General features: G+C 39.5%; 40 protein-coding genes, 1 rRNA gene and 1 riboswitch (2 of these 42 cut by a window edge). Of the genes, 7 read left to right on the top strand and 34 right to left on the bottom strand.

Translation table 11 applies throughout. The annotated features are described in order from the left end of the window. The 13 genes from IGL37_RS01010 to pth form a co-directional block, all read right to left on the bottom strand. Positions 1–1,530, bottom strand: a 16S ribosomal RNA gene (locus IGL37_RS01010) (it extends 31 nt beyond the left edge of the window). A 654-nt stretch (positions 1,531–2,184) separates the two neighbouring features. After that, a complete protein-coding gene (lysS, locus tag IGL37_RS01005; RefSeq protein WP_002359372.1) occupies positions 2,185–3,681 on the bottom strand; it encodes a lysine--tRNA ligase in 1,497 nt (498 codons plus the stop codon). 93 nt (positions 3,682–3,774) lie between these two features. Then, positions 3,775–4,773, bottom strand: coding sequence for a tRNA dihydrouridine synthase DusB (gene dusB / locus IGL37_RS01000; protein WP_002396119.1), 999 nt, complete (start codon positions 4,771–4,773; stop codon positions 3,775–3,777). An 11-nt stretch (positions 4,774–4,784) separates the two neighbouring features. After that, positions 4,785–5,681, bottom strand: a complete 897-nt coding sequence (hslO, locus tag IGL37_RS00995; protein ID WP_002359370.1) for an Hsp33 family molecular chaperone HslO — start codon at positions 5,679–5,681, stop codon at positions 4,785–4,787. Between the two features lie 161 nt (positions 5,682–5,842). Further along, positions 5,843–7,999, bottom strand: coding sequence for an ATP-dependent zinc metalloprotease FtsH (gene ftsH / locus IGL37_RS00990; RefSeq protein ID WP_002364513.1), 2,157 nt, complete (start codon positions 7,997–7,999; stop codon positions 5,843–5,845). A 93-nt stretch (positions 8,000–8,092) separates the two neighbouring features. Continuing rightward, the gene (hpt, locus tag IGL37_RS00985; RefSeq protein ID WP_002356260.1) at positions 8,093–8,638 is read right to left on the bottom strand and encodes a hypoxanthine phosphoribosyltransferase; all 546 of its coding nucleotides are present in this window, start codon (positions 8,636–8,638) and stop codon (positions 8,093–8,095) included. A gap of 18 nt (positions 8,639–8,656) precedes the next feature. After that, entirely contained in the window at positions 8,657–10,045 is a 1,389-nt protein-coding gene (tilS, locus tag IGL37_RS00980) for a tRNA lysidine(34) synthetase TilS (protein WP_002378722.1), read from the bottom strand. 85 nt (positions 10,046–10,130) lie between these two features. Then, a complete protein-coding gene (locus IGL37_RS00975; protein ID WP_002356258.1) occupies positions 10,131–10,610 on the bottom strand; it encodes a S1 domain-containing RNA-binding protein in 480 nt (159 codons plus the stop codon). 44 nt (positions 10,611–10,654) lie between these two features. Further along, positions 10,655–11,134 (bottom strand): FtsB family cell division protein, encoded by a 480-nt coding sequence (locus IGL37_RS00970; RefSeq protein WP_002356257.1) that lies wholly within the window; start codon positions 11,132–11,134, stop codon positions 10,655–10,657. A 254-nt stretch (positions 11,135–11,388) separates the two neighbouring features. Next, a complete protein-coding gene (locus IGL37_RS00965; RefSeq protein WP_002356255.1) occupies positions 11,389–11,652 on the bottom strand; it encodes an RNA-binding S4 domain-containing protein in 264 nt (87 codons plus the stop codon). 14 nt (positions 11,653–11,666) lie between these two features. Then, positions 11,667–13,256: a putative polysaccharide biosynthesis protein gene (locus tag IGL37_RS00960; protein WP_002361558.1), complete on the bottom strand. Its 1,590-nt coding sequence runs from the start codon at positions 13,254–13,256 to the stop codon at positions 11,667–11,669. 15 nt (positions 13,257–13,271) lie between these two features. Continuing rightward, on the bottom strand, positions 13,272–16,811 hold the full coding sequence (gene mfd, locus IGL37_RS00955) for a transcription-repair coupling factor (RefSeq protein WP_002379909.1): 3,540 nt from the start codon (positions 16,809–16,811) through the stop codon (positions 13,272–13,274). Between the two features lie 19 nt (positions 16,812–16,830). Then, positions 16,831–17,397, bottom strand: a complete 567-nt coding sequence (gene pth, locus IGL37_RS00950) for an aminoacyl-tRNA hydrolase (RefSeq protein WP_002361556.1) — start codon at positions 17,395–17,397, stop codon at positions 16,831–16,833. Between the two features lie 335 nt (positions 17,398–17,732). Here pth and IGL37_RS00945 point away from each other — a divergent pair, with 335 nt between their 5' ends. After that, a complete protein-coding gene (locus IGL37_RS00945) occupies positions 17,733–18,716 on the top strand; it encodes an L-lactate dehydrogenase (RefSeq protein WP_002356251.1) in 984 nt (327 codons plus the stop codon). 226 nt (positions 18,717–18,942) lie between these two features. On the opposite strand, the gene IGL37_RS00940 is transcribed toward IGL37_RS00945, so the two are convergent. The 5 genes from IGL37_RS00940 to IGL37_RS00920 form a co-directional block, all read right to left on the bottom strand. Beyond that, a complete protein-coding gene (locus IGL37_RS00940) occupies positions 18,943–20,433 on the bottom strand; it encodes an aldehyde dehydrogenase family protein (RefSeq protein WP_002361555.1) in 1,491 nt (496 codons plus the stop codon). Positions 20,434–20,708: 275 nt separating this feature from the next. Then, positions 20,709–22,220: a glucosaminidase domain-containing protein gene (locus IGL37_RS00935; RefSeq protein WP_025190311.1), complete on the bottom strand. Its 1,512-nt coding sequence runs from the start codon at positions 22,218–22,220 to the stop codon at positions 20,709–20,711. A gap of 228 nt (positions 22,221–22,448) precedes the next feature. Further along, positions 22,449–22,961, bottom strand: coding sequence for a transcription repressor NadR (locus IGL37_RS00930; RefSeq protein ID WP_002356248.1), 513 nt, complete (start codon positions 22,959–22,961; stop codon positions 22,449–22,451). A 10-nt stretch (positions 22,962–22,971) separates the two neighbouring features. Continuing rightward, positions 22,972–23,817: a chorismate mutase gene (locus tag IGL37_RS00925; protein ID WP_002363448.1), complete on the bottom strand. Its 846-nt coding sequence runs from the start codon at positions 23,815–23,817 to the stop codon at positions 22,972–22,974. 4 nt (positions 23,818–23,821) lie between these two features. Continuing rightward, a complete protein-coding gene (locus tag IGL37_RS00920; protein ID WP_002381369.1) occupies positions 23,822–24,535 on the bottom strand; it encodes an NAD-dependent protein deacylase in 714 nt (237 codons plus the stop codon). Positions 24,536–24,707: 172 nt separating this feature from the next. Here IGL37_RS00920 and IGL37_RS00915 point away from each other — a divergent pair, with 172 nt between their 5' ends. The 3 genes from IGL37_RS00915 to IGL37_RS00905 all read left to right on the top strand — a co-directional run bounded on the left by IGL37_RS00915 (position 24,708) and on the right by IGL37_RS00905 (position 27,898). Continuing rightward, on the top strand, positions 24,708–25,004 hold the full coding sequence (locus IGL37_RS00915) for a hypothetical protein (protein ID WP_002356244.1): 297 nt from the start codon (positions 24,708–24,710) through the stop codon (positions 25,002–25,004). A gap of 189 nt (positions 25,005–25,193) precedes the next feature. After that, positions 25,194–25,368, top strand: a riboswitch (Lysine riboswitch). A gap of 194 nt (positions 25,369–25,562) precedes the next feature. Next, positions 25,563–27,146: an ABC transporter permease subunit gene (locus IGL37_RS00910; protein WP_002388748.1), complete on the top strand. Its 1,584-nt coding sequence runs from the start codon at positions 25,563–25,565 to the stop codon at positions 27,144–27,146. Between the two features lie 11 nt (positions 27,147–27,157). Next, positions 27,158–27,898: an amino acid ABC transporter ATP-binding protein gene (locus IGL37_RS00905; RefSeq protein WP_002356242.1), complete on the top strand. Its 741-nt coding sequence runs from the start codon at positions 27,158–27,160 to the stop codon at positions 27,896–27,898. Positions 27,899–27,944: 46 nt separating this feature from the next. Here the strand turns inward: IGL37_RS00905 and IGL37_RS00900 are convergent, their stop codons facing one another. Then, on the bottom strand, positions 27,945–28,529 hold the full coding sequence (locus IGL37_RS00900) for a TIGR00730 family Rossman fold protein (RefSeq protein WP_033918135.1): 585 nt from the start codon (positions 28,527–28,529) through the stop codon (positions 27,945–27,947). 173 nt (positions 28,530–28,702) lie between these two features. Between IGL37_RS00900 and IGL37_RS00895 the strand changes: the two genes are divergently transcribed. From IGL37_RS00895 to IGL37_RS00885, 3 genes are all read left to right on the top strand, one after another. Then, positions 28,703–29,194, top strand: coding sequence for a GNAT family N-acetyltransferase (locus IGL37_RS00895; RefSeq protein ID WP_010711908.1), 492 nt, complete (start codon positions 28,703–28,705; stop codon positions 29,192–29,194). 90 nt (positions 29,195–29,284) lie between these two features. Further along, entirely contained in the window at positions 29,285–30,640 is a 1,356-nt protein-coding gene (brnQ, locus tag IGL37_RS00890; protein WP_002361550.1) for a branched-chain amino acid transport system II carrier protein, read from the top strand. Positions 30,641–30,772: 132 nt separating this feature from the next. Further along, positions 30,773–31,084 carry a heavy metal-binding domain-containing protein gene (locus IGL37_RS00885; RefSeq protein WP_002381365.1) on the top strand — a complete coding sequence of 104 codons (312 nt, stop codon included), beginning with the start codon at positions 30,773–30,775 and terminating at the stop codon, positions 31,082–31,084. A 50-nt stretch (positions 31,085–31,134) separates the two neighbouring features. Here IGL37_RS00885 and truA read toward each other — a convergent pair whose 3' ends face one another. From truA to secY, 15 genes are all read right to left on the bottom strand, one after another. After that, a complete protein-coding gene (gene truA / locus IGL37_RS00880) occupies positions 31,135–31,884 on the bottom strand; it encodes a tRNA pseudouridine(38-40) synthase TruA (RefSeq protein ID WP_002356237.1) in 750 nt (249 codons plus the stop codon). 18 nt (positions 31,885–31,902) lie between these two features. After that, the gene (locus IGL37_RS00875) at positions 31,903–32,700 is read right to left on the bottom strand and encodes an energy-coupling factor transporter transmembrane component T family protein (protein ID WP_002373841.1); all 798 of its coding nucleotides are present in this window, start codon (positions 32,698–32,700) and stop codon (positions 31,903–31,905) included. After that, positions 32,697–33,566: an energy-coupling factor ABC transporter ATP-binding protein gene (locus IGL37_RS00870; RefSeq protein WP_002381364.1), complete on the bottom strand. Its 870-nt coding sequence runs from the start codon at positions 33,564–33,566 to the stop codon at positions 32,697–32,699. Before IGL37_RS00870 ends, IGL37_RS00875 begins: the two co-directional genes overlap by 4 nt. Beyond that, positions 33,542–34,381, bottom strand: a complete 840-nt coding sequence (locus IGL37_RS00865; protein WP_002359354.1) for an energy-coupling factor ABC transporter ATP-binding protein — start codon at positions 34,379–34,381, stop codon at positions 33,542–33,544. Before IGL37_RS00865 ends, IGL37_RS00870 begins: the two co-directional genes overlap by 25 nt. Positions 34,382–34,582: 201 nt before the next feature. Continuing rightward, positions 34,583–35,758, bottom strand: coding sequence for a M20 family metallopeptidase (locus tag IGL37_RS00860; RefSeq protein ID WP_002359353.1), 1,176 nt, complete (start codon positions 35,756–35,758; stop codon positions 34,583–34,585). Positions 35,759–35,773: 15 nt separating this feature from the next. After that, positions 35,774–36,973, bottom strand: coding sequence for a DUF819 family protein (locus IGL37_RS00855; protein ID WP_002356229.1), 1,200 nt, complete (start codon positions 36,971–36,973; stop codon positions 35,774–35,776). 16 nt (positions 36,974–36,989) lie between these two features. Beyond that, the gene (locus IGL37_RS00850; RefSeq protein WP_002411018.1) at positions 36,990–37,202 is read right to left on the bottom strand and encodes a hypothetical protein; all 213 of its coding nucleotides are present in this window, start codon (positions 37,200–37,202) and stop codon (positions 36,990–36,992) included. Positions 37,203–37,247: 45 nt separating this feature from the next. After that, entirely contained in the window at positions 37,248–37,631 is a 384-nt protein-coding gene (rplQ, locus tag IGL37_RS00845; protein ID WP_002356228.1) for a 50S ribosomal protein L17, read from the bottom strand. Between the two features lie 73 nt (positions 37,632–37,704). Next, positions 37,705–38,643 (bottom strand): DNA-directed RNA polymerase subunit alpha, encoded by a 939-nt coding sequence (locus IGL37_RS00840; RefSeq protein WP_002356227.1) that lies wholly within the window; start codon positions 38,641–38,643, stop codon positions 37,705–37,707. Positions 38,644–38,723: 80 nt separating this feature from the next. Beyond that, positions 38,724–39,113, bottom strand: a complete 390-nt coding sequence (gene rpsK, locus IGL37_RS00835; protein ID WP_002356226.1) for a 30S ribosomal protein S11 — start codon at positions 39,111–39,113, stop codon at positions 38,724–38,726. A 27-nt stretch (positions 39,114–39,140) separates the two neighbouring features. Further along, complete coding sequence (rpsM, locus tag IGL37_RS00830; RefSeq protein WP_002356225.1) at positions 39,141–39,506, bottom strand: 30S ribosomal protein S13; 366 nt, start codon at positions 39,504–39,506, stop codon at positions 39,141–39,143. A gap of 19 nt (positions 39,507–39,525) precedes the next feature. Then, on the bottom strand, positions 39,526–39,642 hold the full coding sequence (gene rpmJ, locus IGL37_RS00825; protein ID WP_002288710.1) for a 50S ribosomal protein L36: 117 nt from the start codon (positions 39,640–39,642) through the stop codon (positions 39,526–39,528). 32 nt (positions 39,643–39,674) lie between these two features. After that, positions 39,675–39,893 carry a translation initiation factor IF-1 gene (gene infA / locus IGL37_RS00820; RefSeq protein ID WP_002356224.1) on the bottom strand — a complete coding sequence of 73 codons (219 nt, stop codon included), beginning with the start codon at positions 39,891–39,893 and terminating at the stop codon, positions 39,675–39,677. A 210-nt stretch (positions 39,894–40,103) separates the two neighbouring features. Further along, on the bottom strand, positions 40,104–40,754 hold the full coding sequence (locus tag IGL37_RS00815; RefSeq protein ID WP_002356223.1) for an adenylate kinase: 651 nt from the start codon (positions 40,752–40,754) through the stop codon (positions 40,104–40,106). A gap of 86 nt (positions 40,755–40,840) precedes the next feature. Then, positions 40,841–41,986 carry the 3' portion of a preprotein translocase subunit SecY gene (gene secY, locus IGL37_RS00810; RefSeq protein WP_002359350.1) on the bottom strand. Its footprint extends 153 nt past the window's final position, so 1,146 of the gene's 1,299 nt are visible here — the last part of the coding sequence; the start codon falls outside the window, past its right edge — the gene reads right to left on this strand; its stop codon occupies positions 40,841–40,843.

Below are 41,986 nucleotides of genomic sequence, written 5' to 3'. Positions count from 1 at the left end.
CGGCTACCTTGTTACGACTTCACCCCAATCATCTATCCCACCTTAGGCGGCTGGCTCCAAAAAGGTTACCTCACCGACTTCGGGTGTTACAAACTCTCGTGGTGTGACGGGCGGTGTGTACAAGGCCCGGGAACGTATTCACCGCGGCGTGCTGATCCGCGATTACTAGCGATTCCGGCTTCATGCAGGCGAGTTGCAGCCTGCAATCCGAACTGAGAGAAGCTTTAAGAGATTTGCATGACCTCGCGGTCTAGCGACTCGTTGTACTTCCCATTGTAGCACGTGTGTAGCCCAGGTCATAAGGGGCATGATGATTTGACGTCATCCCCACCTTCCTCCGGTTTGTCACCGGCAGTCTCGCTAGAGTGCCCAACTAAATGATGGCAACTAACAATAAGGGTTGCGCTCGTTGCGGGACTTAACCCAACATCTCACGACACGAGCTGACGACAACCATGCACCACCTGTCACTTTGTCCCCGAAGGGAAAGCTCTATCTCTAGAGTGGTCAAAGGATGTCAAGACCTGGTAAGGTTCTTCGCGTTGCTTCGAATTAAACCACATGCTCCACCGCTTGTGCGGGCCCCCGTCAATTCCTTTGAGTTTCAACCTTGCGGTCGTACTCCCCAGGCGGAGTGCTTAATGCGTTTGCTGCAGCACTGAAGGGCGGAAACCCTCCAACACTTAGCACTCATCGTTTACGGCGTGGACTACCAGGGTATCTAATCCTGTTTGCTCCCCACGCTTTCGAGCCTCAGCGTCAGTTACAGACCAGAGAGCCGCCTTCGCCACTGGTGTTCCTCCATATATCTACGCATTTCACCGCTACACATGGAATTCCACTCTCCTCTTCTGCACTCAAGTCTCCCAGTTTCCAATGACCCTCCCCGGTTGAGCCGGGGGCTTTCACATCAGACTTAAGAAACCGCCTGCGCTCGCTTTACGCCCAATAAATCCGGACAACGCTTGCCACCTACGTATTACCGCGGCTGCTGGCACGTAGTTAGCCGTGGCTTTCTGGTTAGATACCGTCAGGGGACGTTCAGTTACTAACGTCCTTGTTCTTCTCTAACAACAGAGTTTTACGATCCGAAAACCTTCTTCACTCACGCGGCGTTGCTCGGTCAGACTTTCGTCCATTGCCGAAGATTCCCTACTGCTGCCTCCCGTAGGAGTCTGGGCCGTGTCTCAGTCCCAGTGTGGCCGATCACCCTCTCAGGTCGGCTATGCATCGTGGCCTTGGTGAGCCGTTACCTCACCAACTAGCTAATGCACCGCGGGTCCATCCATCAGCGACACCCGAAAGCGCCTTTCACTCTTATGCCATGCGGCATAAACTGTTATGCGGTATTAGCACCTGTTTCCAAGTGTTATCCCCCTCTGATGGGTAGGTTACCCACGTGTTACTCACCCGTCCGCCACTCCTCTTTCCAATTGAGTGCAAGCACTCGGGAGGAAAGAAGCGTTCGACTTGCATGTATTAGGCACGCCGCCAGCGTTCGTCCTGAGCCAGGATCAAACTCTCATAATAAAAGTTAGAACAATCTTGCGATTGTTAAGCTCAATTTGTTTGCTAGCATATTGCTTGCTTGTTAAAAATGTTTGTTGTCTTGAATTGAATCAAGACGCCCTACACATTTGGTTCGTCTATTCTTTGTTCAGTTTTCAAAGGTCTACGTTACCTCGCAGCAACTTTTATATCATAACAAACTTTCGTTTGAATGTCAAGAACTTTTTTTAAAAAAGTTTTTTTAAGTTGTTTTGCTCGGTTGTTGTCGTCTGTTGTGACAACTTCTATATCTTATCATCTCGTTTGTTATTTGTCAACAACTTTTTTGTTGTTTTTTCGAACTTTTTTCGAGAGATTTGAAATCAAGAATTGTTATTTAATTATTGATTTCTGAATCGCTCAGTTGTGTGACTCGCCTTGCGACATGTAATAATATACCAAGATTTCAAGCATTGGTCAATCATTATTTTCACTTTTTTTAAACTTTTTTTCAATACCGATTATTCTTTCTTATCCGATTAGATAAAGTTCGTTTTTTTATCAGATTACCCATTCTTTTTATTACCCATCTTCGATTTTTTTAGAAAAAAAGAATTGGTTTCAATTGTTTTTCTATTCTTTTTTTATTTAATTTTTTGCGAATACAAAAAAAAGATGCCCTTAAGGCATCTTTTTTCATCTCATTGTTGGGAATAGCAAGACATCACGAATTGATTGTGCATCAGTTAATAACATAACTAGTCGATCAATCCCAATACCTAATCCTCCGGTTGGTGGTAAGCCATATTCTAAGGCTTCGATGAAATCTTCATCTACTCCGTGTGCTTCATCATTTCCTTGTTCCCGTTCTTTTTCTTGTTCTTCAAAACGTTCACGTTGGTCAATTGGATCATTTAATTCTGTAAATGCATTAGCAAACTCTTTTCCGATAATAAATAGTTCAAAGCGGTCAGTGAAACGACCATCTTCTGGATTTTTCTTCGCTAATGGTGAAACAGCTACTGGGTGACCATAAATAAATGTTGGTTGTTGCAACGTATCTTCTACAAATGTTTCGAAAAATTCATTAATGATATGACCGACTGTCATGGCATCTGTAATTTCAACATTATGTTCTTTAGCCAACGCACGGGCTTCTTCTATCGTCATCTCTTGCCAAAAATCTACGCCCGTTTGTTCTTTGACCGCATCTACCATGTGTAGACGTTTGAAAGGACTTCCTAAGTCAACCGCTTGACCATCGTACGTGATATCAGTAGTTCCTAAGACTTTTTCCGCAGCATTACGAATAATTCCCTCTGTTAAATCCATCACATCTTGATAATCAGTATAAGCGGTATAAGCTTCTAGCATTGTAAATTCTGGGTTATGAGTGGTATCGATTCCTTCATTACGGAAGACACGACCAATTTCATATACTTTTTCCATGCCACCGACAATTAAACGTTTTAAATGTAACTCTAGGGCAATGCGTAAGTATAAGTCCATATCTAATGCATTATGGTGTGTGATAAATGGACGAGCAGCAGCTCCTCCTGCTTCGTTATGCAAGACAGGCGTTTCTACTTCGACATAGCCATTGCCATCTAGATAACGACGGATTTCGCTAATAATTTGACTGCGTTTCATGAAACGATCAAAGCTTTCTTTGTTACTGATTAAATCCAAATAGCGTTGACGATAGCGTTGTTCCACATTCGTTAATCCATGGTATTTATCTGGCAATGGACGCAAAGCTTTAGTTAATAACGTAATTGTTTGAGCTTTAACAGTAACTTCCCCCGTATTGGTTTTCATTACTTGACCTGTCACACCAAAGAAGTCGCCTAAGTCAGCATGTTTAAATAGTTCATAGGCTTCGTCTCCAACTTGGTCCTTCCGAACATAAATTTGAATTTGGCCTTCACGGTCTTGCAAATGGGCGAAACCAGCTTTTCCTTTACCACGTTTTGTCATCATACGTCCAGCAACGCTGACTTCTGTATTCATTTCACTAAGTTCTTCTTTTGTATGATTATCATATTGTTCATGAAGTTCTGCTGAATTATGAGTGCGATCGAAACGTTTACCGAAAGGATCAATCCCTTCTTCACGTAAAGCTTCCATTTTTTCGCGGCGCACGAGCATTTGATCATTTAAATCCTCTAAATGCGCTTGTTGTTCTTCTGCCACTGTTGTTCCTCCATTCTTGATTTTAACCTATCCTAATAATGCCACAGTAATTCGAAAAAAAGCAAGCCGAATTTTACTTTCGGCTTGAATTTTTTATTCTTCTATAGTAGTTACAGCAACTTTGGAAATCTTCTCTACAAAGGCATCAAGTAAATCGACAACTGCTTGTTGTGTTTCGACTTGGTTAATCGCAACTTTCACTTTGGCTGCTCGCGAGATTCCTTTTAGATAGTAAGAAGCATGTTGGCGAAACTCACGGACCGCAATTTTTTCACCTTTTAAATCCACTAATCGTTGTAAATGAACTTTTGCAATGTTAATTTTTTCAGCTGGTGAAGGCTCAGGCATCAATTCGCCCGTTTCCAAGTATTCTTTCGTCCGTTGAATCATCCAAGGATTGCCCAAAGCAGCTCGACCAATCATCACACCATCCGCTCCAACATATTCTAACATGCGTTTAGCATCTTCAGGCGTTTTGACATCGCCATTTCCCATAAAAGGAATGCTTAAATGCTTTTTCACTTCCTTTAAAACGTCCCAGTTGGCTGTCCCTTCGTACATTTGGACACGCGTCCGACCATGCATAGCAATTGCCGAAGCCCCTGCTTGTTCGGCAGCCAAAGCGTTGTCTACAGCATATAGATGATCTTCATCCCAGCCTGTTCGCATTTTTACAGTGACAGGCAAAGAAACTGCTGAAGAGACTGCGTGAACCATCTCATGCACTTTATTCGGATCCAGCAACCATTTCGCACCAGCTTCAGCTTTAATTATTTTATTGACAGGGCAGCCCATGTTAATATCAATAATCGCCGCTTGCGTATTTTCTTCAACAAACTTAGCAGCTTCCACTAATGTTTCCTTATCTCCACCAAAAATTTGTACACTTAAAGGATATTCCCGCTCATCAATATATAGCATTTCTAAGGTTTTTTTGTTTCTTAATTTAATTCCTTTATCACTAATCATTTCACAAACGACTAATCCTGCGCCAAATTCTTTTACAGTCACACGAAAAGCGGCGTTACTAATACCCGCCATCGGAGCTACGACAACACGGTTGGGGATTTCAACGTCTCCAATTTTCCACATAGTCTTTCCTCCTACTTTTGTTTCGTATTGCGAATCGCTTCATCGCGAAGTTCAATTAATTCTTCTTCACTATAGTGATATTTATTGTTACAGAATTGACAAACTGCTTCTGCTCCATGATCTTCATCAATCATCGCATTTAATTCATCGATCCCAACGGCAATTAAAGCGGTCGCAAATTTTTCTTTGGAACAGTCACATTTAAATTGTACAGGCATTTTTTCTAAAATTTCTACTTCGTCTTCTCCCAATAAGCGATACAAGACTTGTTCAGGTGTTTCTCCATTTTCTAGTAATTGTGAAATTGGTGGCACTTCCGCTAGACGCTGTTCAATAAAATCAATGGTACTTTCATCGGCACCTGGCATTACTTGAATCATAAAACCACCGGCTGCTTTCACCGATTCATCCGTGTCCACCAATACACCTAAACCGATAGCTGAAGGAACTTGTTCAGAGACCGCCATAAAATATGTAAAGTCTTCACCGATTTCACCAGAAACAATAGGTGTTTGTCCAGAAAAGGTTTCTTTTAATCCTAAATCTTTAATGACTGTGAAAATTCCTTCGTTACCGACAGCGCCACGTACATCAATTTTACCTGTTGCATTCAACTTTAAGCTGACATGTGGATTTTTAATGTAGCCTTTTGTTTCTCCACGGCCATTACTATCGACAATAATAGCGCCAGCTGGGCCATTTCCTTGTACTTTTACAGTTAATTTATCGTCACCTTTTAAAGTCGCTCCTAGTAAAAGGGCTCCAATCAATGTGCGCCCTAACGCTGCGGTAGAAGAACTCCATGTATCATGTCTTCTTTGCGCTTCACTAACAGTTTCAGTGGCACTGATGGCATATGCTCGAATTGAACCTTTATAACAAAGGGCTTTTACCAAATAATCTTCCATTCTTTTTCCTCTTCTCTTGGTGCTTTTTTGTCCATTAGTCAGATAATACTAGGAATCAGGTGTTTTTTCAACCAAATAATCTTCCTTCTATAGAATATCTTAATATTATAGAAGGTGCAGTATTCGTCAACTCGACAAATACTGCACCTTCTACTAATTGGTTATTTATAACGATCTTCGTAGTTATTGCGATCATATTCAGAATTGGAATCTGAATCTTTTTTCTCTTCAGATTGGACTTCTTTTTCTGTTTGTTCGCTTTCTACTTTGACTTCTTCTGCTTCATCATGTAATTCTTTTTTCGCTTCTTCAAAGTCTTGCTTTTCTTCAACTTGTTTTTGCGCTTCTTTTTCTTCTAAAGCACGTTTTGCTTCTTCGAATGTTTGCGCTTCTTTTTCACTAGGATAGTCGCTGTCAGTACCTTCAGGCATTTTACCTGTTTCAAATAATGATTTGATTGCTTTTGCATCTAATGTTTCATATTCTAATAGTTTTTCAGCGATTAGTTTATGTTGTTCACGGTGCGCTTCGATAATTTCATGCGCTTTCGTATGAGCATCCATTAAGATACGACGAACTTCCTGATCGATTTCAAACGCCACTTGTTCTGAGTAAGCTTTTGTTTGACCATAATCACGACCGACAAAGACTTGATGGTTTCCTTCATATTGAACAGGTCCTAATTTGTCGCTCATTCCATATTCAGTTACCATGCTACGGGCAATCCCTGTTGCTTGTTCAAAGTCATTTGAAGCCCCTGTTGATTGAACGCCAAAGATAATTTCTTCTGCTGTACGTCCACCAAGTAAGCCAACGATTTGTTCAAACATATCTTCTTTAGTCATTAAGAATTGATCTTCTTTTGGTAAAGCAATCATATAACCGCCTGCGCGACCACGAGGGATAATTGTTACTTTATGGACAACACGGGCACGGCTTAAGACTAAACCAACGATTGTGTGTCCCGCTTCATGGTAAGCCACCATTTCGCGTTCTTTTTTATTAATCACGCGATCTTTTTTAGCTGGACCAGCAATTACGCGGTCTTCAGCTTCATCCACATCAGAAGCATCAATTTTTTTCTTGTTACGACGAGCGGCAACTAAGGCTGCTTCGTTTAAGACATTTTCTAAATCAGCACCAGCAAAACCTGGTGTTTGTTGTGCAACAACTTTCAAATCAACGTCATCAGCTAACGGTTTGTTTTTCGCATGAACACGTAAAATCGCTTCACGACCTTTGACATCTGGACGTCCTACCAAGATTTGGCGGTCAAAACGACCTGGACGTAACAACGCTGGGTCTAACACGTCTGAACGGTTCGTTGCAGCAATTACGATAACTCCTTCATTGCCATCAAAACCATCCATCTCAACTAATAATTGGTTAAGGGTTTGTTCACGTTCGTCGTGTCCGCCACCCATACCAGCACCACGTTGACGACCAACTGCATCGATTTCATCGATAAAGATAATTGCAGGCGCGTTTTTCTTCGCTGTTTCAAATAAATCCCGGACACGGCTAGCACCGACCCCGACAAACATTTCAACGAAATCTGAACCTGAGATTGAGTAAAATGGCACACCTGCTTCACCTGCTACAGCTTTAGCAAGTAACGTTTTACCAGTCCCTGGAGGTCCCTCTAATAGTACGCCCGCAGGAATCCGTGCGCCTAATTCAGCGAAACGACGTGGATCTTTTAAGAATTCCACTACTTCAACTAATTCTTGTTTTTCTTCTTCCGCACCAGCTACATCTGAGAAGCGGACACGGTTAGCTTTTTTATCGGCTTCTTTGGCTTTTGATTTACCGAAGTTCATCACACGGCCACCGCCGCCACCGCCACCGCCTTGTTGGCTCATCATCATGTAGAAGAAGAAGAAAATAATCACTAATGGTAAGAAACTAAACAACAGTGACAACCAAGCACCACTTGTTGATTGTTCTTTGACAACTAGCTTCACCTTGTTATTTTGTGCCGCATCTTGAATGCCAGCTAAGGTTGTATCACTAGGTAAAACGGTTGTTGTGAAGCCTTTTGACGACGCTTGCGTTGAGCCCCACAATGACAGACCACCTGTGTCTTTCACTTCTTGTTTTTCTTTATACTGACCTTCAATCCGGTAAACCCCATTGGTTGGTTGAATGGTCATGTCTTTGACTTTTCCGTCTTCCAATTGTTGTTGGAAGGTTGAGTAATCGATGTCTGGCGATTGTTGGTTGTTATTTCCAAAAATGAAATAGACAACCATGACCATGGCAAGTACTACTAAGACGTAGTATAAACCATTTTTCATGCCATTATTCTTTTTGTTCATGCCTGTCCTCCTTATGCTCATCATTACAATTCATGTTATTCTTTTATCAATCCTGACCTTTACATTGTAACACAATTAATTCCTTGATAGATATTAATTTGATTCGTAAACTTCAGGTTTTAAAACGCCAATATAAGGCAAGTTGCGGTACGTTTCTGCATAGTCTAATCCGTAACCGACCACAAACTCATTGGGCACATCAAACCCTACGTAGTCAGCTTTAATGTCTACTACACGGCCTTCTGGTTTATCTAATAAGGTAACAATTTTCACAGATGCAGCTTTACGGTATCTAAACAAATCTACTAAATACGCTAATGTACGACCACTATCGATGATATCTTCTACGATTAAAATATGTCTACCTTCGACATTTGTGTCTAAGTCTTTGACAATTTTTACTTCGCCTGAAGAAACTGTCGCGTTGCCGTAGCTAGATACATCCATAAAGTCCAATTCTAAATAAGTATTGATTTCACGAGTCAAATCAGCCATAAATGGTACTGCACCTTTTAAAATACCGACCACTAAAGGATTTTTCCCTTGATATTCTTCTGTCAGTTGCTTGCCAAGCTCTGCAGACTTCGCAAGAATTTCTTCTTTGGAGATTAGGACTTTCTCAATATCTTTTTCTATCATAGTGCGCTCCTTTCAGCATTACTCCTTTGTCTTAAAAAGGAGTCTGTAGTGTATTTTATCAGTTTCTAAAGGAATACTCAAATAGGAATTTGCAAATTTTGGTACCCAAATGATTTCCTCTTGCTCATCCGTAATGACCCAAGCACTCTCTCTCGCTTCATTTGGCACTTTTTGATCAATAAAAACTCTGCTTAATTTTTTCGTAAACCCTGGTTTTAATGTAATCCGATCACCACTTTGGCGATGACGAACGGTCAAAGGTGTGGCTGTGGTCAACGGGATTGCCAACAACTGGCCCGCCCATTGATTAATCTCTTCAGGAAGAGGAAACGGTTTGTCTGTCGCAATTAATCCTAGCCACTCGGTTTCCGATAAATAAATCCCCGCACCAGGTACTAATAAATGTGTAACTTCTTCTCGCAGTGCAGCCTGTTTTTGTTCTAAGCATAGCCAATCATAACTTTTAGCTAGTTGCCATTGCTGTTCTAACATAACCGAGCCTTGCGGTTGCCGTTCATCATTCAAAACTTTTAAAATTTGTGTCATCTGGCGTTGGTTTAACGAAACCCCTAACGGCACTAATGTTTTTTGGAAAAACGCGGTTAAAAAGAAGTGCTGGTACGCAGGCGTTTCTTTTAATAATCTCTTCAAAGGAATGCGCCAGCCTTGTTTGGTCGGTTCTACGGCTTCAGATAATTGAGGCTCAATTTGTTCTTGAATAAATTCTTGGGCAAAACGTTGTTCATTACTAAAAGAAGCAATCTGATCTAAGAATTGCGGATTTTCCTGCTTTAATAGCGGCAAAACCTGATTACGGAGTCGATTTCTCAAATATTCATTGGTTTGGTTCGTTTCGTCCTCAAAATAAACGAATGCTTGGCGCTGTGCAAATTGATACAATTCTTCTTTTGGATAAATAAGTAACGGACGAATCAATTCCCCTGTTGCAAAAGGACGTCTCTCTTTAATGCCTGCGGAATGGGAAAAATTAGTTCCTCGAATCAGCTTCATTAAAATCGTTTCCGCTTGATCGTCTAGATGATGTGCCGTCATTAAGACCGCCGCACCTTCAATTTCCATGACTTCTTTAAAAAATTCATAACGAAATGTGCGCGCTTTTGCTTCTAAATTCCGTTGCTTTTCAGGGTCTTCCCAACGTGTTTCATAATACGTTAGCTCTCGCTGCTGACAATAGGTAGCGAGATATTGCGCTTCCTGTGCCGACGCTTCTCGCAATTGATGATTGACGTGTGCAACAACCAATTGTAATTGTTCTTTTTCTGCCACCTGTTCCATTAACGTCAAAAGGGCCATGGAGTCTACACCACCAGAAACGGCGACCACAATTGTTTGATGCGGTTGCCAAAATCCTTGTTCTTTTCCTCGTTTATAAAACTGCCAAAACATTGTTCGCCCTTCTTTCTTCCTTAGAATAAAAGAGGAACCGAGAAATAACCCATTCGTTATCCCCAGTCCCCCTATTTGTTTGTGCTTAGCCGCGACGTCCGCCACGTCCGCCACGTTTGCCTTCAGTATTACGTTTTAATGAAGATAAACGGTCATCACTATCTTTCAAGAAAGAGCTCATCAATGAGTCAAAATCTTGTTTATTGTTATTGTTATTTGCTTGTGGTTTATTGAAAGGCTTTTTGCCCCCTGCGCGTGGATTACGGTCACGATTCTCATAATTGTTTTCACGACGTTGAAATTCACGTTTTGGTTGTTGCCCTTCTGCTGGCTCTTGTGCTTTACGGATCGATAAGCCAATTTTGCCGTCGTCACCAACTGAGGTTACTTTCACTGTTACTTCGTCACCTACTGTTAATACATCATGAATATCTTTAACGAATCCATTAGACACTTCACTGATGTGTACTAACCCAGTTTTTCCTTCTCCTAAATCAATAAATGCACCAAAGTTAGTAATCCCTGACACTTTTCCTGGCAATTTAGCTCCTACTTCGATTGACATAAAAAAATTGTTCCTCCTATTTTTTCCCTAATTATAATTGCAGTTTATTCAGCTGAAGACTTAGTTGTTTCAGTTGAAGACTGTGATTGACTATTTTTTTCTGAACTGCTCTTGCTTTCTTCCGCTCCAGAAGTCTGTGTTTTTTTCATTTGTTCTGGTGTGGGATAAATCTGTTCGCCTTCTTTTGAGAGAAGGAAACGGCTACGTGCTAATTTTGCCACATAATCATCATCTTTTAACAAAGCAACGTCTTTTTTTAGATCCTTGACCTTCTTATCAACTGCTACGGATTCAGCAATTGCATCTGCTCGTTCTTGTTTGAAAGCACCTAAGCGATGATAATCTTTCATCAATTGGATGCCAGAAAAGGCAAAAATAATGAAGGCCACGAGAAAAATCGCTGCCAAGCGTCTGCGTCTAAAAATCAATTGTTTCTGTTGTTTTTGGAATTCGACATACTGTTCTTTCGTGTAGTCATTTTCCAATGCCGCAACTTTCTTCGAGTTTTTTTCATTCTTTCCCATCGTCTCGCTCCACTCGCTTTGGATTGTCCGTTTTATTATACCAACATCTAAGAACCTTGTCTAATGTTAATTTCAGAGAAGTTAAAGAAAATCAAGCTTTTTTCTAAAATATTCTTTGCTTTTGAAATAACAGCGGTTGATTTATTAATTTTTTTCAAAAGCGGCGCGTCTGTTTCATTAAAAAGCTGAAAGGATGAAGCGCTTGGAATATTCATCTTTTCAATGAACTTGCCAAGCGCTCCATCCTCACCTGCTTATTCTTCAGAGACACGTGTTTCTGATTTTATTTCATACATTTTTGTGGCATCTTCTTTTTTCGTAGAGTCATTCAGTTGCAGGACTTCTACTTCTAAAATTCTGTTCCCAAATTGAATTTTGACAAGGTCACCAATCTTCACAGTACTAGAAGATTTGGCTAAGACTCCGTTGATTTGAATCCGACCTTTATCAGCGACTTCTTTGGCAACTGTTCTTCTTTTAATAATGCGAGAAACTTTTAAAAATTTATCTAACCGCATCACATTCACCTCTTTTATTTTTTTTGTCTCATCCGTAAAATTTTTGCGCCATACGGTAAACTTAACCATTCACGTATCGTAAATAATTCTAACTTAATGATGGTGCTAATAAAAACTGTACCACCCACTGCAACACCTAAAACTGTAACGAAAAACGCTTGACTTCGGTGATGCACACCTTGGAACAAGATGGAGATAATTCCTTGATAGACCAGTAATGACAGCATCATGATTGCTAAACTAAGCAACAGTTTTTTCAAAAAGTTTCGTTCTCGAACAAAACAATTAATCGCTGCATCCGATTGTCGGACTAAAACGAATAACGTCGCTAGTAACCCAAGGATGGTAGACCAACTAGCACCTAATGTTCCCCAACGAATGGTGAAAAAGCCCGTTGTCAGTAATTTCACTAATAAGCCCACACCAGCTGCCACTAAAGGACCTTTAAAACGATTGCGACTTTGTTCAATACTTTGGTAGGCCTGAATAATGGCCATAAAAGCGATGGATAAAACATACACCCCTAAAACATCGTTGCCTTTATAATCTTTAAAAAGCGTAAAGTTCATGTACGGCAATAACATCATTAGACCAATCGAAGCCGCCGATGCCAAGGTTGTGGTAAGGCGTAAAAAGATTTTTGCAACTTGTAAAAATTGTTGACGGTCTTTTTTCATAAAATATTTTGTCAAACCTGGTAAAAAGGTCGAGCTTAAAGCTAAAGCAATTACCAATCCTAATTGAACTAGTGGTTGTCCTCTATCATAAACCCCTTTGTCCACTTTCGCAGCTAAATCAGAGAGCCCGAAAAGCATGAGGGCATTTTTTACTTTAAAGGAATCAATTAATTGAAATAGAATCAGAAAAGCACTATATAAAGAGACCAAACCACCCTCAATCATTAAACGTTTAAATAGTCCTGTGGTTTGAGGCATAATCTTCCATTGATGCAAGTATTCCGTACTTCCACTAAGAATTTTTCGATTGTAGTACCATAAGACAAGTACCGCTAAGATACCGCCAGCCAACGCACCACTCATGGCCACCGTCCCCGTTTGGTAAATGGAGCCACCAAAGTAATGATAGGACAACGCAGCTACTAGAATAACCCCGACACGCACAAACTGTTCCATCACCTGTGAAATACCACTAGGCACCATCAACAAATGACCTTGAAAATTCCCACGATAGAAAGAAAGAATTGGAACGAGTAAAAAGGTAAAGGAAACAACTTCCATTAATGGTTGGAGTGCAGCATCCCCCATACTAATAGCAATTTCTTGACTACCAAAGAAAAAGAAGGCCCAACAAGCAATCGCTAACCATAACACATAGGGATATAGTTGGCGCAACACTTGTTTTTGACTCCGAATATCTGGTTGTTCAGCAACAATTTTGGAAATAAATTGCGGTAAGCCTGACAATGCTAATGTCATCGCAATCCCATAGATTGGATAAACTTGCTGATACACGTAAAATCCTTCATCCCCTACAAAGTTCTGAAAAGGAACGCGATAAAACGCACTCAACACTTTTGCAATGAAGGAAGCAATGGTTAACACAACGGCACCTTGCATCATTCGTTGCATTTCTTTTTGTGCCATCTTCTAGGCCTCCTTTTAAAGGGAATCCGTTTCTTGCGAATGTTTGTATTTTTCTTGTCGCAATGCGGTTGTAAAAGCAGCAATTTCTTGAATCCAAACAGCTTCTTTACAATCTTTCGGCAACTTCAAGGAAATAGTCATTTGTTCTTTCTCAACTGCTAGATCCGCTTTTAAGCTGGTTGCCGATAACGCTTCAAACAACTGCTCCACAGAGTATGTTTTTGTGCCAATTTTACTTAACACAAACTTGACTTTTTGGTCGCGTTTACGAATACTTTCTAACAAGGCACGGTCGCCATCCATTTTGATACGGCCAGTGGTTAATAAATGCGCCACTTCGTCAGGATACTCTCCAAAGCGGTCTAACAAGTCCGCTTCTAATTCTTCGTACATATCCATATTTTCTAATTGACGAATCCGTTTATAAATTTCAATTTTTTGTCGTTCATCTGTAATGTACGTTCCTGGAATATAAGCATCGATGCCCAAATCAATTTCAACAGACGTTTTTTGGTCTTGGATATTTTTTCCTTGTTTACGAGCAACTGCCTCAGATAACATCTGTGAGTACATATCAAACCCAACCGAATCAATGAAGCCATGTTGTTGGGCACCAAGAAGGTTTCCGGCCCCTCGAATGGAAAGGTCACGCATCGCAATTTTGAACCCAGAACCTAATTCCGTAAAGTCTTTAATTGCTTCTAAACGTTTCTCACTAACTTCGTTTAGGATTTTTTGCTGTTCGTACATAAAATAAGCATAGGCCACTCGATTGCTACGCCCCACACGACCACGTAATTGATACAACGTAGATAAGCCCATGTAGTCCGCATTTTCTACAAACAAGGTATTAGCATTAGGAATATCTACTCCTGTTTCAATAATTGTTGTAGTGACTAATATATCATATTGTCCTTCAATAAAATCAAACAAAGTATTCTCCAGTTGTACTTCTGTCATTTGACCATGTGCATACGCAATTCGTGCATCTGGAACTAGTGCTTGTAACTCTTCAACTTTTCGTTCAATCGTATCTACTCGATTGTATAAATAAAAGACTTGACCATCTCGGGCCATTTCTCGCTCAATCGCTTCCCGAATCGCCCCAGGATTATTTTCCATGACATACGTTTGGATTGGATAACGATTCTCTGGTGGGGTTTCGATGACGGATAAATCACGGACACCTAACATCGACATATGAAGGGTCCTTGGGATTGGCGTTGCTGTTAACGTCAAGACATCCACTTGTGAACGCAATTGTTTTAGTCGTTCTTTATGTTTCACTCCAAACCGTTGTTCCTCATCAATAATCAACAAGCCTAAATCACTAAAATTAATATCTTGCGACAATAAACGATGGGTACCAATCACAATATCTACTTGGCCATGTTTAATTTTTTCAATTGTTTCATTTTGCTGTTTTTTCGTGCGGAAACGACTTAATAAACCAATTTCTACAGGAAAGCCCTCAAACCGCTCTTGAATCGTTTCGTAATGTTGTTGCGCTAAAATAGTTGTTGGCACTAAAAAGGCAACCTGTTTATTGTTGCTAACAGCTTTGAAAGCCGCTCGTAAAGCCACTTCTGTTTTACCAAACCCTACATCGCCAACTAACAAACGATCCATTGGTCGAGATTTTTCCATGTCGTGTTTAATTTCGGCAGCACTACGTAATTGATCATCTGTTTCAGAATACGGAAAAGCCTCTTCAAATTCTTTTTGATACGCATCATCTGGCGGAAAAGCATAGCCTTTTTCCGATTCTCTTGTCGCATAAAGTAAGATTAAATCATCCGCGATATCTTCAATTTTCGAAGCAACTTTTCGTTTGGTTTTTGTCCATTCACTGCCGCCTAGCTTGTTAATTTTCGGCGTTTTAGACTCGGAAGCAACGAACTTTTGAATCAAGTTCAATTGTGTTACTGGAATAAATAACTTGTCATCATTTTGGTACAAGATAGTCATGTAATCTTGATGGACCCCATCAACTTCTAAGGTTTCCATACCAATATATTTACCAATCCCGTGATTCGCATGAACGACATAATCGCCCGTTTTTAAGTCGCTATAACTTTTCAAACGTTCCGCATTAGAGATTGTTTGACGACGTGCCCGTTTTTTGGTCGTTGTATGAAAAATTTCTTTTTCCGTAATCGCCACGAGCTTGTTTTTAGGTAATTCAAACCCTGTTTGTAATGCCCCTTGGACAATTTGGACATGCCCATCTAACAACTGATCCCAATTGCTTACTACGCTAGGTATGTCAAAGTCCTGAAATAGCTCTTCGACTTTTTGAATCCGTTCTTTCGTAGGAACAAAAACAACGACCGTTTGGTTTTGCTTTTGCCAACGGTCCACTTCCGCTTTTAGCAACGGCATTTGACCGAAGAATTGTTGCATTGAACGATATTGGAAATTATGGACTTCTTGGAAACGAAGATTCCCCATTCCTTTTTGAAAAAGTGAAAAGAAGGTCGTATTTCGTGCAGTTTTTCGCAATTGATCATGAAAGTCTACGCCAAAAGTTTGTTCAGAAAACACGCGCATTTCTTCAATTTTCAGGGTTTGCCATTCCGCTTCCTCTCTAGCGATTTCTCGCTCCGTTTCCATCATACGAGAATAATCATCCACAAAAAGCAAACTATTTTCTGGTAAATAATCTAACAGCGTAGTTTTTTGTTGGTACAGAAAATCTGTATAATAGTGAGCATTTTCTGTAGGAATCCCTTGTTCCCAAGAAGACAGCAACTGACCAAAATATTCTTCTAAAAAATCGGTCTCCGTTTGATCTTTAGCTGTCGCTAAACGTTTTTCTAGAGCATCTTGTAACCTCATCATGCCATGATTCATATCTGCCTTTGAGAATACTAAATCAGTCATTGGTGAAATCGTTACTTCTTCAAGATTTTCTAATGAACGTTGGGTATCTGCTTCGAAATAACGGATGGAGTCAATTTCAACATCAAACAGTTCCACCCGAACAGGGTATTCGGCATTTAGCGGATAGACATCAATAATGCTTCCGCGAATACTAAATTCGCCAGGCTTCCCGACCATCGATTGGCGTTCATAGCCCATTAACACTAAGCGTTGCGCGAGGATTTCAGGTTCTACTTCCGTCCCGATTTCCCAATGAAGTTGCGCATTTTGCCACGTTTCTTTCGTTGGCAAATATTTTCGTAGTCCAGCTACTGGTACGACCACGATTCCTGCATTCGCTGTCATCAGGAAATTTAACGCACTCACTCGATCTGCGCGCGCTTCTGGTGAAGAAAAGGCCATTTCGGCGGATAACACTTCATCTACTGGAAATAGATGAACTTGTTCTGAAGGTAAAATATTTAAAAAATCATCTACTAATTGATTGGCATAGTATAGGTTTGGGACCGCAATAACAATTTTTTGATGCGTCTTTTGTAAAGCGCCTGCCATCAGTAATGTTTTAGCAGAGCCTGATAACCCAGTAATTAGTTGGCGCGTTCCTGTTGTCATTAGTTGACTGCGCCATGATTTAGCAATTTCTGTTTGGCTAATTCGTTCGATAATATTCAAACAAGGGCCCTCCTTTCTGCTATTTTCCATTAAATTGATTCATTGTTTCAACAAACGTATGTCCTTCGCATGCATATAAAGCGGCATCGGCTGCTTTCTTTACAGCAAGTAACATCTCTTCGTGTGTTTCTTTGGGAAAAGTACTTAGTACATGGTGGATAACTGTATCATTTTTTGAGGGCCGACCAATGCCAATTTTAATTCTAGGAAAGACATTAGTTCCTAAATGGGCAATCAGACTTTTTATCCCATTGTGGCCGCCAGCACTACCTTTTTGCCGTAAACGAATTTTACCGACCTCTAAGTCTAAGTCATCATAAATAACAATCAAGTCTTCCTCATCTACCCCAAAGTAGGTCAACAGCGGCCCAACAGAGCGACCTGATTCATTCATAAATGTTAATGGTTTCACTAACAATACTTTCTCAGTCCCTATAAAAAACTCTGCAATATCTGCTTCAAAATTACTATTATTAAACGAAACATTTTGCCGATACGCAATTTCATCTAGCGTAATAAAGCCAATGTTGTGTTTTGTTTCTTTGTATTTACTACCGGGATTTCCCAGTCCTACGATTACTTTCATCTTTCATTCTCCTTGGATTATAAGCTTGCCAACACAAAATGGCTGGGAAGCGTATGCGCTACCCAGTTTTATTCATTATACCATAGAAATAAAAAAACTCGCAGTCTTTGAAGATTAAGAAAGATGTAAAAAAATTTTTTAGAAATTTAAATATGCGTAAGATAGTGAAATTACGCACATGTAAGAGCTACCATTTTGAAACAGGTCTGAAAACTGTATCATTTTTACAATCAAAGTTCGTGACATTTTTTACAAACCATGTTACTATCACTTTAGCAACAGGAAATAAAAACTCGTTGCTCATGAAAAAGAATGTAGAGGAAGGAATGGTACACATGACTGCAGCCGCAGGGAATAAAGATCACCAAAAAGTAATTTTAGTCGGGGACGGTGCCGTAGGTTCTAGCTATGCCTTTGCTTTAGTAACTCAGAATATTGCTCAAGAAGTTGGGATTATTGATATTAATGTACCAAAAACTGAAGGAGACGCGTTGGACTTATCTCACGCATTAGCATTTACTTCTCCTAAAAAAATCTATGCTGCTACTTATGACGATTGCCATGATGCAGACTTAGTTGTCTTAACAGCTGGTGCGCCTCAAAAACCAGGCGAAACTCGTTTAGACTTAGTTCATAAAAACTTGAAAATTAATAAAGAAATCGTTACAACAATTGTTGATTCTGGTTTCAACGGTATCTTCTTAGTTGCCGCAAACCCAGTTGATATTTTGACTTATTCAACTTGGAAATTCTCTGGCTTCCCGAAAGAACGAGTAATCGGTTCAGGAACTTCACTAGATTCTGCTCGTTTCCGTCAAGCAATTGCCGAATTAGTTGATGTTGATGCACGAAATGTCCATGCCTACATCTTAGGGGAACACGGAGATACAGAATTCCCAGTTTGGTCACATGCGAATGTCGCTGGCTTACAAATTTACGAATGGGTGAAAAATAATCCTGACGTCGATGAAGAAGCAATGGTTAATTTATTCTTCAACGTACGCGACGCTGCTTACACAATCATCGAGAAAAAAGGAGCTACTTTCTATGGAATCGCGGTTGCACTAGCGCGTATCACTAAAGCTATCCTAAACGATGAAAACTCTGTGTTACCACTATCTGTTTATTTAGAAGGTGAATATGGTCAAAACGATATTTATATCGGTGCACCAGCGATCATCAACCGCCAAGGCGTTAAACAAGTCATTGAAATTCCATTAACAGATGCTGAACAAGAAAAAATGGAAGCTTCTGCTTCTGCATTAAAAGAAGTTATTGAAACAGCTTTTGCTAAATTTGAAGCAGAAGAAGCAAAATAACTCCTTCTACAATAGTCAAAAATTAAAAACAACCAAGAGTGAACACTATTGTTACTCCGCTTTAAAGCCTGGTACAAAAATCCAAAGTGATTTTTGTACCAGGCTTTACTTTTAATCTGTTTTACTTTACTCATCACTCAACTTTTTAAAAAAATTATTGTTTTGTTTAGCTCGAAAAATAACAATAACCAAAAATAAGTTTGTTATCTAAAATTCACTACACTACTTAATACAGTCCATCTGCTTCTTCTTTTGTCACAATGTAAATATTTTTCATTTGCGTATAAGCATCTAGCATTGATTTATGCGTTTCTCGACCAATTCCTGATTTTTTATAACCGCCAAATGGCGCGCCCGCAGGCAATTGATTGTATGTGTTGACCCACATCCGACCTGTCCGTACACCACGAGCAACCCGTAATGCCACATTGATATCTTGAGAAAAGACGGCACCACCTAGACCATATTCAGAATCATTAGCTAAACGAATGACTTCTTCTTCCGTTTCAAATTTAATCACTGTTGCAACAGGACCAAAGATTTCTTCTTGGGCCACACACATTGTATTCGTACCATTCGCTAATAACGTAGGTGCTAAAAACGCCCCCTTGTCTAGCCCATTTTCTGTTAAACGTTGCCCACCAGTAATCAGCGTAGCTCCTTCCTTCACACCAATTTCGACATATTTTAAAATTTCTTCCAATTGATGCTCATTGATCTGAGCGCCCATTTCAACATCTTTTTCCCACGGGAAACCAACGTTCACTTGTTCAAACTTTTCCTTTAAAGCTTCTACAAATTGATCATAAATACCTGACTGAACGAACACACGAGACCCAGCACAACAAACTTGCCCTTGATTGAATAAAATCCCTAACTGCACGCCTTCTAATGCACGTTCCCAATTGGCATCTTCAAAAATAATGTTGGCTGATTTTCCGCCAAGTTCTAAAGTGGCTGGAATTAGGCGGTCGGCCGCCGCTTTAGCGACAGTGTACCCCACCTCTGTTGAACCTGTAAAAGCTAGCTTATCAAACCCTGGATGTGCCAACATATAATTTCCTGAATCAGAACCACGACCGGTGATTAAATTCACTACTCCTTTCGGCAAGACTTGATCAAAAATCTTAAACAATTCCAACAGACTTAATGATGTGCTCGAGGACGGATGAATCACAACCGTATTACCTGCTGCCAACGCTGGCGCTAATTTCCAAGCACCCATTAATAAGGGGAAATTCCACGGAATAATTTGACCCACAACACCAATGGGTTCTTTCACAACAATGGATAACGTATCCTTATCAAATTCTTTGACAGATCCTTCTTCTCCACGAATCACACTAGCAAAATACCGAAAATGGTCTGCACTGGCAGGGACATCAATCGATTGCGTTTCCCGAAGCGGTTTTCCATTATCTAAAGTCTCCACCATAGCCAAATGTTCTTGATTTTCTTCAATCAAATCAGCAATTTTCAATAAAAGATTGCTTCTTGTTACAACGTCAACATCTTTCCATGTCTGAAACGCTTCTTGAGCTGCTTCTACAGCTCGATCCACATCTGCATTTGTGGCATCAACAAATTCTGCTAATTTTTCGCCATTACTAGGATTGTAACTAGCAATCATTTTGTTACCACTACCTGTTGTCCACTCTCCATTAATATACAATTGATAGCTACTGGCAACTACTTGATTTATTTCTTTTTTACTCATTTACCCACCTCTTTTTTTATTTTTGTATCCGCTTACAATTATAAGACATCTTTCACCTAAAAGTAAATGATTCTACCTAAAAAAATATAGCTCTCAGCGACTGTTGCTAACTCATCCCGACCTGAAGCCTCCTGGCAATAACTGAATGTATTAAACTTTATTGGAGAGAACTTTTGCCACAAAAAAAGCTGGCACTGAAGAATTAAAATTGATTCTTCAGTACTAGCTTTGATTTTTCCAACTCATTCGTTCTTATTGACAAAGAGCTGATTTTTTTATTTATCTTTTGGAACGATATAGTTCATTAAATGTGTTTCATCGGCTGAGATTGTACGTGTCGAAACAACGTTTAATCCCTTCACGTTCATTTCAGAAATTAAGATGCTACCATCTTTAAAGACTTTTTCCACAAATGCGACATGACCATAAGTATTGTCTGCGCCTAAAACACCAGCTGGGAAGGAAACCGCTGCACCTGCTTTTGGTGTACGACTTACTTTGTACCCGCGTGCACGACCTGTTTCGCCCCAATCTTGACCATTCCCCATTGTTAAGTCCACACGTTTACCTAATTGCGTAATACGGTTGTAAACATATTGTGTACAGTTGCCCCAAGCATAACTATTAAAGGTGTCATAGTTTTTGCCATTATAGGCTGGGAAATTTGATTCCATTGGTTCAACGGTTGCTTTTTCTTTATCATAATAAGTTAAATCGTATGTTTTAATTAACGCATTTAATTTCTTATGGTAATCTTTGTCCGTTGCATATTTTCCTGTTAGGAAACGCGTCGCTTCTTTGTATGATTTGGCTTCCGTTTTCCAGACACCATGATAGAAATCTTTATTGGAATCTAAACCATTTTTCAATAATTTCGCATAATCTTCCATCGATTCTTTATACGTTGGATATTGACGGAATTTTGCTTCTACTGTGTATAGGTTACCGAAACCATTGTCTTCATAGGTAATAAAAGAAACAGATTGACCTTTGTAATCGCCTTTAATACCAAACAAATTGTAGTTTGGTTTCTGGCTTAATTTACTATTGCCGCTGCCACTTTCTAAAATTGCTTGAGCAATCATCACACTAGCATATAAGTTTTTGTCCTTGGCCACTTTCCGAGCAGATTCACCGATTTCTTGAATAAACTCTTCTGTCTTCTTCGTTTTGCTGACCGTAAACGTCTCATCGTCTTCCACTAACCCAACCGTTTCATTTGTAACTGGTGGGACTATTTCAGGCTGCGGTGTTGACGCTGCTGGTTGTTCTACTGGCTTTTCAGCTGGCGCTGTTGGTGTCACTGGTTTCGCCGGCTGTTTTGATTCAGAAGTACTCGTGCCAGGTTTTGGCTGTTCTTTAGAAGAACTTGGTGTGGTCGTCGGCGTGGTACTTGATTCAGTTGTACTTGTTGACGTAGAATCTGTGGTTGACTCTGTTGTACTCGTTGAGGTGGAGTCAGTAGTCGATTCTGTCGTACTTGTGGATGTTGAATCCGTTGTGGAATCTGTCGTTTCGGTTCCTGACGTTTCCGTGGACTCCGTGGTTGTAGATTCACTTGATTCGGTTGAACTTTCTGTTTCAGTTGTTGATTCTTCTGTCGCTTCTGTTGTTTCACTAGTTGCTGTCGTTTCAGTGTCTTCAGCAGTTGTTGCTTCTGCGGTTGTTTCTGCAACAGAACTATTTTCAGCTACCAAGTTATTACCTTCTGCAAATGCACCTACTGGCATTGATGAACCTAAAAGTAATAAGGTAGAGAACAGGGCAAATTGTTTTTTCATACTCATTCTCCTTTTTTATTTTTCTCCATTTATTTTTATGTACCAACATATATAATTGACATAGTTATTGTTTAAATGGCTCCTTTTTTAATAGTATACTGTTTCATAAAAAATTTCTAGCAAAAAGTTAAAAAAATAGAAGAAAATTCACAAATTCTTCTATCTTTTTTTGGTAATTTTCTAAGAAAAAAAAGAAAGGGCTTGAACAAACATCAACGTCCTCTCTTTTTCTCGTTATCCTTCAAACAAAATACTTTTTTTTCGAAGTGCCTCTTTGATTTCTTGGAAAGTTTCTTCGTCTGCACAGCGAATAGTATGCAGATGGACGCCTCCTGTTAAAACTGATAGTAATGTAGCATGCTCTTTTTGATACTTGTCCATAAATTTATCAATATCTTTCTCTGATTGAATGCGCAAACTGCCGATTAATTCCCCATAAAGCGGATGTGCAATACTCACATCTACCACTTCTCCACCTTTGGCAACAATGACTGACAATTCTTCTCTCGTTTGTTCAGGTGTATGTTGACAAGCAATTTTCCGTTCAATTCCTTCTAAAGGTTGTTCCAACATATACCCTCGAGCTGTTGCGACAATTTCGACCCCTGTCGCCCGTAATAGAGCGACATCTCCTACAATAATTTGTCTGCTGACATCAAAAGCTTTTGCAAAACGAGTGGCACTAATTGGCTTTTCGGTCTCTCTTAATCTTTTAACAATCTCTCTTCTTCTGATTTCTCCATCCACGACCTTCGCCTCACTCTCCTAAATGTTTTTCTTGGAAACGTTTAGAGGCGTCCATAATTCCCTGGAAAGTCTCAGATAATGTTTCTTCATACTCGGCATTTTCAACATGATTCAGAATAGTTTCTAATACTTGTTGTTCTCTTTCAGAATCAAAAACCGCATGACCTGCTTTCTTTTTCACTGCAGCAATCTCTGCGACGACGTCCATCCGCTGTTCTAATAAACGGACCAGTTCCTTATCGATTTGGTTAATCTTTGCTCGTTGTTGTTCTAAAGAAGTTGTTGGGGCGTCATCTTCAGTCAATTCTTTAATTATCCGTGCTGGATTACCTGCGATCACACAGTTTTCTGGAAACGATTTGGTCACAACAGCACCTGCTGCCACCACTACATTATCGCCTAATGTTACGCCAGGAAGGACAATCGCTCCACCGCCAATCCAAACATTGTTGCCAATGATAATTCGTTTCCCTGATTCCATTCCGCTATTACGCTTGGCCGCTTGTAATGGATGCTCGGCTGTATAAAGTTGCACATTGGGTCCAAACATACAGTTATCGCCAATTTCGATTGGACAAACATCTAAAAAAACGTTATTAAAATTGGCATAGAAATTTTTTCCCACAGAAATGTTGTAGCCATAATCAAATTGAATCATCGGTTCGATGTACGTCCCGACACCCACTTTTCCAAACGTTTCTTCTATTAATTGACGACGAATATAAGTGTCTGGTTGTTGGTTAATTAACGCCATTTGTTCACGGGCTTTTTTGCGATCAGCCACTAATTCAGGATCTGAGGCAAAATATAGTGCACCTGCGATCATTTTTTCTTTTTCTGATTTAAATTCTTCCATTCCGTTACTCCTTTATCGTTAATTCTGCAAATATCGTTTCGGCTTTCGCTTCTAAAAAATAATAAGGTTGTTGTAAAAATAGCGGCGTTTGATTAATGGCTAAAATAGTTGCCGTTGGTTGTTTATAATGAATCAAATCGCAAAATGGATGCACTTGAAAACTCGTGCCGACAATCACGATTAAGTCGGCAGAAGCAACGGCCTGAATGGCTTTTTCAATTGCCTCTTCGGATAGTCCTTCTTCATACAAAGTAATAGCTGGACGGATTTGTCCATGACAATCAGCGTGCCGATCACTAAGCAAATAGTCTTGCCAAGGAACCGTTGCACCACAAGTTTGGCAATAACATTCATATAAATTACCATGAAAGTCCACCACTTCTTGGCTACCTGCTTTTCGATGAAGCCCATCAATATTTTGTGAAACAATTTTTCCCCGTTTCATTTGCTCTAATTGGGCCATTTTCTGGTGAATGATATTAGGTTGTGCGTCTGGATGATAGAGCGTTTTAACGAATTGATAAAACTTTTCTGGCTCTGTTTTTAAGCAAGTCCGGCTCAATAAGTATTCCGGTTGCTGGATTCCTTGATAGACACCTTTTAAGGAACGATAATCTGGCACACCTGAGGCTGTCGAGATACCCGCACCTGTTAAAAATGTGATTTTTTGTTGGGTTGCCAACCAATGAATTGCCTCGGCTTGCGTGATATCTTGCATATCGATTCAGCTCCTAATCTTCTATATTATAACGTATTTTAACATTAGCACCAAAAGTTTTTCCACTTTTTGAAAACTTCTTACCTATATATTGATTTATCTTGAAAGAGTTTGTGACAAATTTCTCAACTCGTGGTAAAATATGCATGAGTAAAAGTGAGGTGAAACAACAATGGTCGCATTTATTATTTATTGGGCTGCAATTATTGCCTGCATCGCTTGGGGCGTTTTAAGCATTTGGTTCTCTGTTTTTTATCTTTCTCGTAAAGAAAACGGAAATCTTTGGGCTTTTGCGTTCTTCAACGTTATCGCTATTATCGCCTTAGCAATTGTTTTATTAGTTTACAAAACTTGGGATTTCGGTATCTTAACTTACTCAAGTCTAATTTATACAATTTTAGCTTCTTTAGGTGTATTGACTGTTCTTCAAGCTATTTTAGGTCGTGAACCAAAAGCTGTCAAAGCTTAAGTAAAAAGCAACTGTTCCTTTAGGAATGGTTGCTTTTTTCGTATTAGTTTCTATTTCGTAGGGGAAATGTTACGCTAATTTGATGGTGTTTGTGTCCTCTTGATAAATTCCTTTGCTGGAACATATTGACTTTCTTCTGGATTTATCCTAAAATTAATAACTGAATTTAATAACTGAATAGTGCCTCAAAAAAGAGGTAGAGGTCGCGGTTTTTATTACGCTTGTGGAGTGAGAGGACACTGGGAAGCAAGTTTAGGATCAATCGCCGAAATGCATAACGGAGCCTCTTCTGTTGTGTGTTGGGACGTAAGTTAAGAGCTTGCGGACTGTCTTAGTAGTGATGCTAAGTTGTGCTATGTTTCGTTGAGGAATTTTTTTCGACATTACCTAGCAACCTTACATCTGTTTGGTTGTTTTTTTGTATTCAAAAATAGGTTGTGACAGAAGTATTCTCCTTTAAAAAGACAGAATCGCTTTTGCTCAGCTGATTATCAAAGCTTGTTGATTGAAAAAAGACAAAACGATCAATCAGACAAGAAATTTAAAGGAGAGAAAAAGATGAACAAAAAAGTTTTTTCATTCAGTCTACTACTTGTCACGCTATTTTCGTTACTTGGCATGACAACCAACGCTTCGGCGGAGGAAAATGGTGAATTTCGTGTCGGCATGGAAGCTGGCTACGCCCCTTTTAACTGGTCACAGAAAAATGATGCACATGGCGCAGTGCCTATTCAAGGCAACTCTTATGCAGGCGGCTATGATGTTCAAATTTCTAAAAAAATTGCCGATGGTTTAGGTCGTAAATTAGTAATCGTCCAAACCAAATGGGATGGCTTGGCGCCCGCCTTACAATCTGGAAAAATTGATGCCATTATCGCCGGAATGAGCCCAACCGCTGAACGAAAAAAAGAAATTGCTTTTACAAACCCTTATTATGAATCACAATTTGTCGTAATTGTAAAAAAAGATGGCAAATACGCTAATGCAAAAAACTTGAAAGATTTAGCTGATGCTAAAATTACAGCTCAACTAAATACATTCCACTACGGATTAATTGATCAAATTCCAAATGTCAATAAACAGCAAGCAATGGATAACTTTTCAGCTATGCGAACAGCACTTGCTTCTGGCATGATTGATGGGTATGTTAGTGAACGCCCCGAAGGCATAACAGCAACTAGTGTCAATAAAGAATTAAAAATGTTAGAATTTCCAAAAGAAAATGGCTTTGATGCTAGCGCTGAAGACTCACAAGTAGCAGTCGGCATGCGTAAAGGCGATCCAGACATTGAAAAAGTAAACAAAATTTTAGCAGGTATTTCTCAAGATGAACGGACAAAAATTATGGACCAAGCAATCAAGGATCAACCTGCAGCAACAGATAGTGATGAACAAAAAACAGGACTTATTAACGATTTCAAAAATATTTGGAATCAATATGGCGACATGTTTTTACGTGGTGCTGGTTTAACGCTATTTATCGCGTTAATTGGGACGGTCGTCGGAACAACCCTTGGTTTACTAATTGGTGTCTTCCGTACAATTCCAGATTCTGAAAACCCAGTCGCTCGTTTCTTCCAAAAATTAGGAAATTTAATTCTTTCTATTTATATTGAAGTTTTCCGTGGTACACCAATGATGGTTCAAGCAATGGTTATTTTCTATGGTTTAGCTCTAGCTTTTGGCATCTCTTTAGACCGAACAGTGGCCGCACTATTTATCGTTTCTGTGAATACTGGTGCCTATATGTCTGAAATTGTTCGCGGAGGTATTTTCGCAGTAGATAAAGGACAATTCGAGGCAGCACAAGCGATTGGGATGACCCATGGACAAACAATGCGTAAAGTCGTTATTCCCCAAGTATTACGTAATATTTTACCTGCAACAGGGAATGAATTTGTCATTAATATCAAAGATACAGCCGTGTTAAGTGTTATCGGTGTCGCAGATTTATTCTTCCAAGGGAATGCTGCTTCTGGCGCAAACTTCCAGTTCTTCCAAACCTTTACAATTGTCGGCATCATGTACTTGGTAATGACTTTTGTGATTACACGAATCTTACGTGTTGTGGAACGTAAAATGGATGGCCCTTCTGCTTACGTTAAAGTAGAAGAATTAACTGAAGAAGGAAAAGAAAGCTAGGAGGCAAACAGATGAGTGCAATTATTGAAATTGAACATTTACGAAAAAGCTTTGGCGAAAACGAAGTATTAAAAGATATCAATATGAACGTCAATAAAGGAGAAGTTGTCACCATTATCGGTTCTTCTGGTTCTGGTAAATCAACGTTACTACGTTGTATTAATTTGTTAGAAAAACCAACAGATGGCAAAATCATCTATAATGGTAAAAATGTTTTAGAACGTGGTTATAGTTTGCCCAAATATCGGACCCATTTAGGCATGGTTTTCCAATCATTCAATTTATTTAATAACATGAATGTCTTAGAAAACTGTACTTCTGGTCAGATGACTGTCCTAAAAAGAAACAAAGAAGAAGCCAAAAAAATTGCCTTAGAAAATTTAGAAAAAGTTGGCATGGCTCGTTTTATTGATGCCAAACCTGCTCAATTGTCTGGTGGACAAAAGCAACGGGTAGCCATTGCTCGAGCATTATCAATGGATCCAGATGTTTTACTTTTCGATGAACCAACTTCTGCATTGGATCCTGAAATGGTTGGCGAAGTGCTAAAAACAATGAAAAATCTTGCCCATACAGGGCTAACAATGGTGATTGTAACACATGAAATGGAATTTGCGCGGGACGTATCCGATCGTGTTATTTTCATGGATAAAGGTGTCATTGCCGAAGAAGGGACCGCTGAAGATATCTTTGTCCATCCAAAAGAAGCTCGGACAAAAGAGTTCTTACATCGGATTTTAACGAAAAACTAGTAAAAAAGAGGCAGTCATTCTGGTTAGAGTGACTGCCTCTTTTTTACTAGTTTTTGTATTGACGAATCATTGGCGGTTCATAGGAATCAATAAATGCACCAATTTCTTCTAAGGAATCTGAAATGAAAATTTTAGCTCGATCCGCTTCTGTTAAGAAACTAGTTTCTACCATTTTATCAAAAAAAGCAGCTAATAAATCATAGTAACCATTCACGTTGTATAAAATACAAGGATTCATATGTTCACCGACTCGGCCCCAAGAGATCACCTCGCTAATTTCTTCTAGCGTGCCGGGACCACCGGGTAAAGCTAAATACACATCTGCCAATTCAATCATCTTTTTCTTACGCGCATGCATATCACTGACTGTATGCATCTTTGTAATGCCATTATGTGCAATCTCTCGTTCCATTAAAAAAGTGGGCATGACACCAATTACCTCTCTACCTTCTGCCAAAAGCGTATCAGCCACTGTACCCATTAGACCAACATTGCCACCGCCATAAACTAGATCATAGTGATTTTCTTTCATCCAAGCGGCTAACGCTACTGCAGCTTGCTGATAGATTGGCTCATTCCCCAGACTGGCGCCACAATATACTGCCATTTTTTTCACAAACATACCCTCCATTTAGATAGATTCTTTTTTACCATCTATCCTCTGGTAGCTATGGTAGCATATTTTGATTTTATCGAAAAGGTGCAGCCATTTTTCTTTTCGTTTTAAAAGTATTTGAATTTTCAGACAATAAATGCTATAGTCTTTTTATATTTTAAAATTTCAGAAAAAGGAGCCCTATTATCTTGTCTACCTCACTCACTATTCGCTTAGTTGCCGAAGCAGATTGGCCCGCATTACATACCTTGGACCAAATCATTTGGACAAAAAAGAATACCCCTGCCGAGATACAACCACTCTCGCTTGCGGCATATCAGGAAAAAATGAAGGATGAAACGATTTTCGTTGCCATCAGCGGACAACAACTTGCTGGATTTATTGAAGTCCATCCGCCCACTTCGTTAGCAGCTCATCAAAAGCAATGGCTACTAAGTATTGGCGTTTCGCCAGATTTCCAAGGTCAAGGGATTGGTGGTTCTTTGTTGTCGTATATCAAAGATATGGCTGAGATAAGCGGGATTCATAAGCTGAGTTTGCGAGTAATGGCTACCAATCAAGAAGCCATTCGATTCTATGAAAAACATGGTTTTGTGCAGGAAGCACATTTTAAAGAAGAATTTTATATAAATGGACACTATTGTGATGATTATCAGTATGCTTATTTCATAGAAAAATAAGAAAACCAATGTTTTCTATAAAAACTGGTTGCTCTCTGTTTCTTCTTCTGTTATTTTAAATAATAAGACAATATTAAGGAGTGTGAATCTATGCAAAAAAAGTTAGTTTGGCGTGATTATCTATACGTTGGTTCAATGTTATTCGGTTTGTTTTTCGGTGCTGGAAATTTAATTTTCCCTGTACATATGGGACAAGAAGCGGGGGCTTCCGTCTTTTTAGCAAACTTGGGCTTCTTAGCCACTGGAATTGGCTTACCTTTTCTTGGTGTCATTGCTATGGGTGTTTCTAAAAGTTCAGGTGTTTTTGACTTAGCTTCTCGGATTAATCGTCGTTATGCTCTTATTTTTACCTTACTATTATATTTAACGATTGGTCCTTTCTTTGCTTTACCAAGGTTAGCAACTACTTCTTTTGAGATTGGTCTTGCACCATTTGTTCCGAAAGACTTGCAATGGCTGGTTCTTGCTGGCTTTTCCGCATTATTTTTCTTAGCCGTTTGGCTCTTCTCTAGAAAGCCAAGTAAAATCTTAGATTATGTGGGTAAGTTTTTAAATCCGTTATTTTTAGCATTGCTAGGAATTTTGATTGTTTTAGCCTTTGTAAAACCATTAGGTCATGTGGCCAGTGCCGCTGTTGGTGAAAATTATATTTCAAGTCCTTTCTTTAAAGGATTTACAGAAGGTTATAATACGCTGGATGCTTTAGCTTCATTAGCTTTTGGGATTGTTGTCGTTTCCACTTTACGAAATATGGGCGTCGAAAAACCAGGAGATATCGCTAAAGGAATGATTAAATCAGGTGCTTTCAGTGTTGTATTGATGGGGATTATCTATACCTTACTTGCTTATATGGGAACAATGAGTATCGGGGCTTTTCCAATCAGTGAAAACGGCGGGATTGCCTTAGCCCAAATTGCCAATTACTATTTAGGCCTACCAGGGAGTATTTTACTGGCTTTTATCGTAGTTCTTGCTTGTTTAAAAACCGGTATCGGCTTAAGCACAGCCTTTTCTGAGACTTTTGAAGAAATGTTTCCGAAAGTTTCCTATCAAAAATTCTTGGCAATTGTTGTTATTTTACCAGCTATTTTTGCAAATGTCGGCTTAACCAACATCATTCAATTTGCCGTTCCAGTCTTGATGTTCCTTTATCCATTAGCGATTACTTTAATGCTTTTGGTAATCATCAGTCCTATTTTCAAACATCGACGGGAAGTCTATCAAGCAACGACCTATATCACATTGATTGCTGCTGTTTTAGATGCATTAAATAGCGCGCCTGCCTTTATCAAAGATACGGCGTTTGTAACAACGCTTTTAGAAAAAGCCGGCCAATACTTACCATTGTTCACTATTGGCATGGGCTGGGTCGTTCCAGCAACGGTTGCTTTTCTAATTAGTTGGGTTTGGGTCATGATTTCTAAAAAAGATCCTATTCTTGATTAATTCTTACCAAAACGACACTAGAAAAAATGCGGAAGCGCATCTTTTCTAGTGTCGTTTTTATGTATATTCGTTGTACCAAACTCTTGACTATGGTAAATTGAAGTTACCAACAAGTACTGGAGGAAATTGCCCATGTTAGTTACAACAACCGAGAGAATTAGCGGTCAAGAATATGAAATTATTGGAGAAGTTTTCGGGTTAACCACACGTTCTAAAAATATGTTTAAAGATTTAGGTGCTGGACTAAAAAGCGTAGTTGGCGGTGAAATCAAAGGTTACACTGATATGCAACGAGAAGCACGCGACCAAGCAATCGAACGTTTAAAAGCAGAAGCCTCTAAATTAGGTGCAGATGCCGTTGTGATGATGCGTTTTGATTCTGGCACAATTGGCACAGACATGCAATCTGTCGTGGCTTACGGAACAGCTGTTAAATACATCTGAATTTTGCAACTAAAAAGACGCAGACCTTTTCTTGTAAGGTCTGCGTCTTTTTAGTTTTCATATTTCACTTCTGCTAAATACAATCCTTCTGGATGAGCAGTCGGACCTGCTAAATTTCGATCTTTGGCTGCGATAATTGCTGGAATCGCGGTTGGTTCCAGCCGCCCATTGCCGATTTTCAATAGCGTACCAACTAAAATCCGAATCATTTTGTACAAGAAACCATCGCCCCGAAAAGTGAATGTTAATTCATCCCCCGTTTCATTGACATGAACGCTGGCTTCATGAATGGTTCGGACTTTATCTTCTACCGAACTTCCTGAGGCACAGAAAGAGGTAAAATCATGGGTGCCTAATAAATCAGGCAAAGCTTGTTGGATTTTTTCGAGATCAATGGGATACGGAAAATAACTAGCATAAAAACGTCGAAATGGACTTCGCGGTTTGCCAATATCCACTTTAAATTGATAGGTTTTTTCGATCACATGATAACGTGCATGAAAGTCTTCTGAAACACGTTCCACGCTGCGCACAGCAATGTCTTCGGGTGTTTGTGTATCTAACGCAAAGCGCATTTTTTCCAACGGACGTTCCTGCGGATAATCAAAGTGAATCACTTGGCCCATTGCATGAACCCCTGCATCTGTTCGTCCTGAACCAAAAACCGTCACGGAGTGTCCGTTATTCATGCGTGCTAACGTTTTTTCTATTTCTTCTTGAACGGTACGCTCATTAGGCTGCTTTTGAAAGCCATGAAAATGAGTGCCATCATAGGCAATGATTGCTTTATAGCGGGGCATAATTTTTATTCACCTTTTCTAAGTTCTTAATACAAATAAGCCAATGGTTAACAAGACAAAGCCAAACATTACTATTGTATCTCGTAGGTGCCAATGAAGAATGCGGTATTTTGTCCGTCCTTCGCCACCTTGATAACCTCTTGCTTCCATGGCAGTCGCTAAGTCTTCCGCACGATTAAAACTACTTACGAAAAGCGGAATCAAAAGTGGAACAATAGCTTTCATTTTTTGAAGTAAGTTTCCTTCGCCAAAATCAACACCACGGGCACGTTGGGCATTCATAATCTTTTCCGTTTCATCCATTAATGTTGGGACAAAACGTAAGGCAATTGATAACATCAATGAAACTTCATGAACTGGAAATTTCACCACACGAAGTGGACGTAGCAAATATTCAATCGCATCTGATAACTCTAATGGTGCCGTCGTTAAAGTTAATAACGTTGACATGAAAATAATTAAAACAAAACGACAGAAAATAAACAGCCCATTCGTCACACCAAACTGGGTAATGGAAATAATTCCCCACTGAAAGTACACTTCGCCCCCTTGTGTAAACAAGGTTTGAAGAGCCACAGTAAACAGAATTAGCCATAATAATGGCCGAACACCGCGGATAAAGAAGCGGGCGCTGATTTTTGATAATGAAATAGCAAAAGCAGTAAAGGCTGCTATTAAAACATAACTCTGCCAATTATTTGCTAAAAAGATAATCCCAATAAAATAAAAACTAGCTAATAATTTTGCGCGCGGATCTAAACGATGGATAAAAGAATCACCTGGAATATAGCGCCCAAAAATCAATTTATTCATCATTTTGCCTCACCTGCTTCCTGCATTTTTTTCAGAAGCTGATCGGCTAATTGATCGGCCGTTAATGGTAATTGCTCAAAAGAAAAGCCTTTTGCCACTAATTTTTCAGCAAATTCGGCTGCAGTTGGCACGCCTAATTGTTTTTCTTTCAGCCATTGTGTCTCTTGAAACACTTCTTGTGGTGCTCCCGCTCGGACGATTTGTCCTTTTTCTAAAACAATCACATGATCTGCGTAATTAGCCACATCATCCATCAAATGTGTCACTAAAACTATGGTCATATTATGTTCCTTATGCAGACGACTAAACATCTCCATCATTTCTTTACGACCCTTAGGATCCAAACCAGCCGTCGGTTCGTCTAATACTAAAACTTCTGGTTCCATCGCTAGCACACCAGCAATTGCGACACGGCGCATTTGACCACCTGATAACTCAAACGGAGAATGTTGTAAGTATTTTTCATCTAAGCCGACTAAATCAAGCATTTTCTTAGCTAATTTTTTCGCTTCTTCGTCTGAAACACCAAAGTTTTTCGGTCCGAAAGCGATGTCTCGCTCCACTGTTTCTTCAAACAATTGTGCTTCTGGAAATTGAAAAACGATCCCAACTTTTTTACGAATTGGTTTTAAATTCTTATTATCAGTTTCTGGCGTAATTACACGCTCTCCAATTGTCACTTGGCCTTTAGTTGGTTTCACCAAAGCATTTAAATGTTGCAACAACGTTGATTTGCCACTGCCAGTATGACCGACAATCGCTGTATAAGAGCCGTCTTGAATCGTTAAATTAATATCGAATAATGCCCGTTGCTCAAAAGGAGTATTGGGTTGGTAAGTAAAATCTACTTGTTTAAAACGGATGTCCATAACCAATCCACCATCCCTTCTTCTGTTAAATAATTCGTTGGCACAACAACGCCACGCTCTTTCAAAGCTACTTTTAATTTTTCAGGAAACGGTAAATCCAAGCCCATTTCAACAAGCGCTTCTCCTGCAGAAAAAATCTTTTCTGGTGTTCCTTCGTTTGTCAATTGTCCTTGGCGCATCACTAAAATACGATTCGCATTAGCCGCTTCATCAATATCGTGGGTAATAGAAATAACTGTTAAATTGCTTTCTTCTTTAATCTTTTGAATGGTAGCAATTACTTCTGCACGACCTTCTGGATCTAACATACTTGTCGCTTCGTCTAAAATAATAATATCTGGTCGCAAAGCAACCACACCAGCGATAGCTACTCGTTGTTTTTGGCCGCCAGATAGCCGAGCAGGTTCTCGCTTGGCAAAATCTAACATACGAACCCGTTCTAATGCATCGTGAACACGTTCGACCATTTCATCACGCGGAATACCTTGATTTTCTAAACCAAAAGCCACATCGTCTTCGACTGTTGAACCGACAAATTGGTTATCTGGATTCTGAAAGACCATTCCTACCATACGCCGGATATCCCAGACATTTGCTTCATTTAATTCTTTGCCGCCAACTTTGATAGTCCCAGCAGCTGGCAGTAACAGCCCATTGATCGTTTTGGCTAACGTTGATTTACCAGAACCATTATGGCCAATAATAGCGACCCATTCGCCTTGTTGAATGGAAAAAGACACATCTTTTAAAGCGGGAGAAGCATCTTCTGGTTGATAATTAAATTGGATATTATTTAGTTCAATGATTGGTTGCATCGCGTACTCCCTCAATCTATTTATTCTTTCTAACACTACCAAAAAAGTAGCGTTTTTTCAATCATCTGTTCTGATTCTTCACACTATTTTTTATTATACCAAAAGAACGGTCATTATGGGAGCTCTTATCTGTCTTGACAGGTCTATTTTTCATAAAAATAACTTCTTGTTCTCATAAAACAAGAAGTTACTGATTTTCTTTTAGAAATGCGTCTTCAAATATTCAAACGCATATTGGGCATATAACTCAGCACCCATTGCCATCGCATCTTCATCAATATTAAAACGACCATGGTGATGTGCCCATTCCGTATCTTTCTCCGGATTACCACTTCCCACTAAGGCAAAACAACCAGAAGCATGTTCAGTATAATAACTGAAGTCTTCACCACCGGTTGTCGGCTCTTCTTGTCTTAAGGCCGCTTCACCAAAATTTTCCTTAATTAGTGTTTGGGCAAACAAGGCATCCTGCTCATCATTAATCACTGGCAACGTCCCATATTGATAATCTAACGAAGCCGTCCCACCGTAAATAGCGGCTGTTTGTTCCGCATAGCGTTGTAGCGCCTGTTCTACTCGATTACGCGTTGCTACACTAAAGCAACGAACCGTTCCTTCTAAACGTGCATTCTCAGCAATCACATTAAAACGGGTCCCCACATCCATCCGTCCAATCGTGACAACTACTGGATCTAAAGGATCTGTCTCCCGAGAAACAATCGTTTGCAGATTCATCACAAAAGAAGAAGCTATGACTGCCGCATCAATACAAGCGTTTGGCATGGCACCATGGCCACCACGGCCTTTAAAATCAACAGAAAAAATATCTGCGGATGCGAAACTTGAGCCCACTCGACACGAAGCGGTTCCTACAGGCATTTGTGACCAGATATGTAAGCCAAATACATCATCAACACCGGTCATTGCACCTTGCGCAACCATTGCTTTAGCACCTTGCGCATTTTCTTCAGATGGTTGAAAAATTAACCTTACTGTTCCCTGAAGTTCTTCCTGGATTTCTTTTAATACTTTAGCCGCTGTTACTAACATCGCGGTATGGGAATCATGCCCACATGCATGCATCTTGCCAGCTTCTAAAGATTTATAAGCTAAATCTTCATTTAATTCCTGTACAGGTAAGGCATCCATATCAGCCCGCAGCGCAACCACTCGGCCTGGTTTGCCGCCCACAATTTCAGCAATTAAACCCGTCGGTTCTGTTTTGCGATAAGTAATTCCTAATTGATCAAGAACTGCCGCGACTTTTTCTGTCGTTCGAAATTCTTCAAATTGTAATTCTGGATGTTGGTGTAAATCCCGTCGAAAAGCAATCATTTCTTGTGCATGCTGCTTGACTAGTGCTTTGATTTTTTTCATACTTACGCCCCGTTTCTACAAACTTAATAAAATACTTGAAAAAATACCCGCTAAAATAACCGAAACAATGGTGACTGTTACGAAACCTGCCACTAACATCGGTGGCATTAAATGGCTCGTTAAAGCCGCCTGTTCTTGTTCATCTTCTGTCAATGATTGAATCACTTCATTAGTAATAATATAATCGGCTGGAAAGCCATATAAAGCTGTCAACGAAACAGCGAATGCCATCTCTTTACTCACACCTAATACACGACCAACAATTGCTGAAAAGATGTACATCCCGATAACACCAATCACAATAATCCCAATCATTGGTAAAAATAAATCCATCAACATTTCAGGTGTGGCTTGTTTTAAGCCATCAAAGACAAAAAGCATTAACCCTAAAATCGCAAAACCAAAGCTATTTGCTTTCTGCAATGGTTGCTTTTCTAAAAAGCCTAAAGACGTTGCAATCACGCCAAAACATAAACACAGCACAAAAGGACTAATCGTCACAAACGGTGCCGTCCACACAGAAACATAATAAGCAAGTGTGGCAACTAAGGCTAAACGTAAAATTCGTGAATAATCTGTATGATATCGTTTGGGTACTTTTTCAAATAGTTTAGGCACATCTGGTTCTGCTCCTGTTTCTTGCCCCTCTTGTTCATGAACCGGCTGCCATGTCCCTGCTCGATATTCTTGAAGCTTCCGCTTTCCTTCTTTTTTTAGAACAATTGAAGTTAAGGGATAACCTGCAAACCCTTGAATGACATAAATTAAAATTGCCAAAACTGAAAGTGAGGCTAAACCAGCTGATTGAGCCGCTTCTGACATTACTAATGAAGAAACTAAACCTCCTACTAACGGCGGGATTGCAACTAAAACTGTTTTTAAGTCAAAAACAAAAGTCCCCACAGCTAACAACAAGGCAATAATGCCCAGAATACCTGACAAAGCAATCACAATCGTTTTCCATTGATTAACCAATTCTTTAACAGAGAGCAGAGTGCCCATATTAGTAATCAACAGATACATTAATAAAGTGGCAACCACTGTAGGAATCCCTGCCACTTCCACAATATTTTGTGGAAAAATAGTCCAATAACCAAGAATAAATAAAACACCACAAACAAAAACAGATGGAATCCAAGCTTTTGTTTTGATAGAAACTACATCACCAATGTATAAAATAACCATCAGCAACGAAAAAGCAAACATTTGCGACATATAATTCCCCCTTCTACTAACTCAGATGTTTAATTATCTGAAAATTCCAATTAATAACCAGTATAACAAACCGGAAAAGCTTCTGCAATGCTTTTAAGAAACAAAAAAGCTTTGAGAAAACAGCGTTTTCCCAAAGCAAAAAAAAATCACCTTTATATGATGAGTGCTCCCCTGCTAAAGCCATCTTTAGCAGGGAAAGCAGAGCTAGACTCGGAGTCGCCTCCAACATCATAACACTCTAAAAGAAACATCTATAAAGTGATCGGTTTATTAATTATTTAACAAATTCGATAACTACCATTGGTGCTGCATCGCCGCGTCTTGGTTCTGTCTTCAAGATACGAGTGTAACCACCTTGGCGTTCCGCGAAACGAGGTCCTAAATCGTTAAATAGCTTTTGTAAAGCTGATTCAACAACGATAGACTCATCTTCTTCACGAACACTAGCAACTTCATTACGAACGAAAGTAGCTGCTTGACGACGTGCATGAAGATCTCCACGTTTACCTAAAGTAATCATTTTTTCTACAGTTGAACGTACTTCTTTCGCACGAGCTTCAGTAGTTACGATGCGTTCGTTGATGATTAAATCAGTTGTAATATCACGTAGCATAGCTTTACGTTGGCTTGATGTGCGTCCTAATTTACGGTAACTCACGTTGGGTTCCCTCCTTCGTTTCTGTTCTCACGAGCCACTGCTGTTAAGCAGGACTGGAAACTTCGTAAAAGTCTTAATCGTCCTTACGTAATCCTAATCCTAGATCATGCAATTTAAGTTTTACTTCTTCAAGAGATTTACGACCTAAATTACGTACTTTGATCATTTCTGGTTCAGATTTGTTTGTAAGTTCTTGTACAGTATTAATGCCTGCACGTTTTAAACAGTTATATGAACGAACTGATAAATCAAGTTCTTCAATCGTCATTTCTAGCATTTTCTCTTTTTGAGTTTCTTCTTTTTCCACCATGATTTCAGCGTTTTTCGCTTCGTCAGTAAGGTTTACAAAGATATCTAAATGCTCAGTCATGATTTTCGCAGCTAAACTTAGTGCTTCTTGAGGAATGATTGAACCATCTGTCCATATTTCCATTGTTAATTTGTCGAAATCATCACGACGACCAACACGTGTATTTTCTACTTGGTAGTTAACACGACGAACGGGTGTGTAGATGGAATCAACTGGAAGTACACCGATTGGCATATCTTCTTTTTTGTTTTCGTCTGCTTGAACATAGCCACGACCAGGTTTCACTGTTAAGCGAGCATGGAAAGTAGCTCCTTCAGCAACACTACAGATAACTAAATCTTTATTTAGGATCTCAACATCACTGTCCACGATAATATCGCCGGCAGTCACGGTAGCGGGTCCTGTAATATCGATCTCAAGGGTTTTCTCTTCTTCAGCATATAATTTCAATGCTAAGCCTTTAATATTCAAAATAATTTGTGTTACGTCTTCTCGTACACCTGGAATGGTTGAGAATTCGTGTAAAACACCATCGATTTGAATATTCGTAATTGCAGCTCCTGGTAAAGAAGACAATAAAATACGACGTAGAGAGTTACCTAAAGTAGTTCCGTAACCGCGTTCTAATGGTTCAACGACGAACTTACCATAATCTCTATTTTCATCAATTTTTTCGATTCTTGGTTTTTCAAATTCAATCATTCTTATCTATACCCCTTTCAAAACGAAAAGTGTCTTGTTCAATGACGTTCCTAATTCAAACTCAGAATGAGTGGCGCTCATTAAACACGACGGCGTTTTGGAGGGCGGCATCCATTATGAGGAACTGGAGTCACGTCACGAATTGCAGTCACTTCTAAACCTGTTGCTTGTAATGAACGAATTGCTGCTTCACGTCCAGAACCAGGTCCTTTAACTGTTACGTCTACAGTTTTAAGTCCATGTTCCATTGCCACTTTAGTTGCGGCTTCTGCAGCCATTTGAGCGGCAAAAGGAGTTGATTTTTTGCTTCCTTTAAAGCCTAATGATCCTGCTGATGACCATGCTAATGCATTACCATGTGTATCAGTAATCATTACGATTGTATTGTTGAATGTAGAATGGATATGTGCTACACCTGATTCTATATTCTTTTTGACACGGCGTTTACGACTAACTTTTTTTGCTGCCATGAAGTTCTAACCTCCTTCACTTAGGAATTATTTTTTCTTGCCTGCTACTGTTTTAGTAGGGCCTTTACGAGTACGTGCATTATTTTTCGTGTTTTGTCCACGAGTTGGTAATCCACGACGGTGACGGATTCCACGGTATGAACCGATTTCCATCAAGCGTTTGATGTTTAAGTTCACTTCACGACGAAGATCCCCTTCAACTTTTAACTTATCAATTTCCGCACGAATCGCATCTGTTTGTTCGTTTGTTAAATCACGTACACGAACATCTTCAGATACGCCAACGTTTGCTAAAACTTTTTTAGCTGTAGTGTTACCAATACCATAAATGTAAGTAAGAGAAACTACTACACGTTTGTCACGAGGGATGTCTACTCCTGCAATACGAGCCATTATTCGTTACACCTCCTAATTATCCTTGACGTTGTTTATGTTTTGGATTTGCTGGGCAAATAACCATAACACGTCCTTTACGGCGAATTACTTTACAATGTTCACACATTGGTTTTACTGATGGTCTTACTTTCATGATAATACCTCCTGTGGTTTTACGGAGTACAATTATTTAAAGCGATAAGTAATACGGCCACGCGTTAAATCATACGGTGATAATTCAACTGTTACTTTGTCACCAGGTAAGATACGGATGTAGTGCATACGGATTTTACCTGAAACAGTAGCAAGAACTTGGTGTCCATTTTCTAGTTCGACTTTAAACATTGCATTCGGCAAAGTTTCGACGACTGTACCTTCGACTTCAATCATATCTTCTTTTGCCACGCACAGTACCTCCTTGTACTTGTTTCGCGTTTTCACACGATAAAACGGCGGAAACTCCAGCTCCCACCTAGAAATTCTCAACTAACTTCGTTATTCATTTTGATGTCACAAAACTGTAGAAGTCGGACTGATATATTCTACCATATTTAGTTATGTTTTGGCAAGAGAAACTGAATACAACAACAGGGTTAAACTGCGGGCAATTGGAAATTAGTTTTCGTCAATGATTTTTTTCACATCAGAAAAAACAGTATCGATTTCGCGATTGCCATCGATTGTATGCATCAAGCCTTGTTCTTTATAGAAAGCTAAGATTGGTGCGCTACTTTCAATGTTGACTGCCAAACGATTTTTAACCGTTTCGGGCTTATCATCTTCTCTTTGGTAGAATTCATGTCCGCCACAGCGATCACAAGTGCCTTCAACTTTTGGCGGGTTGAATAATTTATGATACGTTGCGCCACATGTGCGACAGATGAATCGTCCAGCTAAACGCTCGATTAATACATCTTCTTCTACATGGATGTCAATGACAGCATCAATTTTTTTGTTTAATTCTTTAAGCATTGTATCTAATGCTTTTGCTTGATCCAGTGTACGTGGGAAACCATCTAATAGGAATCCTTTGTCTGTGTCTGGTTCAGCAAGGCGTTCTTTAACAATTCCGTTTGTTACTTCGTCAGGAACCAGTTCACCTTTATCGATATAAGATTTCGCTTCTAGGCCCAAGGCAGTTTCATTTTTCATTGCTGCACGGAACATATCTCCAGTAGAAATATGTGGAATGCCATACGTATCAATGATTTTTTCTGCTTGGGTGCCTTTACCTGCTCCAGGTAATCCCATTAAAATGAGGTTCATATATTCTCCTCCTAATTTTAAAGACCGGCTTATGAAGCTAGCCATATGTGAGAATGGTGCTGAGGTAAAACCTCAACACTCGATTCTTACTTATTGATAAAGCCGACATATTGACGTTTCATCATTAATCCTTCTAATTGTTTCGTTGTTTCTAATGCAACCCCGATAACGATTAGTAAACTTGTTCCACCTAAACCGATTGATTGAGGTAAGTTCCAAACCATTTGCGCAATGATTGGAAGTAAAGCAACAAGTCCTAGGAAAATTGAGCCGACAACACTTAATCTCATTAACACGCCAGATACATATTCTTCTGTACCTTTACCTGGTCGCACGCTTGGAATGTAGCTTCCTTGTTTTTGTAAGTTTTCCGCTAATTTCTCAGGGTTTACTTGAACAAATGCATAGAAGAACGTAAACGCAACGATTAGGACAGTATAGATGATTGCCCCTGGAACTGTGTTATAACTGAAGATTTTTGTCATAATGTCATACCAATTTTCACCAGCGAATTTTGATGAGAAAGCTTGTAAAATGGCATTTGGTGTTGCAATTAACGAGCTGGCAAAGATAACTGGAATAACCCCAGCAGCATTTACTTTTAACGGTAAATAACTACTTGTTGGTGCACCAGAAACACGTTTTGTATATTGGATTGGAATCTTACGTTCTGCTTGTTGGAAGAACGTTACGACTGTAACAATCACCAAAATAGCAATAACTAAGATTGCAATGAAAATAACAGATTGCCAAATACGAGAAGACTCGATATTGACGAAGTAATCTTCATAGATTTCTTTGACTGCTCCTGGCAAACGAGAAATAATCCCGGCAAAGATAATCATTGAAACACCATTTCCGATTCCTTTTTCTGTAATTTGTTCACCCATCCAAGTCACAAACATCGTCCCAGCAGTTAAAATAACTGCAATCATCACAAAGGTACCTAAGGTTGGATTGTTGACAATCCCAGTTTGACTTAAGCTATTAAAACCAGCAGTGATCCCCATTGACTGAGCCACACCCAAGACAATCGTTAGATATCTTGTAGCTTGATTTAATTTCTTACGCCCAACTTCCCCTTGTTTTGACCATTCTACAAATCTAGGTACAATATCCATTTGCAATAGTTGAATAATAATAGAGGCTGTAATGTATGGCGAAACCCCCATCGAGAAGATAGAGAAGTTTTGCATGGCACTACCACTCACCATATTCAACATATTCAAAAA

The sequence above is a fragment of the Enterococcus sp. AZ119 genome (assembly GCF_050546175.1).
GTDB classification, from domain to species: Bacteria; Bacillota; Bacilli; order Lactobacillales; family Enterococcaceae; genus Enterococcus; species Enterococcus faecalis.
The sequence above is the reverse complement of the archived record's forward strand: the minus strand, read 5'-3'. Positions and strand labels throughout refer to the sequence as shown.

What these genes read in the sequence shown, in the direction of transcription:
- dusB (WP_002396119.1), bottom strand. Translation starts at nt 4,773, where the DNA reads ATGTGGAAAATTGGAGACGTTGAAATCCCCAACCGTGTTGTCGTAGCT.
- hslO (WP_002359370.1), bottom strand. Translation starts at nt 5,681, where the DNA reads ATGGAAGATTATTTGGTAAAAGCCCTTTGTTATAAAGGTTCAATTCGA.
- ftsH (WP_002364513.1), bottom strand. Translation starts at nt 7,999, where the DNA reads ATGAACAAAAAGAATAATGGCATGAAAAATGGTTTATACTACGTCTTA.
- hpt (WP_002356260.1), bottom strand. Translation starts at nt 8,638, where the DNA reads ATGATAGAAAAAGATATTGAGAAAGTCCTAATCTCCAAAGAAGAAATT.
- tilS (WP_002378722.1), bottom strand. Translation starts at nt 10,045, where the DNA reads ATGTTTTGGCAGTTTTATAAACGAGGAAAAGAACAAGGATTTTGGCAA.
- IGL37_RS00975 (WP_002356258.1), bottom strand. Translation starts at nt 10,610, where the DNA reads ATGTCAATCGAAGTAGGAGCTAAATTGCCAGGAAAAGTGTCAGGGATT.
- IGL37_RS00970 (WP_002356257.1), bottom strand. Translation starts at nt 11,134, where the DNA reads ATGGGAAAGAATGAAAAAAACTCGAAGAAAGTTGCGGCATTGGAAAAT.
- IGL37_RS00965 (WP_002356255.1), bottom strand. Translation starts at nt 11,652, where the DNA reads ATGCGGTTAGATAAATTTTTAAAAGTTTCTCGCATTATTAAAAGAAGA.
- IGL37_RS00960 (WP_002361558.1), bottom strand. Translation starts at nt 13,256, where the DNA reads ATGGCACAAAAAGAAATGCAACGAATGATGCAAGGTGCCGTTGTGTTA.
- pth (WP_002361556.1), bottom strand. Translation starts at nt 17,397, where the DNA reads ATGAAAGTAATCGTAGGACTGGGAAATCCCGGTAGTAAATACAAAGAA.
- IGL37_RS00945 (WP_002356251.1), top strand. Translation starts at nt 17,733, where the DNA reads ATGACTGCAGCCGCAGGGAATAAAGATCACCAAAAAGTAATTTTAGTC.
- IGL37_RS00940 (WP_002361555.1), bottom strand. Translation starts at nt 20,433, where the DNA reads ATGAGTAAAAAAGAAATAAATCAAGTAGTTGCCAGTAGCTATCAATTG.
- IGL37_RS00935 (WP_025190311.1), bottom strand. Translation starts at nt 22,220, where the DNA reads ATGAGTATGAAAAAACAATTTGCCCTGTTCTCTACCTTATTACTTTTA.
- IGL37_RS00925 (WP_002363448.1), bottom strand. Translation starts at nt 23,817, where the DNA reads ATGGAAGAATTTAAATCAGAAAAAGAAAAAATGATCGCAGGTGCACTA.
- IGL37_RS00920 (WP_002381369.1), bottom strand. Translation starts at nt 24,535, where the DNA reads ATGCAAGATATCACGCAAGCCGAGGCAATTCATTGGTTGGCAACCCAA.
- IGL37_RS00915 (WP_002356244.1), top strand. Translation starts at nt 24,708, where the DNA reads ATGGTCGCATTTATTATTTATTGGGCTGCAATTATTGCCTGCATCGCT.
- IGL37_RS00910 (WP_002388748.1), top strand. Translation starts at nt 25,563, where the DNA reads ATGAACAAAAAAGTTTTTTCATTCAGTCTACTACTTGTCACGCTATTT.
- IGL37_RS00905 (WP_002356242.1), top strand. Translation starts at nt 27,158, where the DNA reads ATGAGTGCAATTATTGAAATTGAACATTTACGAAAAAGCTTTGGCGAA.
- IGL37_RS00900 (WP_033918135.1), bottom strand. Translation starts at nt 28,529, where the DNA reads ATGGAGGGTATGTTTGTGAAAAAAATGGCAGTATATTGTGGCGCCAGT.
- brnQ (WP_002361550.1), top strand. Translation starts at nt 29,285, where the DNA reads ATGCAAAAAAAGTTAGTTTGGCGTGATTATCTATACGTTGGTTCAATG.
- IGL37_RS00885 (WP_002381365.1), top strand. Translation starts at nt 30,773, where the DNA reads ATGTTAGTTACAACAACCGAGAGAATTAGCGGTCAAGAATATGAAATT.
- truA (WP_002356237.1), bottom strand. Translation starts at nt 31,884, where the DNA reads ATGCCCCGCTATAAAGCAATCATTGCCTATGATGGCACTCATTTTCAT.
- IGL37_RS00875 (WP_002373841.1), bottom strand. Translation starts at nt 32,700, where the DNA reads ATGATGAATAAATTGATTTTTGGGCGCTATATTCCAGGTGATTCTTTT.
- IGL37_RS00870 (WP_002381364.1), bottom strand. Translation starts at nt 33,566, where the DNA reads ATGGACATCCGTTTTAAACAAGTAGATTTTACTTACCAACCCAATACT.
- IGL37_RS00865 (WP_002359354.1), bottom strand. Translation starts at nt 34,381, where the DNA reads ATGCAACCAATCATTGAACTAAATAATATCCAATTTAATTATCAACCA.
- IGL37_RS00860 (WP_002359353.1), bottom strand. Translation starts at nt 35,758, where the DNA reads ATGAAAAAAATCAAAGCACTAGTCAAGCAGCATGCACAAGAAATGATT.
- IGL37_RS00855 (WP_002356229.1), bottom strand. Translation starts at nt 36,973, where the DNA reads ATGTCGCAAATGTTTGCTTTTTCGTTGCTGATGGTTATTTTATACATT.
- IGL37_RS00850 (WP_002411018.1), bottom strand. Translation starts at nt 37,202, where the DNA reads ATGTTGGAGGCGACTCCGAGTCTAGCTCTGCTTTCCCTGCTAAAGATG.
- IGL37_RS00840 (WP_002356227.1), bottom strand. Translation starts at nt 38,643, where the DNA reads ATGATTGAATTTGAAAAACCAAGAATCGAAAAAATTGATGAAAATAGA.
- rpsK (WP_002356226.1), bottom strand. Translation starts at nt 39,113, where the DNA reads ATGGCAGCAAAAAAAGTTAGTCGTAAACGCCGTGTCAAAAAGAATATA.
- rpsM (WP_002356225.1), bottom strand. Translation starts at nt 39,506, where the DNA reads ATGGCTCGTATTGCAGGAGTAGACATCCCTCGTGACAAACGTGTAGTA.
- rpmJ (WP_002288710.1), bottom strand. Translation starts at nt 39,642, where the DNA reads ATGAAAGTAAGACCATCAGTAAAACCAATGTGTGAACATTGTAAAGTA.
- IGL37_RS00815 (WP_002356223.1), bottom strand. Translation starts at nt 40,754, where the DNA reads ATGAACCTCATTTTAATGGGATTACCTGGAGCAGGTAAAGGCACCCAA.